This window comes from Myxococcus sp. AS-1-15 (assembly GCF_020037055.1).
GTDB lineage: Bacteria > Myxococcota > Myxococcia > Myxococcales > Myxococcaceae > Myxococcus > Myxococcus fulvus.
Genome location: NZ_JAIQDF010000001.1, coordinates 854253 through 911923, shown reverse-complemented (window position 1 = coordinate 911923; position 57671 = coordinate 854253). Strand labels below are relative to the sequence as shown.

Annotated in this window: 40 protein-coding genes (2 of these 40 cut by a window edge); 12 read left to right on the top strand and 28 right to left on the bottom strand. The window is 70.3% G+C overall.

Annotated elements, in window-relative coordinates:
• On the top strand, positions 1-1353 hold the 3' portion of the coding sequence (locus K8625_RS03785; RefSeq protein WP_223781848.1) for a chromosome segregation protein SMC. Its footprint begins 372 nt before the window's first position; only the last 1353 of its 1725 coding nucleotides appear in the window; the start codon falls outside the window, past its left edge; the stop codon is at positions 1351-1353.
• 76 nt (positions 1354-1429) lie between these two features.
• Here K8625_RS03785 and K8625_RS03780 read toward each other — a convergent pair whose 3' ends face one another.
• The 4 genes from K8625_RS03780 to K8625_RS03765 form a co-directional block, all read right to left on the bottom strand.
• The gene (locus K8625_RS03780) at positions 1430-2473 is read right to left on the bottom strand and encodes an SPFH domain-containing protein (protein ID WP_223781847.1); all 1044 of its coding nucleotides are present in this window, start codon (positions 2471-2473) and stop codon (positions 1430-1432) included.
• Between the two features lie 218 nt (positions 2474-2691).
• Positions 2692-3492: an ABC transporter permease subunit gene (locus K8625_RS03775; protein WP_046715484.1), complete on the bottom strand. Its 801-nt coding sequence runs from the start codon at positions 3490-3492 to the stop codon at positions 2692-2694.
• 2 nt (positions 3493-3494) lie between these two features.
• Positions 3495-4412 carry an ABC transporter ATP-binding protein gene (locus K8625_RS03770; RefSeq protein WP_223745202.1) on the bottom strand — a complete coding sequence of 306 codons (918 nt, stop codon included), beginning with the start codon at positions 4410-4412 and terminating at the stop codon, positions 3495-3497.
• Positions 4409-6718, bottom strand: a complete 2310-nt coding sequence (locus tag K8625_RS03765; RefSeq protein ID WP_223781846.1) for a glycosyltransferase family 39 protein — start codon at positions 6716-6718, stop codon at positions 4409-4411. The genes K8625_RS03770 and K8625_RS03765 overlap by 4 nt, the downstream gene beginning before the upstream one ends.
• A 433-nt stretch (positions 6719-7151) precedes the next feature.
• On the opposite strand from K8625_RS03765, the gene K8625_RS03760 reads away from it, so the two are divergent.
• From K8625_RS03760 to K8625_RS03750, 3 genes are all read left to right on the top strand, one after another.
• Complete coding sequence (locus K8625_RS03760; RefSeq protein WP_223781845.1) at positions 7152-8447, top strand: hypothetical protein; 1296 nt, start codon at positions 7152-7154, stop codon at positions 8445-8447.
• Between the two features lie 6 nt (positions 8448-8453).
• Positions 8454-9332 (top strand): hypothetical protein, encoded by an 879-nt coding sequence (locus K8625_RS03755; protein WP_223781844.1) that lies wholly within the window; start codon positions 8454-8456, stop codon positions 9330-9332.
• 96 nt (positions 9333-9428) lie between these two features.
• Positions 9429-10430 carry an RNA ligase family protein gene (locus K8625_RS03750; RefSeq protein WP_223781843.1) on the top strand — a complete coding sequence of 334 codons (1002 nt, stop codon included), beginning with the start codon at positions 9429-9431 and terminating at the stop codon, positions 10428-10430.
• Here the strand turns inward: K8625_RS03750 and K8625_RS03745 are convergent.
• On the bottom strand, positions 10414-12090 hold the full coding sequence (locus K8625_RS03745; RefSeq protein ID WP_223745197.1) for a rhomboid family intramembrane serine protease: 1677 nt from the start codon (positions 12088-12090) through the stop codon (positions 10414-10416). The two genes, K8625_RS03750 and K8625_RS03745, sit on opposite strands and share 17 nt — an antisense overlap.
• A gap of 66 nt (positions 12091-12156) precedes the next feature.
• On the opposite strand from K8625_RS03745, the gene K8625_RS03740 reads away from it, so the two are divergent.
• Positions 12157-13938, top strand: coding sequence for an FHA domain-containing protein (locus tag K8625_RS03740; RefSeq protein ID WP_223781842.1), 1782 nt, complete (start codon positions 12157-12159; stop codon positions 13936-13938).
• Between the two features lie 100 nt (positions 13939-14038).
• The gene (locus K8625_RS03735) at positions 14039-14632 is read left to right on the top strand and encodes a response regulator (RefSeq protein ID WP_046715490.1); all 594 of its coding nucleotides are present in this window, start codon (positions 14039-14041) and stop codon (positions 14630-14632) included.
• A 34-nt stretch (positions 14633-14666) separates the two neighbouring features.
• On the opposite strand, the gene K8625_RS03730 is transcribed toward K8625_RS03735, so the two are convergent.
• Entirely contained in the window at positions 14667-15443 is a 777-nt protein-coding gene (locus K8625_RS03730) for an enoyl-CoA hydratase/isomerase family protein (protein ID WP_223781841.1), read from the bottom strand.
• Positions 15444-15694: 251 nt separating this feature from the next.
• On the opposite strand from K8625_RS03730, the gene K8625_RS03725 reads away from it, so the two are divergent.
• Positions 15695-16042: a hypothetical protein gene (locus tag K8625_RS03725; RefSeq protein WP_046715492.1), complete on the top strand. Its 348-nt coding sequence runs from the start codon at positions 15695-15697 to the stop codon at positions 16040-16042.
• Between the two features lie 13 nt (positions 16043-16055).
• Here K8625_RS03725 and ftsZ read toward each other — a convergent pair whose 3' ends face one another.
• The 19 genes from ftsZ to mraZ all read right to left on the bottom strand — a co-directional run bounded on the left by ftsZ (position 16056) and on the right by mraZ (position 48837).
• Positions 16056-17279, bottom strand: coding sequence for a cell division protein FtsZ (gene ftsZ, locus K8625_RS03720; RefSeq protein WP_046715493.1), 1224 nt, complete (start codon positions 17277-17279; stop codon positions 16056-16058).
• A gap of 371 nt (positions 17280-17650) precedes the next feature.
• Positions 17651-25696 carry an Ig-like domain-containing protein gene (locus K8625_RS03715; protein WP_223781840.1) on the bottom strand — a complete coding sequence of 2682 codons (8046 nt, stop codon included), beginning with the start codon at positions 25694-25696 and terminating at the stop codon, positions 17651-17653.
• Positions 25697-26108: 412 nt separating this feature from the next.
• Positions 26109-27341, bottom strand: coding sequence for a cell division protein FtsA (gene ftsA, locus K8625_RS03710; RefSeq protein WP_046715495.1), 1233 nt, complete (start codon positions 27339-27341; stop codon positions 26109-26111).
• Between the two features lie 44 nt (positions 27342-27385).
• Positions 27386-28240, bottom strand: a complete 855-nt coding sequence (locus K8625_RS03705) for a cell division protein FtsQ/DivIB (RefSeq protein ID WP_141326182.1) — start codon at positions 28238-28240, stop codon at positions 27386-27388.
• Positions 28241-28617: 377 nt separating this feature from the next.
• Positions 28618-32466, bottom strand: coding sequence for an Ig-like domain-containing protein (locus K8625_RS03700; RefSeq protein ID WP_223781839.1), 3849 nt, complete (start codon positions 32464-32466; stop codon positions 28618-28620).
• 941 nt (positions 32467-33407) lie between these two features.
• Positions 33408-34364, bottom strand: coding sequence for a D-alanine--D-alanine ligase (locus tag K8625_RS03695; protein ID WP_141326183.1), 957 nt, complete (start codon positions 34362-34364; stop codon positions 33408-33410).
• Positions 34361-35296 carry a UDP-N-acetylmuramate dehydrogenase gene (gene murB, locus K8625_RS03690; protein WP_223781838.1) on the bottom strand — a complete coding sequence of 312 codons (936 nt, stop codon included), beginning with the start codon at positions 35294-35296 and terminating at the stop codon, positions 34361-34363. The genes K8625_RS03695 and murB overlap by 4 nt, the downstream gene beginning before the upstream one ends.
• 6 nt (positions 35297-35302) lie before the next feature.
• Entirely contained in the window at positions 35303-36721 is a 1419-nt protein-coding gene (gene murC, locus K8625_RS03685; RefSeq protein ID WP_223781837.1) for a UDP-N-acetylmuramate--L-alanine ligase, read from the bottom strand.
• The gene (murG, locus tag K8625_RS03680) at positions 36718-37863 is read right to left on the bottom strand and encodes an undecaprenyldiphospho-muramoylpentapeptide beta-N-acetylglucosaminyltransferase (RefSeq protein ID WP_223748280.1); all 1146 of its coding nucleotides are present in this window, start codon (positions 37861-37863) and stop codon (positions 36718-36720) included. The genes murC and murG overlap by 4 nt, the downstream gene beginning before the upstream one ends.
• Positions 37860-39023 (bottom strand): putative lipid II flippase FtsW, encoded by a 1164-nt coding sequence (ftsW, locus tag K8625_RS03675; RefSeq protein WP_223748279.1) that lies wholly within the window; start codon positions 39021-39023, stop codon positions 37860-37862. The genes murG and ftsW overlap by 4 nt, the downstream gene beginning before the upstream one ends.
• A gap of 4 nt (positions 39024-39027) precedes the next feature.
• Positions 39028-40395, bottom strand: a complete 1368-nt coding sequence (murD, locus tag K8625_RS03670) for a UDP-N-acetylmuramoyl-L-alanine--D-glutamate ligase (RefSeq protein WP_223781836.1) — start codon at positions 40393-40395, stop codon at positions 39028-39030.
• A gap of 24 nt (positions 40396-40419) precedes the next feature.
• Positions 40420-41598, bottom strand: a complete 1179-nt coding sequence (mraY, locus tag K8625_RS03665) for a phospho-N-acetylmuramoyl-pentapeptide-transferase (protein WP_046715503.1) — start codon at positions 41596-41598, stop codon at positions 40420-40422.
• Positions 41598-43001: a UDP-N-acetylmuramoyl-tripeptide--D-alanyl-D-alanine ligase gene (murF, locus tag K8625_RS03660; RefSeq protein ID WP_223781835.1), complete on the bottom strand. Its 1404-nt coding sequence runs from the start codon at positions 42999-43001 to the stop codon at positions 41598-41600. The genes mraY and murF overlap by 1 nt, the downstream gene beginning before the upstream one ends.
• A 32-nt stretch (positions 43002-43033) precedes the next feature.
• A complete protein-coding gene (locus K8625_RS03655) occupies positions 43034-44557 on the bottom strand; it encodes a UDP-N-acetylmuramoyl-L-alanyl-D-glutamate--2,6-diaminopimelate ligase (protein WP_141326189.1) in 1524 nt (507 codons plus the stop codon).
• Between the two features lie 54 nt (positions 44558-44611).
• Positions 44612-46633 (bottom strand): penicillin-binding transpeptidase domain-containing protein, encoded by a 2022-nt coding sequence (locus K8625_RS03650; RefSeq protein ID WP_223781834.1) that lies wholly within the window; start codon positions 46631-46633, stop codon positions 44612-44614.
• Positions 46630-47034 (bottom strand): cell division protein FtsL, encoded by a 405-nt coding sequence (gene ftsL / locus K8625_RS03645; protein ID WP_223748273.1) that lies wholly within the window; start codon positions 47032-47034, stop codon positions 46630-46632. The genes K8625_RS03650 and ftsL overlap by 4 nt, the downstream gene beginning before the upstream one ends.
• Complete coding sequence (gene rsmH / locus K8625_RS03640) at positions 47031-47945, bottom strand: 16S rRNA (cytosine(1402)-N(4))-methyltransferase RsmH (protein WP_223781833.1); 915 nt, start codon at positions 47943-47945, stop codon at positions 47031-47033. The genes ftsL and rsmH overlap by 4 nt, the downstream gene beginning before the upstream one ends.
• Positions 47946-47951: 6 nt before the next feature.
• Positions 47952-48338 carry an STAS domain-containing protein gene (locus K8625_RS03635; RefSeq protein WP_223748271.1) on the bottom strand — a complete coding sequence of 129 codons (387 nt, stop codon included), beginning with the start codon at positions 48336-48338 and terminating at the stop codon, positions 47952-47954.
• Positions 48339-48384: 46 nt separating this feature from the next.
• Entirely contained in the window at positions 48385-48837 is a 453-nt protein-coding gene (gene mraZ, locus K8625_RS03630; RefSeq protein ID WP_046715510.1) for a division/cell wall cluster transcriptional repressor MraZ, read from the bottom strand.
• A 264-nt stretch (positions 48838-49101) separates the two neighbouring features.
• Here mraZ and K8625_RS03625 point away from each other — a divergent pair, with 264 nt between their 5' ends.
• The gene (locus tag K8625_RS03625) at positions 49102-49809 is read left to right on the top strand and encodes a PilZ domain-containing protein (protein WP_141326194.1); all 708 of its coding nucleotides are present in this window, start codon (positions 49102-49104) and stop codon (positions 49807-49809) included.
• A gap of 13 nt (positions 49810-49822) precedes the next feature.
• Here the strand turns inward: K8625_RS03625 and K8625_RS03620 are convergent, their stop codons facing one another.
• A complete protein-coding gene (locus K8625_RS03620; RefSeq protein WP_223781832.1) occupies positions 49823-51625 on the bottom strand; it encodes an acyl-CoA dehydrogenase family protein in 1803 nt (600 codons plus the stop codon).
• A 319-nt stretch (positions 51626-51944) separates the two neighbouring features.
• Here K8625_RS03620 and K8625_RS03615 point away from each other — a divergent pair, with 319 nt between their 5' ends.
• Positions 51945-52571 carry a hypothetical protein gene (locus K8625_RS03615; RefSeq protein ID WP_223781831.1) on the top strand — a complete coding sequence of 209 codons (627 nt, stop codon included), beginning with the start codon at positions 51945-51947 and terminating at the stop codon, positions 52569-52571.
• A gap of 3 nt (positions 52572-52574) precedes the next feature.
• Here the strand turns inward: K8625_RS03615 and K8625_RS03610 are convergent, their stop codons facing one another.
• Entirely contained in the window at positions 52575-53354 is a 780-nt protein-coding gene (locus tag K8625_RS03610) for a hypothetical protein (RefSeq protein WP_223781830.1), read from the bottom strand.
• 217 nt (positions 53355-53571) lie between these two features.
• Complete coding sequence (locus K8625_RS03605; RefSeq protein WP_223781829.1) at positions 53572-54516, bottom strand: App1 family protein; 945 nt, start codon at positions 54514-54516, stop codon at positions 53572-53574.
• Between the two features lie 175 nt (positions 54517-54691).
• Here K8625_RS03605 and K8625_RS03600 point away from each other — a divergent pair, with 175 nt between their 5' ends.
• The 3 genes from K8625_RS03600 to K8625_RS03590 form a co-directional block, all read left to right on the top strand.
• Positions 54692-57019 (top strand): serine/threonine-protein kinase, encoded by a 2328-nt coding sequence (locus K8625_RS03600; protein WP_223781828.1) that lies wholly within the window; start codon positions 54692-54694, stop codon positions 57017-57019.
• Between the two features lie 87 nt (positions 57020-57106).
• Positions 57107-57319, top strand: a complete 213-nt coding sequence (locus K8625_RS03595) for a hypothetical protein (protein ID WP_046715516.1) — start codon at positions 57107-57109, stop codon at positions 57317-57319.
• Between the two features lie 73 nt (positions 57320-57392).
• Positions 57393-57671, top strand: partial view of a CarD family transcriptional regulator gene (locus tag K8625_RS03590; RefSeq protein ID WP_223781827.1) — the start only. The gene runs 690 nt beyond the window's last position; 279 of the gene's 969 nt are visible here — the first part of the coding sequence; it begins with the start codon at positions 57393-57395; the stop codon falls past the right edge of the window.

Below are 57671 nucleotides of genomic sequence, written 5' to 3'. Positions count from 1 at the left end.
AACGACGCGTCCGCCAACCTGGAGGCGTCGCTCACCTTCAACCTGGACGGCAAGGAGCTGCGCTACCGGGATTTGGAGCGGCTGCTCGCCAACGAGCGCAGCGGCAATCGGCGCAAGGCGCTCTACGCTGCGGCGACGCCCGCGCTGGAGCGGCTCAACCAGACCTTGCGGCGCAAGGAGGAGGAGGCCGAGAAGCGGGTGAAGGAGCTGGGCTTCCCCTCGTACGAGGCCTTCGGCAGCGAGCTAAGGCAGGCGGACCTGGGCAAGCTGAGCGTGCTGGCGGAGGAGATCCTGCAGGCCACGCAGGGGCCGTACCGCGTCGTCATGGAGCGGCTGGCGCAGCGCGAGCTGAACCTGGCCTTCAAGGACATCACCCGCGCGGACATCCCGCGGCTGTTCCGCTCGCGCGAGGTGGAGGACGCGTTCCCCAAGGGCGTGTCGCTGAAGAAGGCGCACGAGACGCTGGCGGGGATGAAGCTGGACCTGTCCACGCAGAAGAACGTGGAGATCGACGAGCGCGACTTGCCGAAGAAGAACTCGCGGCCCCTGGCGCTGGCGGTCCGCGTGCCGGAGGACGTGCGGGTGTCGTTCAAGCCCGGCTCGGGGGTGCTGCACCAGGCGAGGGTGCTGCACGAGTTCGGGCATGCGCTGCACGCGGCCTTCACGTCGGAGACGCGCTTCGAGCTGGCGCGGCTGGGCAACCCCACGGTGGGCGAGGCGTACTCGTCGCTCTTCGAGGACCTGTTGGAGGACCCGGTGTGGCTGGAGGAGCACGCGGGCCTGAGCGGCGAGGAGCGCGCGAAGTACCTGGCGACGTCGAGCGCGCACAAGCTGTACCTCATCCGTCACGCGGCGGGCCGGCTGCTGTACCAGTTGGAGCTGCACCGGCGCGCGGACGTGGACCCGAGGGAGCTCTACCGGGAGATCATGTCGCGCACGGACGACATCCCGATGACGGCCGAGGACACGGCGCGCTACCTGGTGGACCAGGAGGACTTCTTCCAGTCCGCGGACAGCTTCCGCGCGTGGTTCCTGGCGGGGCAGATTCAGGCCCAGCTCAAGGCGCGCTTCGGTCCGTCGTGGTGGCACTCGCCGGAGGCGGGTGAGTTCCTGAAGACGCTGTGGGCGAAGGGCAACGCGCTGTCCGCGCGCGAGGTGGCCCAGGCCATCGGCGAGCCGGGCATCGAGCCGGACGTGCTGCTGCTTCGCCTGGGCACCACGCTGCAGGTGCCCATCCGGTTGGACATGAAGTCGGAGGACACCGTCAGCGCGCCCGGGCCCGAGGGCACGCCTGCTCCCACGGCGCAGGATGCGACCACGGAGGCCCCGGCCGCCGCGGGCCCTGGCCAGTAGTCCCCCTCAACGACAAGGGCCCCCGCCCTCGAAGCAGAGGACGGAGGCCCGGGTGTCGCGTCAGCGACGCCGAGGACTACAGGAGCTTCATCAGCTCCGCGCGCTTGGCGTTGTACTCGTCATCCGAGAGCACGCCCGCGTCCTTCAGCTCCTTGATCTCCTTCAGGCGCTGCGCGGGGCTGCGCGTGTCGGCCGGGGCCGCCTGCTGCGCGGGCTCCGCAGGACGCTGCGGCTGTTGCTGCTGGTTGTTCATGAACTGCTGGGCCATGCCGAAGCCCATGCCCATGCCCATGCCGCCCAGCGCGTTGCCGCTGCTCTCGCCGCCCTTGGCCATGCCCTCGGCCGCGCCGAGCATCGCCTGACCCTGCGCGTACTGCTGGAAGCCGCCGGCGAGGCGCGAGTACGCCACGTCCTTGCCCAGCTTCTTCAGCGTCGCCTCGTCCTCCTCCTTGATGCTGACGTGGAAGTTGCCCATCCGCACCACGGTGAGCCCGTAGTCGTCCACGTGCGGCTTGAGGCCGGCGATGACCTCCGTCTCAATCTCCTCCGTGTACGCACCGCTCGTCACGTCGAGCAGCGGCCAGCGCTTCTTCACCAGCAGCTCGGCGATGCGGTCGCGCGTCACCTTGAGCACCTGGTTCTTGAACCAGCCCAGCAACGCCTCGTTGTTGGAGCGGCCCATGCCCACCAGGCCCACCACGAGCTTCTCCGGGTCCGTCACGCGGATGGAGAAGTCGCCGTACACCATGGTGCCGATGCCCAGGCCCGTCTCCGGGTCGCGCACGTCGCCGATGGGACCGCCGAACTTGATGCCCGGGAACTCACGGACGGAGACGAAGAAGACCTCCGCGACGAACAGGTTGCCGCCGGTGAACTTCTCCAGCAGGCGCGACAGGAAGGGGATGTTGTTCGAGTCGAGCTGGTGGCGGCCCGCCCCCAGCTTCCCCTCCACCTTGCCGTCCTTGACGAAGAGGGCGACCTCGTCGGCGTCCACGGTCAGCTGGGTCAGCATCCGGATGTTGTTCTCCGGATACTTGTAGATGATCTCCCCCTTCGCCGTGTCCGCGCGAGCGATGAAGTTGCGCTTCGCCTCACCCTTGATGGTGTCGAAGATACCCATTGCTAGTCAGCGCCTCCGTGGCCGCCGTGGCGGCCGGCAAATCCGCGCCACCACCCGACCCTCTCTAAGAACATGGCCCCCGCGACGAAAGCGCGCCCGCTTTCCGACCGGCTGCCCTGCCTGCAACATGCCAGTTTCACTGGCCATTGCCTAGCCGCTCGCCCACCGGGCGGCCCTGTGTCTGATGCCCGGTCAACGGCGGCGTTCCGGCCCTTATTTCAGCCCCAGCGGCTGACCAGGCGCTCCCGGTCCAGCAGGCGGATGCTCGCCCACAGCAACACCAGGTCGAGCACCAGCACCACCGCGCCCTGGAGCGCGTAGTACATGAAGCCCGCCTTCAGGACGCCGGCCACCTGCCCGCCCACCATGCCGACGAGCGGCAGGACCACGAGCGCGGAGATCTGCTGCGCCATGCGGGCTTCGCTCACCCGGGCGGAGATGAGCACCGCGACGCCGTTGCCGAAGAAGGCGAACAGGGGCGCAATCACCAGCACGCCGAAGGTCCACAGCGCGTTGGGCATCAGCGGCCCCTGCACGAGCGGCCACGCGACCAGGTCCACGCCCACGCAGAACAGGATGAAGGCCACCCACGTAATCACCACCGCGGGCACCAGCGACGCCAGGCTCTTGCCCGCCACCAGCTCCGCGGCCGTCACCGGCGAGGCGAGCAGCGGCTCCAGCGTCCTGCGCTCCTTCTCCCCCGCCACGCTCTGCGACGCGATGAGGATGGGCACGAAGATGGGCATCACCAGGAACAGGCCGAACCAGTCGGTGAGCGTCTTGTCGATGAGGAAGCGCGCGGCCGACGCGCCCAGGGGCAGCGAGGGGTCGTAGAACTGCGCCACGCTGCGCAGGTCCGCCTGGTTGGGCGTGTTGACGTACGTCCACACCACGATGATGGGCACCGCCACCATCACGGTGGGCAGCACCGCCATGGACACCAGCAGGCCCACGTTCTTGCGCAGGTCCAGGAAGTCCTTCCAGAACACGGCCAGGGCCCGGCGCGGACGGAATGCCACGGCTACACGCCCCCTTCGCGAAGCAGGTCCAGGTACACCTCTTCCAGGGGCCGCTGCGCCGGCACCGCGCTGTGCACCCGCGCGCCCGCGCCCACCAGGCACGCCAGCACGTCCGGCGCGTGCGAGTCATCCTCCAGCATGACGCGCAGCCGCATGCCCTCCGTCAGCACGTTGGGCGCGAACGGCAGCGACGCGAGCACGTTGCGGTAGCGCTCCGCCTCACCCTCCACGCGCACCTCCAGCGCCTGCCCCGCGCGCCGCAGCTCGCGCACCGGCCCCATCAGGAGCAGCCGCCGCTTCACCACCGCGACGCGCTCGCACAGCCGCTCCACCTCCGCCAGGTTGTGCGAGCACAGGACAATCGTGCGTCCCTCCGCCGCCAGCTCCGCCACCGCGTCGCGCACCGTGCGCGCGGACTCGGGGTCCAGGCCGCTGGTGGGTTCGTCAAGGAAGATGACCTTCGGGTCGTGCACCAGCGTGCGGACGATGGCCAGCTTCTGGCGCATGCCCTTGGAGAAGCCGCCCACCGGCTCCAGCTCGCGGTCGCCCAGCCCGAAGCGCGACAGATAGTGCCGCGTGCGAGGCCACGCCTTCGCCTCGTCCAGCTCGTGCAGCTTCATGAAGAAGCGCAGGTTCTCCCGCGCGGTGAGCCGGTCGTAGAGGCCGGGCTGCTCGGTGAGCAGTCCCACCACCTTTCGCAGCGCCTCGCCGTCCCGGTCCACCCGGTGGCCCCACACGGACACCTGCCCCTCGCTGGGAGTCAGAAGGCCCGTGAGCATGCGCACCGTCGTCGTCTTCCCGGCGCCGTTGGGGCCGAGCAGGCCGAACACCTCGCCCGGCCGCACGTGGAAGGTGAGCCCCTCCACGGCGACGCGTTCGCCGAAGCGCTTGCCCAACCCCTGGACGTCGATTCCGCTCAATCGATGGTCACCAGCACGAACTTGTTGTTGATGTCCCGGTCCACGGGCGTGACGACCTTGTCCGGGCCCACCGCGTTGCGCAGCGTGGCGAGCATCTTCTGCTCGGCGAGCACCCACTCGCGTCCGGGCCGGGCCACCAGCGAGCGCAGCTTCGCGTTGTAGTCCCCGCTGCGGTACTGCTCCACGGTGTTGCTGGAGTAGAGCGTCTCGCCGCGCCAGTTCATCAGGTACGCGACGATGGGCTCTCCTTCCTGCCGCTGCGCGTAGTAGCGCCAGAACAGGTCGCGCTGCGTCCAGTGGTGGGACAGGTCCACCCAGTGGTTCCAGTTGAACCAGAGCGCGAAGCCCGCGGCCAGCATCCAGAAGGTGCCGAACAGCATGGTGCGCGCGCGCATCAGCGTGGCCACCACCGCCATGGCGCCCGCCACCGCGAAGACGAAGCCCAGCGCGCCCTTGACGTTGACGGGCTCCGACAGCGAGCGCAGGAGCGAGTCCTCACCGGCCGGCGCCTTGAACCCGCGCACCGCCATCACCACGCCCACGACCGCCACCACGCCGGCCATCAACTGCAGCGACGAGCGGCCCTCCGGCTCCGACTTGAGCGACTGCCACCCGAGGAACGCGGCCGCCGCCGCCACCGCCACGCCGATGAGGCCCGTGGCGGACACCTTCGCGCCGGAGGCCACCGCGGTCAGCGTGGCCGCGCCCGCCAGGAGCAACAGCAGCGCGACGGCGCGCGAGCCCGGCGTCACCTTCTCCCGCGTCTTGGGCGAGAAGGCCTCGAAGGAGAGGTAGACGCCGAAGGCCAGCAGCACCAGGGTGACGAGGTCGCCGGTCCACAGCGCGCGAGAGAAGAAGGCGATGGGCCGGGTGACGAGGTCCTGGGGATAGGGGCGCTCGTAGTTGTAGACGAACAGGTCCGTGAAGTTCTTCGGGTTCTCCGCCAGGTCCTTGCCCACGAGCACGAAGAGGACCAGACCGAAGATGAGGCTCACCGCGTGCGTGGGGATGCCGTCCTCCCACAGCCGGTCGATGAACAGCGCGATGAGCACCGCGAGGCCCGGCAGCACGGGGAAGACGTAGTGGTGGAACTTGGTGGCGCTGGAGGCCAGGAGCCAGAAGGCGAAGGCCACCCAGATGACGGTGATGAGCGCCAGGTGGTCCGACTTCTTCTCCGAGCGCAGCTTCAGCTTCGCCACGACGGAGAACGCGCCGGGCAGGAGCGCCACCCAGGGGAAGATGCCGAAGCCGCCCTGCTCGATGAAGTAGATGAACGTGCCGCCCGGCGTGGTGGTGTGCACGCCCGCGGTGAGGCGGTTCAGGTGGTCGTGCACGAAGAAGCGGTACCAGAAGAGCTTGCCCTCGTCGTCCACGCTCTTGAAGAGCGACATCACCACGTACCAGGGCGCGGCCACCGCGAAGAACACCAGGATGCCCGTGCCCAGCTTCATCTTGAACATCTGGCCCCAGAGCACCGGCATCGGCTGGCGCCCCTCGCGCACGTCCTTGCGGAAGCCGCCGTCCGTCAGCCAGCGCAGGTGCGCGTCCAGGCTCGCCCCGTCCCACGGGATGACGGCCAGCGCCGCGTAGAGCACCAGGATGACGGCCGGCAGGCCCACGCCAAGCAGACCCTTGGCCAGGGTGGACAGGCCCGCGAAGAAGTAGAAGCCGTACCACCACGCGGCGCGGTGCTTCGTCGAGTCATCCAACTGACCGATGAGCGCGCACGCCATGGCGCAGACGAACGTGGTGACGAAGGGCGTGTCCGTCACCGTCTGGCGGGTGAGCAGGAAGTACAGCGGCATGGTGGCCAGCACGAAGCCGGTGGCTAGGCCCGCGCGGCGGCTCACCACTCGCGACACGGCGAGCGACAGCAGCGTCACCGCGGTGATGCTCAGGAGGACGAAGGGCATGCGCATGCCCCACTCGGTGTACAGGCCCAGCGCGCCGCCGGACTGCACGGTGCCCACCACCTGCATGCCCAACGCCTGCATCCACATGGTGAGCGGCGGCTTGGAGAAGAACCACGCGTTCTCCCAGAAGGGGAACACGTAGTCGCGCCGGACGATCATCATCCGCGCCACTTCGCCGTAGTGCGTCTCCCAGCAGTCCCACAGGCCCACCGCGCCCAGGTACGGAAGGAAGAGCAGGGCCGCGAAGAAGGCCGTGGACGTCACCACGCGCCAGGTGGTCGGCAGCGCCAGCCAACGCCGCATCCAGGGCGCCGAGAGAAGCTCCTTGCCGAGGATGGACTCGGCGAAGGTCTGCGCTTGCTGCTGTTCCTGCTGTTCGCCGTCGCTCGCCACGGGTGATGGGCTCCTTGAGTCGTTTCGGGCGGTTGCCTGCGCGTCACGGGCAGGACGCGGCCTTATAACCCCGCCACCCCCGCCGGTCGACCTCCGCCGGAGGCACACCGTGCGGGAGCTTGCGCGCCATTGTGCAGGAGCCTGCACGGAAGAGGGAGGCCCACATGCCGCGAGCCCGGGGAGCGGCCAGGGGCACGGGCCTTGAAACGGCCGCCTCCGTCCGGTTCGCGGAGGCTCCATGCTCGTGTCAGCGGTGACGTTGGGTTGTGCCTTGTTGCTCGCTCAGTGGGAGGGAGCGCCCCCCGCCGGGCTCCCGCCCCCCCAGGGCAGGGATGCCCCCGTGCGGCCCACGCCTCCCCTCCTCACGCCGCCCCCCTTCGAGCCTCAGCCCGCGGACGGGCAGCCGACCCACCGCGATGAAGGCGCCCCTCCGGTGACCCCGGTATCCAGGGGGACGCCTCCTCCCGACAGCGAGCCCGCCCCCACGCCTCCGCCCTCCGAGGGACAGGGCCGCGCGCCCGACGAAGCGACGGGGCCGCTGTTCGAACGCACCCCTGACGAAGGTGCGCCCCTCGTCGCGTCCGCCATCCAGCCTCCGGCCGACCCACTGCCCATGCAGGACCCGGAGCGACCCGTGGTGTGCCTCACGTTGCCACCCACACCCGCGGTTCCCTCGGGGTACTGGAGGGCCCAGTGCGATACCCGCGAGCGACGCTGCCTCATCGCCCCGCAGCACGAGCTGGACATGGACGGGCGGGAGACGGACCGGATGCTGGAGCGCGCTCGCGGCTGCATCCTCGAGCGTGACACGTCCATCCCCGCGCACGTGCTGCGCCAGTATCGGCTGGAGCCCTCCATCGCGGACGCGCCGCCCGGCTGGTATCGCGATGAGCGCGGCCGGGTGATGCAGTTCAACTTCGACCTGCACCGACGCATCTGGTTGGGCGGCGCGTGGAGCCCGCTGTGGCGGGAAGGCGTCCCGCGCGAGGACCGCGTGCGTCTGGACTTCGGCATCGCGTTGGAGCTCGCCGACGACCGGCATCTGCACCGGCTGCGCATGCTGGAGACGGAGGTGATGTTGGGGCAACGGACGCTCGACTCGACGCTCTTGCGCTACGACTTCAGCGTCGAGCGCGATGACCCGCTGTTCCGCATCACCACGTTCTTCGGCGAGCCGCGCCGGTATGACATCAGCCTCGACATGGGCCTGTGGCTGGAGGCGCTGCGCGTGGAGGAGGTGGAGCGCGGTGAGCTGCAGGGCGGCTTCCTCACCTGGGGCAGCGTGCATGCCACCCTGGACTTGTGGCACTCGCGCGACATGGTGTCGTACGTGCGCGTGCGCGCGGGCCCGTCCGCCGAGCGCGACTACGAGAACGACGTCAACTCGCTCGTCCCCGGCGCCGTGCTGGAGGCGGACCTCACGCTGGACCGGGATGGCTTCCATCACCTGCGCCTCGGCGTGGAAGCGGAGAAGGTGCTCCTGTCGCGCGCCATCCTCGGGCGCCCGTTGAGGCCGGAGCGACTCAAGGTCTCCGCCGGCTACGAGCTCATCCTCATCGCCATCAACGACCAGCCGCTGTCGCTGGTGGTGGATGCGCGCGGGATGTGGCGCAACGACATCCCCTACCTGCCGCAGCGCTGGGAGTGGTCCGCCTCCGCGGGGCTCCGCTTCTCACTCTGGGCTCCCGCGCGCCGCTCCGCGCCCAAGGCCCAGCAGGCGCGGGACTGAAAGCCCGTGCTCGCGCTCGGTCTCACCTTGCTGCTGACCATGGCCCCCACCCCAGGCATGGACACGCCCCACGTCGACCCGTGTGCTCCACACGACGCGCTCGGTGACCCGTTCCCCGTCTGCTTCGACCCAGGCGAAGGGCTGGTGGTGGGCTCGGGCGTCGTGATGAACGACGGCGTCCAGGCCCTGTCCCTGCGCGCGAGCGTGCGTCTGCGCAGCGGCCGCACCAGCCGGAGCAAGGGCACCCCGTGGTTCAACAACCATCGACTGGTCGACGTGGAGCTGTGGGACGGCGCGCGTCGGGGCCTGTCCTTCACCGCGTATGACGGGCTGCTGCGTCGCCACCTGGAGGAGGGCTTCATCCTGATTCCCACCGCGCGCCCGCTGCGCATCCCCTTCCCGTTCGACGTGACGGTGGCGCTGCGCGCGGCCCACCTGGAGCGCCGCGTCTGGGAGGGACCGGGGTGGACGTTGGAGACCGGACGCGTGGGGCTCCTGGTGGACCCGATTCGCTCGGAGACCGAGCGCGTCTGGTTCGGAGTGGGTCCCGTCGCGACCCACACGCTGCGCCATTCGCGGGACGGCACCTCGCAGGAGCTGTCCCCCTTCACCTCGTTGATGTTCGACGGAGGGCTGGAGAGCGAGGACGGGCTGTGGGCCTTGCGCGCCTCGGGGCTCGCGGGATGGACGCACGGCGTGGATGGAGGCACCTCCTTCCGCATGCGCGCGGACGCGTCACTGGAGCGGGTGTTCCTCGCCGTGGCGGACCAGCCCGTGGCGCTGCGCCTGTCCGGCGGCGCCGTCCAGGGCGATGCGGGCCTCTTCCGACGGGACACGTGGACGGTGGGCGCGAGCCTGGTGGTGCGGGCCTTCAGCGCGAGGTAACAAGGCCCACGGTGTGCCAGCGGGGCTGTCAGCCCGCGAGGCACGTGGCGTCACCAGGGAGCCCGCCCCTCGTGGCGGCGCGATGGGAGGTCCGTCATGGAGAGAAAGCTCGTCTCGATTCAGCGCATCGACCACCTGGAGGACATCCCCGGAGCCGACAACATCCTGAAGGCGCGGGTGATGGGCTGGGACGTGGTGGTGAGGAGGGGCGAGTTCGCCCCCGGGGATGCGTGCGTCTTCTTCGAAATCGACAGCCAGCTTCCGGAGGGCAAGGCCTGGGCGGAGTTCCTCCGGGCCCGGAGCTTCCGCGTGAAGACGGCGAGGCTCAGGGGCGTGTTGTCCCAGGGGCTCGCGCTGCCGACCTCCATCCTGGGTGGCGAGGTGCCGCCCATCGGCACGGACGTGAAGGATGCGCTGGGCGTCGTGAAGTTCGAGCCCACGCCCTCCGAGGGGAACGACGTGGCCGGTCCCTTCCCGGGCCAGGTGCCGAAGACGGACGAGATTCGACTGCAGTCGGCGCTGGGCGTGCTCGACGAGCTTCGGGGCCTCGACTTCTACGTGACGACGAAGCTGGACGGCACCTCGTCCACGTTCTTGCGGACGCTGGAGGGTGAGCTGGTGGCGTGCTCGCGCAACTGGGCGTTGAAGCCCGGCAAGCACCCGGCGTGGCGCGTGGCGGAGAAGTACGCGCTGGCCACCGTCCTGCCACCCGGCTTCGCCATCCAGGGAGAGCTGTGCGGACCGGGCATCCAGAAGAACCGCCTGGGGCTCGACGCGGTGGACCTGTTCGTCTTCAGCGTCCACGACACGCGCACGGGCCACTTCCTGGGCCACGCGGAGCACCTCGCGTTCTGCGAGCGGCACGGGCTGCGCTCGGTGCCGGTGGAGCACGTCATCACGGGCGATGAGGCGCGCGCGTTCGAGCACGGCCTGGAGCACTACCTGCGACTGGCCCAGGGCTCCTACCCCGGGACGAAGAACCGCAAGGAAGGCATCGTCGTCCGGCCGCTCGTCGAGCGGCAGTCGCCCACGCTGGGCGGCGGCAGGCTGTCGTTCAAGGTCATCAACAACGACTTCCTGCTCAAGGACGAGGAGTGAGCCGGCTCCCCCGTTCCAGGATGCCGCCCGGACGCGGCGACTCCTGGGAGGGATGGGGCGAGGAGGTCTCCAGCACCGCGCGCAACGCGGCCTCGGCGGCCCTCAGGCGCGCATCCTGCGGGTCCACGCGTCGCGCATGCTCCAGTCGCTCCAGCGCTCGGGGCAGCGCGCCTCGCGACAGCTCGCAGCGCACGCCCGCCTCGAGCGCGCCCGTGTCCGAAGGTCCGTAGACCTCCGCCTCCTCGGCCGCGTGACAGCCCTCGTCCACGCGCCCGGCATCGAGCAGCGCCCGCGCGAGCTCCACCCTCGCGCCCACGTGTGAGGGCGACAGGCGCACCGCCTCCGTGAGCGGGACGATGGCCTGCCTCGACGCGCCCAGCCGCCGCAGCACCGCGCCCAGCTCCCGCTGCGGTCCCGCGGCGCCTGGAGACAGGAGCGCCCGTCCCCGCGCCTCGCGCAGCACCGAGGGCTCATCGAAGCGCAGCTCCGCCACCATCCGGCTCACGATGTCCTGGTACGCGGGCCACTGCGCGGGCCAGATGAAGACCAGCCGGTAGACCCACTCGCCGCGCGGCACGAAGAAGGCGATGAGCCGCTTTCCTCCCGCCGGCCCGTCCAGCTCCGCGCGCAGCCTCAGCGCGAGCCTGCCGCCGATCTGCGTGCGCTGGGGGCCCTGGATAGAGAGCGTCCGTCCCTCGGGTCCGGGCACACCGAGCGGCAGCGTCTCCTCCTTGAAATGCCGCGCCTGCGCGAGTCCGTCGCCAGGCTCCCCCGCCTCGATGGCCTCCGCGGAGAACGTGGCGCGCCCCAGTCCCGGCAGCCCGTTGGAGAACGTGCGCCGCCCCTGCCCGTCCACCTCGCCACTCCATCCCTGGGGCATCATCACCGCGACGCCAAAGCCGTCATCCCGCTCCATCCGCCAGCCCGAGCGCTCCACCACCACCGCCGTCGACACCGCGAGGGCCGCCAGGACGCCGACCACCGGCCGCGCCACTCCCGGCCGCGTCATGCCCTCCAGCTCGCGCGGCTCCAGGAACGCTCCGGCGAGCAGCCCCGTCACCAGGCCGCCCAGGTGCCCGGCGTTGTCCACGCCCACGGATGTCCAGCCCATCCAGAGAAACACGAGCACCGTGGGAATCGCGCTCTCCCCGGAGAGCCAACGCACGCGGAAGGCGGCGTGTGATCGGTGACGGCGTCCGAGCACGAGCAGCGCGCCCATGCATCCATAGACGAGCCCCGACGCGCCCACGCTCACCGCGCCAGACCAGGCAAGCGAGCTCGCCATGGTGGTGAGCCCCGCGGCCACGAGCAGCGCGACATAGTCGCGACGTCGGCAGACCTTCTCCAGCGCCACGCCCGCGGCCACCAGCACGACGACGTTGAGGGCCAGGTGCAGCGCATCCCGGTGCAGCAGGTTGGCCGTCGCCAGGCGCCACACCTGCCCCGCCTCCAGGACGAGCGGCCCCGCCTTGGCGCCCCAGCGCACCAGCGCGTCCACGTCGACGGGGCCCCGCATCACCAGGGCGCCATGGACCCCCAGAAGGACCCCCACCAGGGTCAGCGTGACCCAGGGAAACGCCCGAGCGCCCCCCTGCCCGGCCGCTTGACCGATGGACAACAGGCCCGGCTGCCCCACCTGCTGGGGAGAAAGTCCTGTCATTTGAGGGGGATGCATGACTTGTGGTTTGAAAGGGCGTTCTGCTATGACTGTACGCGGATCGGACCCGTGCTGAAGCTCATCATCGAAGACGACGAGGGGCGCAAGACCGTTGTTCCCTTCGTGCGCGACGAGATCACCATCGGCCGTCAGGAGGGAAACACCATCCGCCTGACGGAACGTAACGTGTCTCGTCGTCACGCACGACTGGTGCGGTTGAACGGCCATGTCGTGGTGGAGGACCTGGGTAGCTATAACGGCACCCGGATCAACGGCGAGCGTATCGCGGGTCAGTCGCCCCTGAATGAGGGCGACCTGATCCAGATCGGCGACTACGACCTGGCACTCCAGGCCGAGGGCGCCGCGAACGCCGTAGGCCCCATCACGACCAAGGTGCCCGCGCGCCGGCAGGAATCAGAGCCCGACGAGCCCGAGGGCTCCGAGGACGAGTCGCCCGGCGACGGGGAGGAGAACGACCACACTCCTCCGTCCCTGGACGGCGCGGACAAGCGTCGAAACTCCACCTCCATCATCCGGTTGGATCATGTGGAGGCGGACCGCCCGCGAAAGCTGGAGGACATCGACACCAAGGACGCGCCGCGTCTGGTGGTGTTGACCCCGGACGAGCTGCGCGGTCAGGAGTTCGCGTGCATCCGGACGGAGCTGCGCATCGGCCGGACGGACGACAACGACATCACGCTGGATCATCGCTCGCTGTCGCGCACGCACGCCAAGCTGGTGCGCGAGAACACCGGCGAGTGGCGTGTCATCGACATGCAGTCCGCCAACGGGATGACGGTCAACGGCGAGAGCTACGCCCAGGCGACGCTGAACAGCGGCGACGTGGTGGAGCTGGGCCACGTGAAGCTGCGCTTCCTGGCCGCCGGTGATGCCGCGGACGAGGCCGAGGAGCAGGGCGCGAGCGAAGGCGGCATGTCGAAGCTGCCGCTGGTCGCCGGGCTCGTCGCGCTGCTGCTGGGTGGCGGCGTCATCTTCTGGATGTACAAGCAGGGTCAGCTTGGTGGGGGGACTCCCCAGCCTGTCGACCCCGTGGCCGTGGTGCCGAACACGAAGCCCGTGGATCCGCCCCCGGTGGTTCCGGTGAAGCAGCCGCCCGAGGACGTCCAGCCGCCGGAGACGGTGGCGCAGCCGGAGACGCCTGCCGCGCCGGCGAAGCCGACCTACAAGGAGCTGATGGACAAGGCCAGGGCCGCGTTCGACAGCAAGGACCTGGAGCTGGCCGAGAGCACCCTGGCGGAGCTTCCCGAGGGCGACAAGTCCCGGAAGGAGGCCAAGCAGCTGCAGGGCAAGGTCGACTCCGAGAAGAACGCGCAGGCTCAACTCGAGAACGCGCAGAACTCACTGGGCGCGGGCAAGCTCGAGGACGCCAAGAAGTCGCTGGATGCCGCCGCCAGCACCGAGTTCTTCAAGGACCGCTACGCGGAGCTGAGGAAGCAGGTCGGGGCGCTCGAGAAGAAGCAGCAGGATGAGGCCGCGGCGGCGCAGGCGGCGGCCCAGGCCCAGAAGCCCCCCGCGAACACCCCGCCCGCGAACGCCAAGGAGCCCGACAAGGCGAACGTCGAAGACCCCACCATCGAGTTGGTGAGCAAGACGCGCGAGCTCCTCAAGCAGCAGAACTACCGCGAGGCGCTCACCTTCGCGGAGAAGTGCGCGAGGGTGAACGACTCGAACGCCGACTGCCACCTCGTGCTGGGAATCACCCGCGCACGGCTCAACGAAATCGACGAGGGGGCCAAGCACTACCGAAAGTTCCTGGAGCTCGCCCCGGCGAATCACCCCTCTCGCAAGGGCGTTACGGATCTCCTGAAGGCGTACGACAGCAACCGATAGCAGAAGCTCAAGGGAGGCGGACCATCCCCCATTGGCTGCGCGTGCTCGCCCCCTCCCCGAGCCCCAGCTCGACGACGTTCACCTGCAGCGAGGAGACGCTGTGCAGATTCGCATCCTGGTGGTTGATGACGAGCAGGACAACTGCGACTACCTCAAGCTGGTGCTGACCCGCGAAGGCTACGAGGTCGTCACCACGACGGACCCCACGCAGACGGTGGAGATCCTCCGTGGCTCCGACTTCCACCTCGTCATCCTCGACATGATGATGCCGCAGATGTCGGGGACCGAGGTGCTGGAGCAGATCCGCAAGTACGACACCGACGTCGCCGTCATCGTCGCCACCGCGTACCCCACGGTGGACACGGCCGTCGCGTCGCTCAAGGCCCAGGCCTCTGACTACGTCAAGAAGCCCATGGAGCCCGAGCAGTTCATCTCCGCCGTCCGCAACGCCCTCCAGAAGAAGGGCCTGTCGCAGGACCCGGAGGCGGATCTCCACCGCGCCATCGGTCGCACCATCCGCGACGCCCGCAAGACGCAGGAGCTCACCCTCAAGCAGCTCGCGCGGCGCACGGGCCTGTCCGTGTCCCTGCTGTCGCAAATCGAGCGCGCCGAGTCCTCGGCGTCCATCTCGTCGCTCTACAAGATCGCCTCCGCGCTCCAGCTGCGCATGGGCGAGCTGTTCGGCGACACCTGAAGCACCCCCACCGCCTCGCCGGCCGCTCCAGTCTCTAGCGGCCGGTGAAGCGGGGCGGTCTCTTCTCCAGGAACGCCGCCCGCCCCTCCTTCGCGTCCTCGCTGGCGAACGCCCTCGCGCGCAGCTCCCGCAGCCGCGCCCGCTCCGAGTCCCCGAGCGGCGAGCGCCCCAAGAGCCCGAAGGACTCCTTCATCCCCGACACCGCCCCGGGCGCATGCCCCGCCAGCGTCGCGCACAGCGCGTCCGCACGCGCCTCCGCGTCCTCCTCGCACACGTCCAGCAGCCCCCAGTCCAGCGCCTCGCGCGCGTCCAGCTTCCTCGCGGTGAGGAACAGCTGCTTGGCCCGCGACAACCCCACCAGCCGCGTGGCCCGCGCCAGGCCCTCCGGCGAGTAGACGATTCCCAGCTTCGCCGGAGGCATGAGGAAGACCGTCTCCGGCGCGCCCACGCGGAAGTCACACGAGGCCGCCAGGTCGAACCCCGCCCCCACCGCCGCGCCGCGCACCAGCGCCACGCTGGGCGCCGGGTGCCGCTCCAGCTTGAGCAGGCAGTCCACCAGGATGTCGTCCGGGAGCCGCCCGTCCTCCCCGGGAGGCCCCAGGTGCGTCAGATCATAGCCCGCGCAGAACGTCCCGCCCGCCCCTCGCACCAGCAAGGCGCGCACGTGCGGCGCGGGCTCCAGCGCCGCGGCCAGCCGCGCCAGCATCGCGTCGTTGAGCGCATTGCGGCGGGCCAGGTTGGAGAGCGTCAGCACCCGCACGCCGTCCTCCCGGTCCTCCACCTCCACCCCGGGTGACTTCTCCATCGTCATGGGCTTCGACTCGCCTCCACACACGGATTTCGCGCGCGAACCTCCCACGCTTCCGCCCCGGGATGCCTCAGCAAATACGGCCGTCCGCGCGCATCCACACCTCGTCGCGCGGGCCCTGCTCCCCTGCCCGCCCGACGAGCGAGACACCGTGCAACAGGTCCCTACAATCCAGTAAATTTGCGGCTGTAGGAGGGCATGGCGTACCTTGTCACACCGTGAAGCCCTCCTCTTCCTCAGGCACTGGTGTTGGTGTGGTCGACCTCCATGGCGCGCGTCGCGCGCGGCGGATGGACCTCTACCGTGGCCGTCACGCGGACCGCGTCCGCGGAGTCCGAGGCACGCTCGAAGCACTCACCCAGAGCGGCACCCTCTTCACCCAGGACGGCACGCGCCGCGGCCTGTCGCTGCTCAAGGCCCTGCAGCTGTTGCAGCGGGCCGGCGCGCGACTGGAGGAGCTGTCGGGGAGCGGTGTGATTCCGGCGCCCCGCAAGCAGGAGCGCATCGACGCGCTGTACGAGGAGCTGGACACGCTCTTCGCTCGCGCGGACAAGCTGGCCGGGCGGGACGAGGCCAGCGTGGCCCAGCTCCCCGCCCGCTAGTCCTTCGCGGGGACTACGGCAGCTCCGTCTGACCCTGCCGGCGCAGGAACGTGGGGATGTCGAACTGGTCCTCGTCCAGAGGCAGCGCCGACTCCTTCACCACGGACGTGCGGTTGCTGATGCTCTTGCTGGACTCCACCGGAGCGAGCGGACGCGGCGCGCTGCCCTTCGCGGGGACCAGGCTGGCCACCTCCTCGCGCGCGCCAATCAGCACCGACTGCTGCGGCGAACGGGAGAGCGGGACCTGGACCACCGGCGCCACGTTGCGGACCTTGGGCGCATCGCGGTGCACGAAGCCCGTCGCGATGATGGTGATCTTCACCTCGTCCTGGATGTTCTCGTCGATGAGCGAGCCGAAGATGATCTCCGCCTCGCTGTCGGCCGCGTCGTGCACCAGGGTCAACGCCTCGTTGACCTCCTGGAGCGTCATGTCCCGGCCGCCCGTGATGTTGATGAGCAGGCCCGTGGCGCCGTCGATGGAGACGTCCTCGAGCAGCGGGCTGGAGATGGCCTGCTGCATGGCCGTCAGCGCGCGCTTGTCGCCCGACGAGTTGCCCGTGCCCATGAGCGCCAGACCCTTGTCGCTCATGATGGTCTTCACGTCGGCGAAGTCGACGTTGATGTAGCCGTGGTACTGGATGAGGTCGCTGATGCCCTGCACGGCGTTCAGCAGCACCTCGTCCGCGCGCTTGAAGGTCTCCAAAAGCGGCATCGGCTCGTTGGAGAGCGACAGCAGCCGCTGGTTCGGAATGGTGATGAGCGTGTCCACCGCGGCCTTGAGCTCCACGATGCCCTGCTCGGCCTGCTTGCGGCGCTTGTTGCCCTCGAAGAGGAAGGGCTTGGTGACGACGCCCACCGTGAGGCAACCCAGGCTCTTGGCGATGTCCGCGATGATGGGCGCCGCGCCCGTGCCGGTGCCGCCGCCCATGCCCGCCGTCACGAAGACCATGTCGGCGCCCTCGAGCACCGCGGCAATCTGGTCCCTCGACTCCAGCGCGGCCTCGCGGCCCATCTCCGGATTGGCGCCGGCGCCCAGACCCTTGGTCAGCGTCTGCCCCAGCTGCAGCCGCGTGGGCGCCTTGCTGGCGGCGAGCGCCTGGATATCGGTGTTGGCGGCGATGAAGTCCACGCGGTCCAGCTTGGACATGATCATCGTGTTGACCGCGTTGCAGCCTGCCCCACCTGCCCCGACGACCCGAATCTTGGCGGCCTGCTTGTTCTGATCGAACTGGTCCATACGCGGTCCTTTCGGCAGGCGTCGCGCGATGCAGCGCGCGGGCCTCCAACCTCCACAATCATCAGCAAGTCCCGATCTTTGGCAAGTATTCCGCTACGCACATGTAGCGGGATGAGGCGGCACCGAGTCCTGACGCGCACTTACGCAGCGGCGTCGGCAGCAAGCAGCGTGGCGTGGAGGGTCCACTTCGCCCCTTGACTCGCGAAAGGCGGCGCGCCCTGGCGGGTCCCCCACCCCGGCGTGACGGGTCTTCACGCACCGTCAGGCGCCCAGGACGCATGGTGGAGGACGCGTCTCGCGACAAAAACCGAGGGTGGCCCCGGACAGGATTCCGGGACCACCCTCGGGGTTCAGCTCCAGCTCAGGTCAGCTCAGGGGCTCTCGCGCTCCACCTCGACCTTGCCGACGCGCAGGATGGTGAACTCCACGCGGCGGTTGTTCTCGCGGCCCTTCGCCGTCTTGTTAGTGTCCACCGGCTTCGCCTCGCCGAAGCCCTGCGACTCCAGGCGGCCGGCGTCGATGCCCTCCTTCACCAGGAACGCGCGGACGTTGGCGGCGCGGCGGCGCGACAGGTCCAGGTTGGCCGCGTCGTTGCCCTGGTCATCCGTGTGGCCCTCCACCCGCAGCAGCTCCACCTGCGGATTGGCGCGAAGCACCGCGGCCACCTGCTTCAGCAGCGGGAAGCTGCGCGGCAGGATGATGTCCTTGCCCGTGGCGAAGTAGACCTTCTCCAGGATGAGGATGCGCTCGCCATCCACCTGGACCTTCACCTTGCCCTTGTCGGGGCAGCCGTCCTCGTCCTGGACGCCGTTGATGGTCTCCGGCTCCAGCGGGCACTTGTCCGCCACGTCCGGGATGCCGTCCCTGTCGTTGTCCGGGTCCGGGCAGCCGTCCTCGTCCTGGAAGCCGTCCTTGTCCTCGGGCTGGTTCGGGCAGCGGTCATCCGGGTCGAAGATGCCGTCGCCATCCGTGTCCACCGGCGGCGCCACGTCGGGGCAGCCGTCCTCGTCCTGGAAGCCGTTCTTCGTCTCCGGCTCGTTCATGCACTGGTCGTCGCCGTCGAGGATGCCGTCCTGGTCGTTGTCCGGGTCCGGGCAGCCGTCCGCGTCCTCGAAGCCGTCCTTGTCCTCGGGCTGCGTGGGGCAGCGGTCGTCCGGGTCGTAGAGGCCGTCGCCGTCCGTGTCCACCGGCGGAGGCGGCGCCGTCGGCTTGGGCGACGGCGGCGGGCTGAAGCTGAAGCCCGCCAGCAACCGGTAGCCGGGCGTGCCGTAGCCTCGGGTCAGGCCCGGGCCACCGCCGAGGTGCGCCGAGAAGCCCTTCGCCGAGCGGTACTTCAGCGCGGCGAGCAGCTCCAGCGGGCTCTCCTCCGTGTCCTGCTCGTCCAGACCGATGGCGCCAATCACCGTCGCCTCGGCGGCGAGCGGGACGCGGCCCAGCGAGAAGGGAATCTCCGTGCCCAGGCCGTAGGTGAAGGCGTTGCCCGCCGTCAGGTTGCGCAGCACCTGCTTCTCGCGCAGGTCCACGCCGACGTTGGCGGCGAAGCGGACCCGCTGCCCGTACTCGGCCACCAGCTTCGGCTGCACCGCCACCCCCGAGCCTCCGAGGAAGTCGTTGCCGCCCGCCGTGGGGAGCACCACCGGCACCGCCAGCGCGAGCCCGAAGTTCTCCCCGTCGATGATTCGCGCCTTCGGAACCAGCCGCAGGTCACCGATGCCGCCGGAGCTCACGCCATCCGCCAGCGAGGCATCCACCTGCGGCGCCGGGTCCGAGCCCTGGATGGTCACCGGCAGCACCACGCCGATTTCGAAGCGGTCGAACAGACCCACCGCGCCCATCAGGTCGATGCCCACCTGACGGCTCACCACCGCGGTGATGAAGCGGTCCGAGCGCGGGTCCAGGAAGTTGAGCGGCTTGCTGGCGTAGTTGAGCGACAGGCCCAGGTTGAGGCCCAGGTGGCGCTGCACGCGGGCGCTGTGCAGACCGAGGATGTCCTCGGCGCCCGGGCCCGGCTTGTAGCGCTGCACATCGATGGACTGCGACGCGCCCCGGGGCGGCGTCACCTGCGCGTGGGCAGGCTGGGCCACGAGCGTCCCCGCGAGGACCAGGCCTCCGGCGACACCCGCCGCCACCGCCCGCGACGAGCGGCGGAGGCGACCGAAGAGGGGCAGCGCGAGCAGCAGCAGCGCCAGCGGAGCGAAGGTGCCCGCGCCGCCCGTGCTGCAACCACGGCCCACCACGACGAAGTCGTCGTTGCCATCGAGCGGGTTGGAGCCGCCCTCGACCTCGTCACCGTCGCTCGCCCCACCGCGGTCGGTGTCGGCGTCGTTCGGGTTCGTCTCACCGTTGTCGAGGCCACCGTTGTGGTTGGCGTCCTCCTGGCCATCGCGCAGGCCGTCGCCGTCGGTGTCCGGGTTGAGCGGGTCGGTGGCGTTGGAGCCCTTGACCTCCACGCCGTCGCTCAGCTCGTCGTCATCCGAGTCGGCGTCGTTCGGGTCGGTCTCCGTGGCGTCACGGCGGCCGTCGTGGTTCTTGTCCTCCTCGCCATCGCGCAGGCCGTCACCATCCGTGTCCGGGTTCTTCGGGTCGGTGGTGGTGGTGGGGTCCGCGTCCGGCACGAAGTTCGGCGAGTCGAGGTTGGTGCCCGGGCCCGCCGTCTCGCGCGTGACGCCGCGCTCGGTGCCGTCGTTCAGCCCGTCGTTGTCGCTGTCCGGGTCGAGCGCGTCGATGACGCCGTCCCCATCCGTGTCGGTGAGGCCATCCTCGCCGTCGGGCACGCCGTCGTCGTCGGAGTCCGCGTCATGCGGATCCATGCCCAGCTCGATTTCGCGCGCGTCGGGGACGCCGTCCAAATCGGAGTCCAGGTCGTCCGCGGCCACGTTCGGGTCCGTCTCGCCCGGGTCGACACGGCCGTTGTGGTTGGTGTCCTCGTTGCCGTCGAACACGCTGCCGCCGTCGGTGTCCCGGTTGAGCGGGTCCGTCGTCGTCGTCGGGTCCGCGTCCGGGATGAACACGTCCAGGTCCGTGTCCGTGCCCTGCGGCTCGGTGATGCCCAGCTCCGTGCCGTCCTGCAGCCCGTCGCCGTCCGTGTCCGCCTTGTTCGGGTCGGTCTCGCCCGGGTCGACGATGCCGTCGTGGTTCTTGTCCTCGTTGCCGTCGAGCACGCCGTCGTCATCCGAGTCGTCGTCCAGCGGGTCCGTCCCGCCGACGTTGACCTCGATGCCGTCGGAGATGCCGTCGCCGTCCGTGTCCGCGTTGTTCGGGTCCGTGCCGCGAGCAATCTCGTCCGCGTCCGTCAGGCCGTCGCCATCCGAGTCCAGGCCGATGGTCCACGTGAAGCTCGCCGGCGTGGGGTCCACGTCGCCGTCCGCGTCCACCGCGCGCACCTGGAAGGTGTGCTCCCCGTCCGCCAGGTTCGTGTACTGGGTGGGGCTGGTGCAGGGGGTGAAGGCGCCGCCGTCGATGGAGCACTCGAACGTCGCGTTCGGGTCGGCCAACACGGTCTCGAAGCTGAAGTCCGCGGTGGCGCTGCCGGAGCTCGCGGGCGGGCTCGCGGTGATGCGCGTGTCAGGCACCGTGTCCACCGTGAAGCTGTGGGTGTCCGTGGCGGTGTTGCCGTTGGCGTCCTCCGCCGTGGCCGTCACCGAGTGGGGCCCGTCGGCCAGCGGCGTCGACACGGGCACCGACCAGGTGCCGTCCACACCGACCGTCACCGTGCCCACCGTGGTGCCGTCCACCACGACCGTCACCGTGGCGCCCGGCTCACCCGTGCCCGAGTAGGTCACCGTACCCGTGGTGAGCACCGCGCCCTCGGCGGGCGTGGTGATGGCCACCGACGTCTCCGCGTCCACCGTGAAGGTGTTGGTGTCCGTCGCGGTGTTGCCCTGCGCGTCCTCCGCCGTGGCCGTCACCGTGTGCGAGCCGTCCGCCAGCGGCGTGGCCACCGGCAGCGACCAGGTGCCGCCCGCGCCCACCGTCGCCGTGCCGACGACGGTGCCGTCGACCGTGACGGTCACCGTGGCGCCGACCTCGCCCGTACCGGAGTACGTGACGACGCCGTTGTCGAGCACCGCGCCCTCCGCGGGCGTGGTGATTTCGACCAGGGTGCTCGTGTCCACCGTGAAGGTGTGCGTGTCCGTGGCGGTGTTGCCGTCCTCGTCCTCGGCCGTGGCCGTCACCGTGTGCGAGCCATCCGCCAGCGTCGCGGCGACCGGCACCGACCAGGTGCCGCCCGCGCTCACCGTCACCGTGCCCACCGTATTGCCGTCCACCACCACCGTCACCGTGGCGCCCGGCTCGCCCGTACCGGAGTACGTGACGACGCCGTTGTCGAGCACCGCGCCCTCCGCGGGCGTGGTGATGGCCACCGTGGTGGCGGTGTTCACCGTGAAGGTGTGCGTGTCCGTCGCGGTGTGGCCGTGCTCATCCTCCGCGGTGACCGACACCGTGTGCGAACCATCCGCCAGCGACGAGTTGCCCGGGACGCTCCAGCTGCCGTCCGGCCCCGCCGTCACCGTGCCGACGACGGTGCCATCCACCGTCACCGTCACCTCGGCGCCCGGCTCGGCCGTGCCCGTGTACGTCACCTCGGCGGTGTTCACCACCGCGCCCTCGGCGGGCGTGGTGATGGCCACGCGGGTGCTCGTGTCCACCGTGAAGGTGTTCGAGTCCGTCGCGGTGTGGCCCTGCGCGTCCTCGGCCGTGGCCGTCACCGTGTGCGGGCCGTCGTTGAGCGAGGAGTTGCCCGGGATGCTCCAGCTGCCGTCCGGACCCGCCGTCACCGTGCCCACCGTGTTGCCGTCCACGCTCACCGTCACCGTGGCGCCCGGCTCGGCCGTGCCGGAGTACGTCACCGTGCCCGTGGTGAGCACCGCGCCCTCGGCGGGCGTCGTCACCGCCACGTTGGTACCCGTGTCCACCGTGAAGGTGTTCGAATCCGTCGCCGTGTTGCCGCTCGTGTCCGTCGCCGTGACGCTCACCGTGTGCGAGCCGTCATCCAGCGGCGTGGCCACGGGCAGCGACCAACTGCCGTCCGGACCCGCCGTCACCGTGTCGATGACAGTGCCGTCGACCGTGACGGTCACCGTGGCGCCCGGCTCGGCCGTACCCGAGTACGTCACCACGGGGTTGGTCAGCACCGCCCCCTCGGCCGGCGTCGTCACCGCCACCGACGTCGTCGCATCCACCGTGAAGGTGTTCGTGTCCGTCGCGGTGTTGCCGTTCGTGTCCTCGGCCGTGGCCGTCACGGAGTGAGCACCATCCGTCAGCGGCGTGGCCACCGGCACCGACCACGTGCCGCCCGCGCCCACCGTCACCGTGCCGACGACAGTGCCGTCGACCGTGACGGTCACCGTGGCGCCAGGCTCGCCCGTACCCGAGTACGTCACCACCGGGTTGGTCAGCACCGCGCCCTCGGCCGGCGTCGTCACCGCGACGGACGTGCCCGTGTCCACCGTGAAGGTGTTCGTATCCGTCGCCGTGTTGCCGCTCGTGTCCGTCGCCGTGGCCGTCACCGTGTGCGGCCCGTCATCCAGCGGCGTGGCCACCGGCACGGACCACGTGCCGCCCGCGCCCACCGTCACCGTGCCGACCGTCGTGCCGTCCACCACCACCGTCACCGTCGCGCCCGGCTCACCCGTACCCGAGTACGTCACCACGGGGTTGGTCAGCACCGCGCCCTCGGCCGGCGTCGTCACCGCCACCGACGTCGTCGCATCCACCGTGAAGGTGTTCGAGTCCGTCGCCGTGTTGCCGCTCGTGTCCGTCGCCGTGGCCGTCACCGTGTGCAGCCCGTCCGCCAGCGGCGTGGCCACCGGCACCGACCACGTGCCGCCCGCGCCCACCGTCACCGTGCCCACCGTCGTGCCATCCACCACCACCGTCACCGTCGCGCCCGGCTCACCCGTACCCGAGTACGTCACCGTCGCGTTCGTCAGCACCGCGCCCTCGGCGGGCGTGGTGACAGCGACCGACGTGCCGGAGTCCACCACGAACGCGTTCGTGTCCGTGGCCGTGTTGCCGCTGACGTCCTGCGCCGTGGCGGTCACCGTGTGCGGCCCGTCCGCCAGCGGCGTGGCCACCGGCACCGACCAGGTGCCGCCCGCGCCCACCGTCACCGTGCCCACCGTCGTGCCGTCCACCACCACCGTCACCGTGGCGCCCGGCTCACCCGTACCCGAGTACGTCACCACCGGGTTCGTCAGCACCGCGCCCTCGGCGGGCGTCGTCACAGCAACGGACGTGCCCGCGTCCACCGTGAAGGTGTTCGTGTCCGTGGCGGTGTGGCCCTGCGCGTCCTCGGCCGTGGCCGTCACCGTGTGCGGACCGTCGGCCAGCGGCGCCGCCACCGGCACCGACCACGTGCCACCGGCGCTCACCGTCACCGTGCCCACCGTGGTGCCGTCCACCACCACCGTCACGGTGGCGCCCGGCTCACCCGTGCCGGAGTAGGTCACCACCGGGTTCGTCAGCACCGCACCCTCGGCCGGCGTCGTGACGGCGACCACCGTCTGCGTGTCCACCGTGAAGCTCGAGGTCGTCGCCGTGCTGGTGCGCGTCGCGTCGCGAGCCACGGCCGACAGGTTGTAGAGACCGTCCGCCAGCGTACCCGGCACCGTGAAGGTCCAGTTGCCGCCGGAGACCGGGATGTTCGTGTACGTGGTGCCGTTGATGGTCAGGTCGACCAGCGTGGCGCCGCCGGACGCCGTGCCGGTGATCTGCGTCGGAGACGCGAGGAGCACCGCGCCGTTGGCCGGCGTGGAGATGACCGGGGGAGGCAGGGCGTTCTGCACGGTGAAGGTGTTCGTGTTGCTCACCGCGCTCGTCGCGCCGTTCAGCACGGACACCGCGTTCACCGTGTGGTTGCCCACCGCCAGGTCCACGGTCGGCGTGTACGTGAAGTTGCCCAAGGCATCCGCTGGGACGGTGGCCAGCACCACGCCGTCAACAGAGATGACGACCGACGAGTTGGGCGTCGCCGTGCCGGAGATGGGAGGACGCACGCCCGTGATGGAGCCGTTGGCCGGCGTCACCACCACCGGAGCCGCCGGCGTCACGAAAGCGCCAGGGAGCGTGGTGATGACACCCACGCCGCCCGCGATGGCGCCGTAGGTCAGCCCGTCCGGAGCGCCGGCCGTGGGCTGCGTCCCCGGAAGTCCACCCGTGACGGTCGCCGTACAAGCCACGTTGGCGCCCTGGAACAGGATGCGACCACCACCGCCACCACCACCCGTGCCGTGCTCGGCGAAGGTGGTGCTGCCGCCGTTGCCGCCGTTGGCCGTGACGAGGTTGTTGTTGCAGGTCAGGTTTCCGGTGGTGCGCACGGAGACCGTGCCGCCGGAGCCACCGCCACCCGCGGCGTCGTTGGCGTCGTCCCGGGCGTTCTCGCCCGCCACACCGTTGGCAGAGACACGGCCCGTGCCCGACAGCGAGGCCGCGCGGATGTACACGATGCCACCCGCCGCGCTGCCGCCACCACCGAAGTCGTCGTTGCTGTGACCCGCACCACCACCACCGCCGAAGAGCAGAGTGCTCACGGGCGAGTAGATCATCTGGGTACCGCCGCGACCACCGACGTCACGGGAGGGAGGCTCGTCACCGCTCCACGTCCGGCCGCCCTTGCCACCCGCGCCCGCGCTGCCACCACCACCGCCGCCCGAGTTGTGGCAGATGCCACCACCGGCACCGTTGGCGATGTTGCCGTAGCCCGAGGAGCCCGCGACGAACGGGTCGGTGTTGTCGTAGGCCGACAGCACCACGCCCTCACCCTTCTGCGCGCCACCCGGATACGCCTGGTTGATGCCAGTGCAGCCGTCACCCGAGCCGTTCCAGAAGATGCCGCCGCGGAAGCCTCGGCCATCCGCGTGGATGGCGCCGTTGTTCGTCACCGCGCCAGTGGCCAGGAAGATGAGCACGCCGCCCGTGGCGCCGTCCCAAGGCGCTGCGACGATCGAGCCTGCGGCATTCACCGTCACCGTGGTGTACTCGGGGACGCGGATGACCTGGATGGGAAGAGTGCTGCTGGACGCGAAGGACACCGTGAACCCAGTCGCGAAGGAGAGGCGCGTCGCGGTCAGCGCAGTGACACGCGCGAACTCCCAACGCCCAACCGGGGCGTTCGCCGCCGTGCTCATGTCGATGGGCGTCTGGTTGCCTGAAGCCGGCGCCGTGAGCCCGGCCGGCTGGTAGACCATCACCAGGTTGCCCACCGCGAACCCGGTGGTGGACGCGACGTTGACGAAGGTCTGTCCAACTTGGACCGTCCCCGACGACACCCGGGTATAGGTGTTGATGACGGTGTTGGGGACGTTGACCGTCAGCGCCGTCGTTCCGTTACCGAGGTGGAAGCGGTCGGGCTCCGCGTGAGCCGCGGGCGCCGCCAGCGCGGCACACAGGAGCGCCAGCAGACCGACGACGGGCAAGCCAGCGCGTCCACGACGTGCCGCGACCTGCGAAGTGGGAGTTTTGGATGTGGGAGTCATAGGACCGGGGCCGCGGGGTGTAGGGACTGGCCCGTGCGGCAGTGAACGCCCATAGCAATCCAGGAGCCACACTCCGTCCACTTCCGGTCCACGCCCTGTTTCAGGGGGGTTCACTCGGACGCCCCCCTCCCTCCAGGCCCGCGGATCCGAATCACGGATCCGGATTCTGGAAACCGGATGACCCACCCCTCACGTCTCCCTCGGGCTGACCTGTCAGGACCCTGCGGGGCAGCCGCCCTGACACGTCAACGAAGGGGGCACCGCTGACGCATGCCGCCAGAAAAGCGACGAGGGGCCCTCCTTCCGGAAGAGCCCCTCGCGTTACGACAGGACGCGCGCTGCGTCCCAGGCGCTAGAAGATTTCCTCGAGCCACTCGCGCATGCGGCCCTTCACCTTCTTGTACACGTTCTCCTCGCGGATGCGGAACATGCGCCGGTCCAGGTGCTTGGCACCGTAGACGACCAGGCCCACGCCCGTGGCGTACATGGGGCTCTTCACCACGTCCACCAACCCGCCGATGCCGCGCGGCATGCCGCGACGCACGGGCAGCCCAAGCACCTCCTCGGCCAGCTCCGGCATGCCCGCCAGCAGCGTGGAGCCACCCGTAATCACCACGCCCGAAGCGAGCAGGTCCTCGTAGCCGCACTTCTGGATCTCGCGGTGCACGAGCTGGAAGATCTCCTCCACGCGCGGCTCCAGAATCTCGCAGAGGATCTGGCGGCCGAGCACGCGCGGCTGACGGCCCCCGACGCTGGGGACCTCGATGGTGTCGTCCTTGTTGATGAGCGACGCCAGCGCGCAGCCGTACTTCTGCTTGATGCGCTCGGCCTCGTGCGCGGGCGTGCGCAGGCCGATGGCGATGTCGCTGGTGAGGTTGTTGCCGCCCAGCGCAATCACCGCCGTGTGGACGATGGAGCCGCCGGAGAAGATGGCGATGTCGGTGGTGCCGCCGCCGATGTCGACGAGGCACACGCCCAGCTCCTTCTCGTCCTCGCCCAGCACCGCCTCGGCGCTCGCCAGGGGCTGCAGGACGATGTCGGAGACATTCAGGCCCGTGCGGTTGGCGCACTTGACGATGTTCTGCGCGCTGGACACGGCGCCCGTGACGATGTGGACCTTGGCCTCCAGGCGCACGCCCGCCATGCCCAGGGGCTCCTTGATGCCGCCCTGGTCATCGATGATGAACTCCTGGGGCAGCACGTGGATGACTTCCCGGTCCAGGGGGATGGCCACCGCCTTCGCCGCGTCGATGACGCGCGCGATGTCCGCCTCGCGGACCTCCTTGTCCTTCACCGCCACGATGCCCTGGGAGTTGAACCCCTTGATGTGGCCACCGGCGATGCCCGTGTAGACGTGGGAAATCTCCGCGCCCGCCATCAGCTCCGCCTCTTCGATGGCGCGGCGGATGGAGGAGACGGTCGCCTCGATGTTGACCACCACGCCCTTGCGCAACCCCTTCGACGGATGCGTCCCGATACCGATGATGTCGATACCGCTGTCGGTCAGCTCACCGACGATGGCGCAAATCTTCGTCGTGCCGATGTCGAGGCCGACAATGATCTCCCCCGACTTCTGCTTCGCCATGACAACCCTCCCAGGCCCCCCACTCTCGTGAAAGGGGCGTCCTCTTACGGCTTCGGGCTCCCGCTCCTCTCGGACGCGGGGCTCGAAATCTTCACCGCCACCCAGCCGGGCCGGGCCCGGTTATCCAGGTGAATGATCTCCGCTGCAAGCCCCCTCGCGCTCAGTTCGCGACGAACACGGGCCAACCGCTGCAGCTTGACCTCGGAATCTCCTTCGCCTAGGCGCACTTCCTGGCCGGACGCGGCCACCAGTGTCACCTCCCGCCCCTCCATCCGCACCTCGGACAGCCGCTCGGGCTTGCCCGGGGACGCGCTCGTGTAGGCCCGCGCCACCTCCAGCGCCGCCTGGAACCGCTGGCGCGCCACCTGCGGGTCCGCCACGTACCCGTCCCTGTCCACCCCCGTCACCAGCGGCAGGTCCAGCCCGTCGCCGGGCGTCACCCGCTTGAAGGGCTCGCCCTCCTCGTCCAGCACGTACAGCTCGCCCAACACCGCCAGCGCCTCCGGGACATGCTCGGACACCTGCACCGAGACCCGGTTCGGGAAGCGCCGCGTCACCTCCACCTTCTTCACCCACGGGTGCTGGCGCATCGCGCGCTCCAGCGCCCCCGTGTCCAACGTCCAGAGGTTCTGACCCTTCGTCAGCGCCGCCAGCCGCAAGAGCTCCACGCGCGAGGCGCGCTCCAGGCCGGTGAAGGACACCGCCGCCAGCTCGAAGCGGGGCGACGACAACGCCCACTTGCGCGTCTCCACCCCGCCCCACACCAACAGGCCCGTCGTCAGCGTCAGGGCCAGTACCTTCACGACGCCCGGGCCCTTCGAACGCACCGCGCTCTTCACCGCCTCATTTCGCTGGGCGGAGTCTTGACGGCGGCGGTTTTTGCTTCGTCCGAAGGCCATGGTGAGGGAACGGTGTCACGCATGCTGCGCGCGGATGGATCTCCACGCCAGTTTTTGGCAACAGCCACGTTGCTGTAGCGCGTGAAACACCCCTGAGGAAACAAGGCTCCCGCCCCAAGCGGGCCCCTGGCGAAGGGCGGCGGACCTTGATCTTCAAGCGGCTGGATTTCAAGGGGACTTTTATCAAGCCCGCGCGCGGAAGCGTCAGCGGGTGAACTCACGGCGAGAACCGGAGCTTTCGTCCCCGCCTCGAAACGCCCGCCGCCCTCCCGCGGCCCGACCGGACGGGCTCATGCGGGAGGGCGCCCCGGCCTCCTGGACTTCGGGACGATGTCCCTGCACCGGGCGGGCGGGGGAGGCCCACCCGGTGGCGGACCTCACAGCCGGGTGCTGGCCTGGAGCACGGTGACGCGGTCCTCGACGAGCTGGTGCCATGTGAGGCGGTAGGTGCCCGCCTCGAAGTCCAGCGTCGCGCTGTCGTACTGAACGCCGGTGGAGGTCTCCCCCGGAGTGGCCCCCGCGTGGAGCGGGCCGGTGCCCACCGCGTAGGACAGGGCGAGCACGCCCGCGAAGTCCCGGGGCGACGCCGCCACCGCGCCACAGCCCTTGTCGTCACAGACCATGCGGCCCGCGTTGGCGTTGGCGGGGCGGCTGCTCGCCGCGACGTGCACCCAGTTCGCGCCATCCCAGCGGAACCACGCCTTGCCCGTGTGCAGGCGCAGGCCCTGGGGGGACGGGCCCACCAGCGCATAGCCCCCCTGCCCCGGGATGCGGGTGAAGGTGTGGTTCCAGGTCTCGCCGTTGAAGGCCCGCCAGCCAATCTCGTCGGAGAGTCCCTCCACCATCATCAGCGTGTTGCCGTGGACGACGTACTGCTCGTCATCGATGTGGGCCGAGCTCCCGTAGGTGTTCTGGAAGATGCCGCCCATGCTCACCCTCGCGAGGAAGTTGATGTACCGGCGCGCGGACACCACGAGCTGGCTGCCCACCGCGTCGACATCCAGCCGGTCGATCTGCCAGTTGTTGATGGTGTCCGCGGGAAGGGTGGTCGTCGCCGCCGACCACGACAGGCCATCCGCGCTGTAGGAAGTGCGCACGTTCGCGATGCCCCACGCGACGAGGAAGCCACCACCGCTCTGGTCCACGTCCAGGTGAAGCTGGGTGGCCGTCACGCTGTCGAGCAGGACGGCGGTGCCCAACTGGTCGTCCTCGTAGCTGACCACCCGCACGTCCAGCTTCCCGTCCGTCACCGGCTGCTGAAAGGCGACGACACTGCGGCCCTCGTGGCGCGCGACACGCGGCTTGCGCGCGGGACGGGCCACGTGCACGGGCTGCCCCCAGGACGTCCCGTCGTATTCGGCGAGGAAGACGCTCCACGCCCCGGCGTCGAACTGCTCCCAGGCCGCCACGCCCCGCCCGTCTGGCAGGAAGTCGATGGAGCTCACCCCCACCGTGCCCGTGGCGGCGGGCGCCGCGAGCGGCCGGGGCTCGGCCCACTCGCCCGCCCCTTGGTACGCGCGCACGGTGAGCTGTCCGGGCGCCGCGAAGACCACGCCCTGTCCTGAGTCGATGGGAATGAACGAGGCACGGCCCGCCGTGGAGTCGCGCAGCAGGACCGCGGGTCGCCAGCCCTGGAGCGTGAGCGCTGTGCCCCACACCTGATGGTTGGCGGTGGCGCTGCCCGTCTCGGTGAGGACGAGCAGGTCGTCGCCCTGCACACGCAGGTCGCGGACGCGGCTCATCCCCGTCACCACGGTGGCCGTCACCGGCGAGGACCAGGAGCCGCCCGTCTGGTACGTGGCGCGCAGCTGGCTCGTGCTGACGCTGGCGGTCCACAGCGCCACGAAGTTGCCGTGGCTCCGCGCGACGCCCCACAACGTGCTGACCGAGTTCTCCGCGAGCCGGACCTCCGGCTGCCACGTGCTCCCCACGCGGTCCGCCGCGTACGGGAAGCCGTTCGCGTGGACGTAGACGGCGGTGATGCCCTGTCCGTCCGTGGCGAGCTTCACCGCGTCCGAGTCCGAGGTGGAGATGAGCTCCGGGGCGCTCCACTGCCGCGTGGCCCGGTCGAAGCGCGAGAACTCCGTGCCCCGGTCGCTCACCCACGCGCGGACGAAGGTGTCTCCCACGCGGAGGTAGTCGGCGTCCGCGCGGGACGAGAGGGAGCTCTGCACCCACTGGACGCCGTCGTAGGTGACGGCGACGCGGGGGTTGGCGCCCGGCGTGGAGGCAATCAGCACGGCGCCGCCGTTGTGGAGGAACGTGGGGTTCGCCCCCAGCGTGCCGGTGGCGAAGACCTCCGCCCACTGGTTGCCGGAGAGGGCGCGGATGCGATTCGACTCGACCATGAACAGGCGCCCGGCCGCGCTGAACAGGCGCCCGGTGGTGTTGGGCCCGGCGGTCGTGAGCGTCGTCCCATCGAAGGCGACCACGCGCTGGTTGATGCCCGTCGCATCCGGCCAGGAGATGGCGAAGCGGTTGTCCCAGACGGCGACCTGAGGAACCACCGCCGCCGAGGTGCTCACTCCGAGCAGCCGTGATGCACCGTAGCCGCCGCCGGAGTCGAGCGCCGCGCGCACCTGGACGCCCTCGCCGGTGTCCTCGTTCCAGACGGCCAGCGTGCCCAGGGGGCCGGTGGCGAACACCAGGCCGCCGGGCTGCCCGTGCGTGGCGCCGCTGACCTGCGTGCGCGTGTCCACCGTTCGGAGGGTGTACGTGAAGGGCGCGGCGAGCGTCTGTCCCTGGGGCGTGCGGACGTCCTTCACCGTGGCCGTGTAGACGGTGGCCGGCGCGAACGGCGGCACCGGACGGAATACGGCGGTGCGGGTGGAGGCCTCGTAGTTCACCAGGCCCGAATGCCCCGCGACCGAGAAGGTCGTGGTGTTGACGGAGGCCGGGTCCAGCGGACGGTCGAAGCTCACGCGCAGCGCGCCGTCGCGCGAGACGAAGCGCGCGTCCCCGACGGGCAGCGCGCCCGTCACCTGGGGAGGTGCGGGCTGGAGCTCCGTGACGAACCAGAATGGGTTGGAACCCATCCACGGGTAGCCGTTACCCGCGAGGTCCTCCACGTCGTCGATGGTCACCCGGTAGCGCGTCTGGTACGCGAGGGGCGAGGTCGGCGTGAAGATGGCCGCCATCCGTCGGTCATCGTAGCGCACGGTGCCGGGCACCTTGCGGACGGGCTTCGCGCCAATCTCGTCCATCTCCTCCAGATAGAAGCGCTCCACGCTCACCGTGGTGGGGCGCAGGGGCTCCGCGAAGATGCCCTCGATGGCGGCGATGCGTACGGGGACACCCGTCGCCCCGTATGCGGGGAAGGTCGATGCGAGGCTCGGCGCTCCGTTGTCCGCGACGATGCTCAGGGTGAACGAATAGCTGAAGCTGCTCGTGAGCGCGTTGCCCGCCAGGTCCTTCGCCTGGGTGGAGAGCGTGCCGGTGACGACGGCGCCCGGCGCGGGCAGCGGGTTCAGCCGGAAGTAGGCCGTGCGGGAGCTGGGCTCGTACGAGATGGCCCCCGTGAGCGGCGCGGCTGGTGAGTCGTCCAGCTTCTGCTCGAAGCGGAGCGTCTCCGCGTTGAGGGTCCGCGGGTCCATCTGCTCCTCGAAGGTGAGCGAGTACACGGGGTAGCCCACCGCCACGTACCGCTGCTGATGCGTGGGTCGGGTGGAGGACACCGTCGGTGCCCTCGTGTCCGTCTCCGCGCCCACGCTGAAGCGGAAGACATAGGGCCCGGGCAAGCTGTTGCCTGTCGTGGTGCGCAGCGCGGTCGCGACCGTGACCGTCACCAGCGTGTCGGCCGCGAAGGTTCGCGCGGGGACGAAGGCCAGGGAGCGCGTGGCGGCGTCATGGGTGACGGCGCCCGCAACCGCCACACCGTTCTCCGTCACAGTAAGGCTCGCGGATCCCACGGTGGTGTCGTCGAGCGCATCGACGAAGGCCACATGGATGCGCGTGTTGCGAGGCACCTGCTCCGCGTCCTGCATGGGGAGTGTGTAGTCGATGAAGCCCACGCCATCCGACGTGGGCCCGCCTCCGTCTGTCGGCTCCCCTCCTCCGTCCGGGACATGGGCATCGGGTGAACCTCCGTCAGGACTCCCCGCATCCGAGCCCGAGTCGACGACGTCCACCGGAGGGTCGTCGGACTCGGAGTCCTTGCAGGCGGTGACTCCCAGCCAGAGGGCCAGGATGAGCAGGACACTGCGCTTCCACGGAGCGTTCGCGTTCATGAGAGGTGGGGGCGCGGTGAAGAACCGACGGGCCACTTTTGCGGACCCAATCCAGCCCCTGCTCAAGAACGGATGGCGCCGAAAAAGTCGCACATTCCGTTGCATCTGCCATCACGTCTCGCCTACGCGGAGACTGAGAGTCCTGGGAAAGAGGACGCGACGACGCCTCCACTCTCACCACGGCACACAGTGGCGGACGACAGGGGTGGTCGAGGTGGACAGGTCGCGCCGAAGCGAACGTGCCGGCCGAATCGTCCGAAGTCTTCACGCGCGCGGCATGAGGGCCACGCACAGGACAGCGCGTTCCACCAAGACGTCCGGCGTCGCCACGCACACGGAGGAATGCCCACGCGCAGGCCAACTGGCGGGACCACCTCGGCTCAGTGCCCCGCATCGGCGGCAGTGACACCACCTTGTCGCCGAGCGCTCAGTGGAGAGACCACGCGCAGCCCTGTTGAAGGGCGGCCATTTCACCTCAACTTCCCCCCGCAGCAGCGCCACCGTCATGCCAACTCACGCTCGTCAAAGGGGCCAGGCGCAGCCCAGTCGAAATGCGCCACCTCGCATCAAGGCCCCGCAGCAGTGAGAGCACGCAGCACCAACGTCATGCCGCTTCGCGCTCACCACAGAGGCCACGCACAGCCCAGCGGGAGCGCGGCCACCTTGCATCCCCCCTCAGCATCGAGTGCGCGCAGTTCCACCGTCATGCCAACTCACGCTCGTCACAGGGACCAGGCGCAACCCAGCTGAAGGGAGCCACCTTGCGTCAGCGCCCCGCATCAGCGGAATCAAGCAGCGCCGCCATCGCGTCGCCGCGTGCATGAAGGAGCGCCAACGCGCAGTGCAGCTGAAGGAGCCGCCTTGCGTCAGCGCCCCGCATCAGCGAGGCGCGAGCAGCGCCGGCATCCCGAGCTGCCCCCACACAGGGGCGAGCCTCCCGCTCAGGCCTTGAGGCATGCCCCCACGAGCAGCCGCTCGCACAGCGCCGGGAAGTCGATGCCACGTCCCGCGGCAATCTTGGGCAGCAGGCTCGTAGCCGTCATGCCCGGCAGCGTGTTCGTCTCCAGCAAGAACACATCGCCACCCTCGGTGACGATGACGTCCGAGCGCGAGCCACCCGCGCAGCCCAGCGCCCGGTGCGCGCCCAGGCACACCTCGTTCACCCGCGCGTACTGCGCCTCGGGGAGCGGCGCGGGGAAGAGGTACTGCGTGCCAGTCCCCGCCTTGTATTTCGCGTCGTAGTCGTAGAACTCGCGCGCGGCGCGGACCTCGATGACCCCCAGCGCCTCGTCGTCCAGCACGCCACCCTGCACCTCGCGGCCCTTCACGAACTGCTCGACCATGAGCGTGCCCGCGTACTTCGCGGCGTCCTTCACCGCGGCATCGTACGCATCCCGCGTCTTGCAGATGTGCACGCCCACGCTGCTGCCCTCGCGGCTGGGCTTCACCACCACCGGGAAGGGGAACGGCAGCGAGTCCCCCGCGGCCAATGCGGACGCCTCGTCCTGGAACGCGCGATACGCGGGCGTGGGAATGCCATGCGCCAGGAAGATCTGCTTCGCGTACACCTTGTCCATCGCCATCGCTGACGCGAGCACACCGCTGCCCGTGTACGGGATGAACATGGACTCGAGCAGCCCCTGGAGGCTGCCGTCCTCGCCGTAGCGGCCGTGCACCGCCAGCCACGCCACGTCCACCTTCTCGGCGACGAGCCGCGCGGGCAAGTCCTTGCCCACGTCGATGTCCACCACGTCGTAGCCCAGCGAGCGCAGCGCGCCCGACACGGCCGCGCCCGTGCGCAGGGACACCTCGCGCTCGGACGACAGGCCGCCGAACAACACGCCCACGCGCTTGTGCTTCAGCTCGTCCTTCGTGAAGGCGCCGCGATTGACTGTCATGGCAGGAAGACTCCCACGCGTTTGACTTCGGGTTTCATGTCGACGCCAGTGGCATCCTTCACGCGCGTCTGCATCAGCGTGATGAGCCCCAGCACGTCCCGAGCGGTCGCCCCGCCCAGGTTGACAATCCAGTTGGCGTGCAGCGTGGAGATCTGCGCCCGCCCGAGCGTGTGCCCCTTCAGGCCCACCAGCTCGATGAGCCGCCCGGCATGGTCACCCGGCGGATTGGTGAAGACGCTGCCGAAGTTCGGCTGGCTCAACGGCTGCGTGCGCTTGCGGTACCCCAGGTCCGCGTCCATCGCGACCTTGGACGCCGCCACGTCCCCGCGCGGCAACCGGAAGCGAACCCGCGTCACCACCCCTCCAGCAGGCAGCTCCGAGTGACGGTACGCATGCGGCACCTGCGCCTTCGTCAGCCACCCCACCCCGTCCGGCGTCGCGACCTCGACGGCCTCGATGACACGGAAGGCCTCGCCGTTCTTCGTGCCCGCGTTCATCGCCACCGCGCCGCCCAGCGTCCCGGGGATGCCCGCGAGGAACTCCGCGCCCACCAGCCCCTGCGAGCGCATCACGTTCACCAGCTTCACGATGGCCGCGCCCGCCCCCAACGTGATGAGCCCACCCTCCGGCCCCACGTCGATGAGTTCCGGGAACAAGTCCCCGGGCAGCTTCACCGTGACACCCGGCACGCCGCCATCCCCCACCAGCGTGTTCGCGCCACCACCGAGGATGCTCAAGGGCGCGCCCTCGTCGCGCGCCAGCTTCAACACCTCCACCAGCGCATCGCCAGAGCGCGGCCGCACCAGCACCTCCGCCGCGCCGCCCACCCGGACGCTGATGAGCGGAGCCAGGGGCTCGCCCGCCTTCAGCTCGCAGTCCGGCACCCGCTCCAACCGGAGGGCCAGCGCCGTCTTCACGCCTGCTTCCACCATGACGCGCTAGCCCTTCGTCGGAGCCGCATGGCCGAGCAGGCCGAGCAGGTCCGGACCCACGTGGGTGATGTCACCCGCGCCCAAGGTCAGCACCAGGTCCCCCTCACGCAGCCGGGGCAGCAGCGCCGCCGGCAGGTCCGTGCGCTTGGGGACGAACGTCACGTCGCGGTGGCCGTGCGCGCGAATCGCGTCCGCCAGCGCGTCACCGGTGGCGCCCGGAATCGGCTCCTCACCGGCGGCGTAGACGTTGGTCACGAAGAGCAGGTCCGCGTCGTTGAACGCGGTGGTGAAGTCCTTGAACAAATCGTGCGTGCGCGTGTAGCGGTGCGGCTGGAAGGCCACCACCAGCCGCCGACCGAAGGCGCGCCGGGCGCCCGCGAGCGTGGCCAGCACCTCCGTGGGGTGGTGCCCGTAGTCGTCCACCACGGTGATGCCATTCGCCTCGCCCTTCACCGTGAAGCGCCGCTGCACGCCGCCGAACTCGGCCAGCGCCGTGCGCACCGTCTCCAGCGGGATGTCCATCTCCTCCGCCACCGCGATGACCGCCAGCGCGTTGAAGGCGTTGTGCGCGCCCACCATGCGCACCCGGAACTCCCCCAGCGCCTCGTCCCGGCGGAACGCCTGGAACGTGGTGGTGAACCCATCCAGGGTGATGCTCTCCAGGCGGTAGTCCGCCATGTGCGAGCTGCCGTAGGTGACGAAGCGCTTCTCGATGCGCGGCAGGAGCGCCTGGACGTTGGGGTTGTCCAGGCACAGCACGTTGAGGCCGTAGAACGGCACCCGGTTGCAGAACTCCACGAAGGCCGACTGGAGCACCTCCAGCGAGCCGTAGTGGTCCATGTGCTCCGGGTCGATGTTGGTGACGATGGAGATGGACGGGTGCAGCTTGAGGAAGCTGCCGTCGGACTCGTCCGCCTCCACCACCATCAGCTCGCTCTTGCCCAGCTTGGCGTTGGAGTCGAGCACGTTCACCTTGCCGCCCACCACCGCCGTCGGGTCCAGGCCCGCGGCGCTCAGCACCGTGGCCACCATGGACGTCGTCGTCGTCTTGCCGTGGCTGCCGGCGACGGCCACCGCGTACTTCAGCCGCATCAACTCCGCGAGCATCTCCGCGCGGGGGATGACGGGAATCTTGCGCTGGCGCGCGGTGACGACCTCGGGGTTGTCCTTGCGCACCGCCGAGGAGATGACCACCACGTCCGCCTGGACCAGGTTCTCGGCCTTGTGGCCCTCGAAGATGGTGGCGCCCATGCGCGTCAGGCGCCGGGTGATGTCGCTCTCCTTCAAGTCGCTGCCGGACACCCGGTAGCCCAGGTTGAGCAGCACCTCGGCGATGCCGCTCATGCCGATGCCGCCGATGCCCACGAAGTGCACCTGCGCGGCGTGCCGCGTCTTGAAGAGACTGGGGGGCTTGTTCCTCGTCACGACTCGCTCCTGGGCGCCTTCTTCGCTTCGGGTGTGGCGCGCTCGCGGCCACTGGGGCCCCAGGTCTGCACCATCAAATCCACGCACACGTCGGCCAGCTCCTTCGCCGCCTCCGGACGGCCCAGCAGCGCCGCCTTCTTCTCCATCCCCTTGAGCCGCTCGGGGTGCTCCTTGAGCGTGCGCAGGGTCTCCGCCAGCTTCGCGCCCGTCAGCTCCGACTCCTGGAACATCAGCGCCGCACCCGCGTCCACCAATGCCCGCGCGTTCACCGTCTGGTGGTCATCCGTCGCATGCGGGAACGGCACCAGGATGCTGGCCTTCTTGCACACCGTCAGCTCCGCCAGCGTGGTGGCGCCCGCGCGACAGATGACCAGGTCCGCCTTCGCGTACGCGCTCGACATGTCGTCGATGAACTCCACCACCTCCGCGTCGAAGCCCTTGTCCTGGTAGCCCTTGCGCACCATCTCCAGGTCGTTCTTGCCCGTCTGGTGCACGAAGCGCAGCTCGCCCTTCAGGTCCCCCAGCGAGTCGAGCGCCTCCAGCATCCGCTGGTTCAAGCCCCGCGCGCCCAGGCTGCCGCCGAAGACGAGCACCGAGAAGTGCTCGTGCGCCACGTGGCTGCGCAGGTAGTTGTCCATCAGCTTGCGGCGGATGGGGTTGCCGATGAGCTGCACCTTCTTCTCGGGGAAGAACTGGCGCGCCTCCTCGAAGGCGATGAACACCACCCGCACCACCTTGCCCAGCACCTTGTTGGTGAGGCCCGGCAGCGCGTTCTGCTCCTGGATGGCGGTGGGGATGCCCATCAGCCACGCGGCCAGCACCACCGGCCCGCTCGCGTAGCCACCCACGCCCACCACCACGTCCGGCTTCTGCCGGGCGAGGATGCGGAAGGACTCGATGAACGCCAGGGGCAGCGCGATGAGCGCCTTGAGCAGGGAGAAGAAGCCCTTGCCCTTGAGGCCCTGCACCTTCACCAGCTCCAGCGGATAGCCCTCGCGCGGCACCACCCGCGCCTCCAGGCCCCGCTCGGTGCCCACGAAGACGACCTCGTTGGCGTGGTGACGCGTCACCACCTCCTCCGCCAGGGCGATGCCCGGGAACAGATGCCCTCCCGTGCCGCCTCCCGCGATGAGCACCTTCACGCCGCCACCTCCCTCAGCTCCGAACCCGACCGGGCGCCCCTCGGCGCCCCCTGCGCGCTGGCGCTCAGCGACAACAACACGCCCGCCGCGCCCATCAGCACCACCAGCGACGAGCCGCCGTACGAGACGAACGGCAGCGTCAGCCCCTTCGTGGGCAGCAGCCCCATGGCCACGCACATGTTCACCGTGGCCTGGAAGGCGATGATGGAGGAGATGCCCAGCCCCAGGTACGTGCCGAACGACTCGCCCGCCGCCAGGCTCGCGCGCACGCCGCGCCACAGGACGATGGCGTAGAGCACCACCAGCACACCCACGCCGATGAGGCCCGTCTCCTCGCCGAGGATGGCGAAGATGAAGTCGGTGTGCGCCTCCGGCAGGAAGAAGAGCTTCTGCCGACCGTCGCCCAGGCCCAGGCCGGACACGCCGCCGGAGCCGATGGACATCAGCGACTCGGCCACCTGGTAGCCCACGTCATGCCGGTGGGCCCACGGGTCCAGGAAGGCCAGGATGCGCTTCATGCGGTACGGGCTGGACGCAATCGCCACGTAGGCCAGGGGCAGCGCGAGCAGGATGGAGCCGACCAGGTAGCTCAGCTTCGCGCCGGCGGCGAACAGCAGCACGAACAGCATGAAGACCAGCAGCACGCTGCTGCCGAAGTCGGGCTGCAGCATGCAAAGCATCACCAGGATGCCGCACAGCGCCAGGTGCGGGAGGAAGCCCACGGAGAACGTCGCCACCTTCTCGCGCTTCTTCGCCAGCGAGTACGACAGGTAGACGACCCACGCGAACTTGGCGACCTCCGCCGGCTGCAGGCTGAAGCCCGGCAGGCGAATCCAGCGGCGCGCGCCACCCGCCGTCGAGCCGATGCCGGGGATGGCCACCAGCACCAGCAGGACGATGGCCGCGAGCAGCAGCGGATACGCCCAGCGCGCCAGCTTGCGCCACCCCACCTTCATCGCCACGGCCATGGCGACCAGGCCCATGCCCGCCGCCGTCACCTGCCGCTTGAAGAAGTAGAGGCTGTCGCCGAGCTTGTCCTGCGCCAGCACCGCGCTCGCCGAGTACACCATCACCAGCCCCATCGTCACCAGGGCCAGCACCGCGCACAGGAGGATGGGGTCGAACCGCACGGGAGCGTTCGACGGAGGAGAGGTCTTCATGCCGTCACAGCGCTCCGACCAGGCGCTTGAAGCTGTCGCCCCGGTCCTCGAAGTTCTTGAACTGATCGTACGACGCACACGCGGGCGACAGCAGCACCGTGTCCCCCGCCTTCGCCAGCTCGCGCGCCTTCGCCACCGCCGCCGACAGCGTGCCGCACGCATGCACCGCCGCCTGCCCCTCGTAGGCCCGGGCGAGCAGTTCCGAATCCGCGCCGATGGTCAGCACGCCCTTCACCCTGCCCCGCCCCGCCTCCACCATGGGCGCGTACGGCGCGCCCTTGCCCTTGCCACCAGCAATCAGCCACACCCCGTCCCGGAACGCGCGCAGCGCCACCAGCACCGAGTCCACGTTGGTGGCCTTCGAGTCGTTCACCCACTCCACCCCGTCCAGCACCCGCACGCTCTCCAACCGGTGGGGCAGGCCCGGGTAGCTGTCCAGCCCCGCCTGCACCGCGTCCGCCGGCACACCGCCCAGCCGCGCCAGGAGCGCCGCCGCCATCGCGTTCTGCGCGTTGTGCGCGCCGCGCAGCGCGCGGTTGTCCAGCCGGTACGACTCGCCCAGGAACTCCAGCCGGAAGCCGCCGTCCTTCGCCACCGCGAGCCCCGCGAGCCTCGGCGCGTCCACCACCGGCCGGCCCGTGACGCTGAAGCCATACACCGGCGCGCGGGCCTGGGCCGCCAGGCCCATGACGGCCGCGTCGTCGGCGTTCACCACCGCGAAGTCGCCGTCGCGCTGGTGCTGGAAGATGCGCGCCTTGGCCTCGCCGTATTCCTGGTGGCTCGCGTACCGGTCGATGTGGTCCGGCGTGAGGTTGAGGATGGCGGCGCCGCGCGGGCGCAGGGACTGGATGCCCTCGAGCTGGAAGCTGGACAGCTCCACCACCAGCGCGTCCCAGTCCGAGGGCGTGAGCGCCGCCTCGCTGAAGGGCCGCCCCAGGTTGCCGCCCACGAAGGTGCGCCGGCCGCCCTTGGCGAACAGCTCCCCGGTGAGCGCCGTGGTGGTGCTCTTGCCGTTGGTGCCGGTGATGCCGAACAGCGGCACGGCGGTGAGCGCGCGCCACGCCAGCTCCACCTCGCCCCAGATGGGCACCCGGGCCGCGGCGGCCGCGCGCAGCTCCGGCAGCGCCAGCGGCACGCCCGGGCTCACCACCACCAGCGCCTGCGACTCCAACAGGCCCGGCGGCGCGGGCACGGTGACGAGCGCTGCCCCCAGCGCCTTCACCTCACGGGCCACGTCGCCCAGGGCTTCCTCGCTGCGAGCGTCGAGCGCCGTCACGCTCGCGCCCTGCCGACACAACAGGCGGAGCGCCGCGACGCCGCTCTTCGCCAGCCCGTACACCAACACCTTCTGCCCGGACAGCGAGAGCGACATGGGAGGCACCACCCCTTGGGGGAATCAGCGCAGCTTCAGCGACAGGAGCGCCACGCCACCACAGAGGATGGAGACGATCCAGAAACGGACGATGATCTTCGGCTCGGCCAGGCCCTTGAGCTCGAAGTGGTGGTGCACCGGCGCCATCTTGAACACACGCTTGCCGGTCATCTTGAACGAGGCCACCTGAATCATCACGCTCAGCGCCTCCGCGAAGAAGATGCCGTGGATGATGGCGGAGACCACCTCGTTCTTGGACAGCACGGCGAGTCCGCCCAGGGCCCCACCCAGCGCCAGCGAGCCGATGTCGCCCATGAACACGGAGGCCGGGTAGGTGTTGAACCACAGGAAGGAGATGCCCGCGCCGACGATGGCCGCGCAGAACACCGCCAGCTCCGCGCCGCCCTTCACCTGGAGGATGCCCAGGTACTGGTACAGCGGCGTGGCCACCAGCTTCGTGGTGCCCCCCACCGTCACCGAGTCCGCGATGCTCAGCGTGGTGCCCGCCACGTAGCAGAGCACCGCGAACGTAATCGCGGAGACGATGGTCGGCACGATGGCCAGGCCATCCAGGCCGTCGGTGAGGTTCACCGCGTTGGACGTGCCCACCACCACCACCCACGCGAACACGACGTAGAACCAGCCCAGGTCCAGGTTGAACCAGTGCGAGGGGATGAAGGGCAGGGTCAGCCGCGTGTTGATGAGCAGCGTGGGGCCGAACGAGCCGTCTGCTTGCGTCCACGTGGTGAGCAGGCCGAACACCGCCACCAGGTAGAAGAAGGTCTGCAGCACCATCTTCTTGCGGCCCGCCAGGCCCTTGGAGTTGCGCTTGGACAGCTTGAGCCAGTCGTCCAGGAAGCCGATGAAGCCGTAGCCGAAGGTGAGCAGCAGCACCACCCAGACGACGCGGCTCTTCAGGTCCGCGAACAACAGCGTGCCCGCCGCGATGCAGATGAGGATGAGCGCGCCACCCATGGTGGGCGTGCCCTTCTTCTTCTGATGCGAGTCCGGCGTGTCCTCACGCACGTTGCTCTGGCCGTGCTGCTTGAGCCTGAGCCTCGCGATGAGGCGCGGACCGATGAGCATGCCCAGGACGAGCGCGAAGACCCCGGCGGCGATGATGCGGAAGGTGGGGTAGCGCAAGAAGTTGAGGATGCGCCCCGCCTCCGTGTTCTGGATGAGCTCGTAGAGCAGGTACAGCACTAGTGGTTTCCTCCGGAGGACGTCGGGGTGCCCGTCAGCGAGGCCACCACCCGCTCCAGCCGCATGCCGCGGCTCGCCTTCACCAGCACCACGTCCTGGGGGCGCAGCCGCGGCGTCAACCACGCCACCAGCGGCTCCACCTCCGTGAAATGCGCCGCGGCCTCTGCCAGCCCCGCGCGCTTGAAGCCTTCCGCCGAGCGCGGGCCGAAGAACGCCACCAGCGCCGCCTTGCCCGACACCTGCTCGCCCAGGCGCGCGTGCTCCTCGAGCTCGCCCGGACCCAATTCCAACATGTCGCCCAGCACCGCCACCGCCCGGCCGCCCGAGGGCACCAGCGTGCCGAGCGTCTCCAGCGCCGCGTCCATGGACGCGGGGTTGGCGTTGTAGCAATCGTCGATGACCGTCACGCCGCCCTGCCCGTCCAGCACGTTGAGCCGCCGCGAGTACGGCCGCGCCGTCTCCAGCCCCCGCACGCACTCTTCCGGCGTGTAGCCCAGGGCCAGCGCCACCGCGAAGGCCGCCGTGGCGTTCTGCGCGTTGTGCGGGCCGATGAACGCCAGGCGCACCGGCCACTCGCGGCCCAGGTGACGCACCGTGGCCACCATGCCGTCGCGGCCCTTCGTCTCCACCGACACCAGCCGCACGTCCGCGCCGTCCGTCCGGCCGAACGTCAGCCGGTTCGCCGTGCTGCGCTCGGCCTGCGCGGGGATGAGCGCGTCGTCCGCGTTGACGACGATGGTGGTGCCCGGCCCCATCTCCTGGAACATCTCCCCTTCCGCGTCCGCCACGCCCTGCAGGCTGCCCAGCCCCTCCAGGTGTTCGGGCTGGACGACGGTGATGACGCCCGCGTCGGGGCGCACCACGCGGGTGAGCCGCTCGATTTCACCCGGGCGGTTCATCCCCACCTCGATGACGGCCGCCACGTGCTGGGGCTCCAGCCGGAACAGCGTCAGGGGGACACCAATCTCGTTGTTGAAGTTGCCCTCCGTCTTCAGGGCCGGCCCGCGCGTGGCCAGGATGGCGCCCACCATCTCCTTGGTGGTCGTCTTCCCGTTGGAGCCGCCCACCGCGCAGATGGGGATGCGGAAGCGCTGACGGTGGTGGCGGCCCAGGGCCCCCAACGCCATCAGCGTGTCCTCCACCTCGTACAGCACGAAGCCCTCGGGCAGCGCCGGCAGCGCGCGGCCCCTTCCCACCACCGCGCCCGCCGCGCCACCCCTGGCCGCGGCGTCCACGAAGGCGTGCGCGTCGAAGCGCTCACCCACGAGCGCCACGAACAGGCAGCCCGGGGTGAGTGCCCGCGTGTCCGTGCAGACCGCTTCGAAGGCGGTCGGTCCGGGCCCCAGGCGCCGGGTCGCCCCGGTCGCCTGCACCACCTCTTCGTCGCTGAATCGAGCTGCCATGGGGTGTGAGGGCCCGCCTCGCGCGCCTTGTCTCAGCTGGGTTTGCGGGCGGCCAGCACCGTGGCGGCCACCTGCCGGTCGTCGAACTTGTGCTTCTCCTGGCCCACCTGCTGGTAGGTCTCATGGCCCTTGCCGGCGATGAGCACCACGTCCTCCCCGGTCGCCAGGCTGATGGCCTGCTCGATGGCGGCGCGGCGGTCCGCTTCCACCAGGTAGCCCTTCTCACCGGACTTCACCTTGGCGGCGGAGATGCGGCGCAGCCCCGCCTTCTCCAGGCCCGGCGTCACCTGGGCGATGATGTCGTCCGGGTCCTCCGTGCGCGGGTTGTCGCTGGTGATGACGGCGACGTCGGCGGCCTCCGCGGCCACCTGCCCCATCAGCGGGCGCTTGCCCTTGTCCCGGTCCCCACCGCAGCCGAAGACCACGATGACGCGGCCCTTGGCCAAGGAGCGCGCCGCCTCGAGCGCGCGCTTGAGCGCGTCGTCCGTGTGCGCGTAGTCCACCAGCACCGCGGGCGCTCCGCCCGGGCCGTAGTTCTCCACGCGCTCCATGCGGCCTTCCACCGGCGTCATCCGCTCGATGCCGACCTTCACGTCGCTGCGCGAGAAGCCCGCGCCGATGCCGATGCCCACCGCCAGGAGGATGTTCTCCAGGTTGTGGGGGCCCAACAGCTTGCTCTTGAGCGCGATGTCACCCGAGGGCGTCTTCAGCGTGCCCTTGATGCCATCCAGCGAGAACGTGACGTCCGAGGCCGAGATTTCACCGCTGCCCTGACGGCTGAACTTCCACGCCATCTTCTTCTGGCCGCGCTGCTCGTTGTAGATGCGGCTGGCGTAGGTGTCGTCGCCGTTCACCACCGCGACGCCCGAGGCGGACAGGTTCTCCGCGAAGAGCTTCCGCTTGGACTGGAAGTAGTCCTCCATGTCCTTGTGGTAGTCGAGGTGGTCGCGGCTCAGGTTGCTGAAGCCCGCGGCCTTGAAGGTCAGCCCGTGCACGCGCTCCTGCGCGAGCGCGTGGCTGGAGACCTCCATCACCACCGTCTCCACGCCCGCGTCCACCATCTCCTTGAAGATGCGGTGCAGCTCCAGCGGGTCCGGCGTCGTGTTCGCCGTCGGCACCGTCTTGCCGCCGAACTTGTAGCCCAGCGTGCCGATGACACCCGTGGACACGTAGGCCGCCGCGCTCATCGCCTCCAGCAGGAAGGACGTCGTCGTCTTCCCGTTGGTGCCGGTGACGGCGAGCAACGTCAGCTTGTCGGCCGGACGGCCATGGAAGTTCGCCGCGATGAGGGCCAGCGCCTTGCGCGCGCTGCCCACCTTGAAGAAGGGCACCTGCGAGGAGGGCACCGGCTTCTCGGAGACCACCGCCACGGCTCCGCGTGACACGGCCTCCCCGATGAACTGGGCACCATCCTCCTTGGTGCCGGGAATGGCGACGAACAAGTCGCCGGGCTTCACATGCCGCGAGTCCTGGGTCACACCGGTGACGTCGACCGCGGAACGACCACCCGAGGTCTGCTCGGCACCACACCCTGCGAGGACATCCGTCAGCTTCATCTCTTCCCCTTCTTCACACGCATTGCAAGCGCGGGGCCTGGAGCAAGCGCGGCCTCATTGCCGCGTCGCCATCTCCAGCGTCACCCGGGCCCCCTTCTCCACCAGCGAGCCGGCGGCGGGGGTTTGAGACACCACACGACCACTTCCCAGTACCTGTGGCTCCAACGCCGCGGCGAGCAGCTTCACCACGGCCTCACGCCCCCCGGCCCCCTGGACGTCCGGCACACGCACCGTGCCGGGCTCAGGGCTCTCCGAGACCGCTTCCTCCAACGCCGGGCGGGCGGGCTCGACGGCCGCTCGGGCCACCGGCTTCGCCGCGACAGGCGCGGGGGACGCGGCGGCCACGGCCGTCCCGGGTGCCACCGTCCGAGACGGAGGCACGGCCAGGTGGGCCATGGCGGCGGTCGCAATTTCCTTGAAAGCAGGGGCAGCCACGAGCCCCCCGTACACGTCTGTCTTGGGTTCGTCCACCACCACGAGGATGACGATGCGAGGATCCTCGGCCGGCACCATGCCGACGAAGGAGGCGATACGCTTGTCCGAGTAGCCCCGGGCCACGGGGTCCGCCTTCTGGGCGGTGCCCGTCTTGCCCGCCACCCGGTATTCATCCATGGCCGCCCGGGGCGCGGTGCCTCCCTTGACGACCACGCTTTCGAGCATGCCCACCACCTGCCGGGCGACCTTGCTGGACACGACCCGGCGGACCTCCGTGGGACGGTTCTCCAGCAGAACCACCCCGTCCGGGTCCACCACCTTCGACACCAGGTAGGGGCGCATCATCACGCCATCGTTGGCCAGCGCACCATAGCCGGCGGCGATCTGCACCGCGGTGGCCGTCATGCCCTGACCGAAGGACTGGGTGGCCAGGGACACTTCGGCCTTCGGGAAGGGGATGACGCCCCGGCCCTCGCCGGGCAGCGACAGCCCCGTGCGCTCGGCGAAGCCGAAGGCGTGGTAGCCGGCGACCATCTTCTCGCGGCCCAGCACCTGGGCGATCTTGGCCATGCAGATGTTGGAGGACACCTGGAGGATGCCCTGCGGCGCCAGCCACCCGTAGGAGTGGGTGTCGTTGATGGTGTGGCGCCCCACACGCCAGGCGCCGTTCTCGCAGAAGAAGACGCTGTCGGGCGTAATCGCCTTCTCCTCCAGCGCGGTGGCCACCACGAAGGGCTTGGTGGTGGAGCCGGGCTCGAAGGTATCCAGCGCGGCGCGGTTGCGCATGCCGCCGCGGGAGCTGGACTCGGGCGTGTTGGGGTTGAAGCGCGGGTGGTTGGCCACCGCGAGCAATTCCCCCGTCTTGGGGTCCAGCGCCACCACCATGCCGGCGACGGCCTTGGCCTCCTCCACCGCCTTGGCCAGGGCCTTCTCGGCCACGTACTGGAGGTGGCGGTCCAAGGTCAGGGTGACGGCGGCGCCCTGGCGCTCCAGGGGGTCGGTGGCGCCCTGCACCAGCAGCTTGCGGCCCTTGGCGTCGCGGAAGCCGGACATGCGCGAGTTCTGCCCGGACAGCTCGTCCTCGAAGGCCTTCTCCAGGCCCTCCAGGCCCTTGCCGTCCATGCCGACCAGGCCCATCACGTGCGCGCCCAGTTCGCGCTGGGGATAGAAGCGCTTGGGCTCCTTGGTGAAGCCCAGGCCGGGCAGGCCCAGCGCCTTCACCGCGGCGACCTCCTGGGGCTTGGCCTGGCGCTTGACCCAGGCGAAGCGCTTGGAGCGGGCCAGGCGCGCGGCCAGCTCGTCCGCGTCCACCTTCAGGGCCTTGGCCAGCTGCTTCGAGGCCTGGCGCACGTCGGGCAGCATCGACGGGTCCACCCAGACGGAGTCCACCTCCACGCTCTGGGCGAGCGGCGTGCCGCGCCGGTCGAAGATGTCGCCGCGCCGGGCGGGAATCTCAATCTGGCGGACGTACTGGTCCTGCGCCATCCCCCGCAGCTTCTCCTGCTCGAAGACCTGCAGCTGCACGGCGCGACCGAAGGCGACTCCCAAGAGGAGCAGGAAGAGGCCGAACAAGAGCTGCACCCGCAGCTTCAGCCCCTTCGCGTTGGGCTCCGGAGCCCGGGTCGCCTTGAAGTCCCTCACCGGCCCGCGCCTCCACGGCCAGCCACGCGCACGGCGGGCTTGGGGTCCTGGGGCGCCTGGGCGGAGGCGCTGGCGCGAGAGGGCTTCTCCGCGGACAGCGACACCACCGCGCTGCCGGCGGGCATGCTCATGCCCAGCTGCTCACGCGCGACGCGCTCCAGCCGGCCGGGGGCCTTGAGCGTGGCCAGCTCCAGCTTGAGCCGGTCGTTCTCCCGCGTCAGCGAGCGGCTCTCGGCCTCCTCGCGCGACAGCCGGTAGCCCATGTCCACCACCATCACCCGGCTGGTGACGTGGAGGATGCCCACCGCCGCGAACAGGGTGAACAGCAGGACCGCGGGCAGCAGGTGCAGCAGCACGCCCGTCACCGAGACGGAGCCACGCTGGGACGACGCCTTGCTCATCGCACTTTCTCCACCACGCGCAGGTGCGCGCTCCGAGAGCGGGGGTTGACCTCCACCTCTTCCTCCGAGGCGGACACGGCCTTCTTCGTCACCACGCTGAAGTTGCCCACGCTCTGACAGACGCAGACGGGCAGGCCCGGAGGGCAGGTGCAGCGGCCCTCCAGCGCACGGAAGGCTTCCTTCACCTTCCGGTCCTCCAGCGAGTGGAAGGAGATGACGGCGGCGCGCCCGCCCACCTTGAGCAGGCCCGGCAACGCGGAGAGCAGCGCGTCCAGCGCCTCCAGCTCCTGGTTGACGGCCATGCGCAGCGCCTGGAACGTCCGGGTGGCCACGTGGATGCGGTTGGGCCACGCCTTGCGCGGCACCGCGCGCTTGACGACCTCGGCGGCCTCCAGCGTGCGCGTGGGCAGTGCGCGCTTGAGCTCGCGGGCGATGGGCCGGGCGAAGGGCTCCTCGCCGTACTCCTCGAGGATGTGCTTGAGCTCGCGCTCGTCCAGCGTGGCGATGAGCTCCGCGGCGGTGGGGCCGTCCGGGCCCATGCGCATGTCCAGCGGGCCGTCCTTGTTGAAGGAGAAGCCGCGCTCGGCCACGTCCAGCTGGGGCGAGGACACGCCCAGGTCCACGAGCACGCCGTCCACCGGCAGCAGGTCCTGGGTGACGCGGGGCAGGTCGGCGAAGTTGCCGGCGCGGCCCTGGAAGCGGGGGTTGGGGCCCAGCCGGGAGGTGGCCGCCGCCAGCGCCACCGGGTCGCGGTCCACGCCGACGACGGACGCGCCCTGGGCCAGGAGCGCCTCCGTGTGGCCACCACCCCCGAGTGTGCCGTCGATGATCACCTTGCCCGCTCCCGGTCGCAGCAGCTCCACCGCTTCACGCAGCAGGACGGTGTGGTGCTGGAATTCCAAGGCCCCCACGAGCACTCAGACGAAGGGAGCCCGCGCGAGGCCGAAGGCGGCGCGAGCGTCGTTCATGTGCGGGTAGATTTCGAAGGCGTCGTGCGCGCCGGCGGCCCGGAAGATGGCCGCCAGGTACGGCGACAGGCCCGACAGCTTCAAATCTCCACCGGTGCGGCGGAAGGCCTCGGCGCGGGCCATCAGCGGCTTGACGCCCTTGTAGTTGAGGTGGCCGACGTCGGACAGGTCCAGCACCACCTGACGCAGGCCTCGGTGCATGCGCTGGGTGAGCTCGTCGCACAGGGTCAGCAGGTCCTGCTCGCTCAGCTCGCCCTCCAGCATGAGCGTCTCCACGCGCCCGGCACCCGCCAGCGCGCTCGCCGCTCCTCGCCGCACCTCCAGAACCTGATTCATACGGTGTCACCCTCTGGGGACTTCAGCCCTCTGTCGACTTTCCGGACTACGGCTGCCGCAGCTCGGAGAGCACCTTCATCACGTCCGCGGAGGCCGCCTCCTGGCGGGCCTCTTCCTGGGCCTTCGCCCAGCCCTCGCGGCTCCAAAGCTCAATGACCTTCACCATCCCCGCCCACACCACGTCCTTCTCCAGCCCCGCGTACGTCCGGAGCGACGGCGGGATGAGCAGCCGTCCCAGCCGGTCCAGCGGGCACTCCTGGGCGCTGGCCACGTACAGGCGCATCAGCGTCTTCACCCCGGGCTCCATGGGATTTCGCCGCGCGAGGGAGGTCTCCAGCGCCTCCCACTCCCGCACCGGGTAGGCGTGCAGGCACCGGTCCAGCGCGGTCGTGACGATGAGCCGCTCGTCGTAGGCCCCCACCAGCGTCTCCCGGAGCTTCGCCGGGAGGCTGGTCCGCCCCTTCGCGTCGATCTGGTGCTCATAGACGCCTCGGAACACGGGGGGCGATCCACCTTTTCAGCCCATCAAGGGATGAAGCTCCACTCCTTCCCACTTCTTGCCACTACCGGGCGGCATTCATACGCGCCCACATGGGGGGGGTCAAGAAAGCGCAACAGGTTGGAACACGCCGCCAGTGCAACGCCGACATCCGGACAACCCGTCACACCTGGAAGGTCAGGTGTTTGGCGCGGCGCGGCGCCCTACCCGTGGCGCTGGGGTAAACTTGAGCTCCCCCCGAGAAGGGCGCAGAGTGACGGGTGCGTGAACACGAACGTGCGACTGAAGGTGGCCTACAAGAGCCCGCAGTCCCTGGTGGGGGAGTACACGCGCAGCGTGGGTCAAGGCGGCGCCACCCTCCACACGCGGCGCAGCCTGCCGCTGGGCACCCGTTTCACCTTCGAGCTGCACGCCGGAGGCGCGCTGCGGCCCGTGGAGGTGCTGGGCGAGGTGGTGCAGGTGGAGCCGCGCCCGGAGCGCGACTACCTGCTCACCGTGCGCTACGGCGCCACCGAGGACCGCTCCGCGCTGGACGCGGTGCTCCAGCGCATCTTCTCCGTGCAGGAGAAGGAGGGGCTGCGCCGCTTCCCCCGGCTGCCCTTGCACCTGCGCGCGGTGGAGGCGACGCCCCTGTCGCCGGCCTTCCTGGTGCGCGACATCTCGCGCGGCGGCGTGGGGCTGGACGTGATGGCGCCCGCCCTGCCCCGCCACGTGCGCGTGGGCACGCCGTTCCTGTTGGAGATGGACCTGACGGGCGGCGCGCTGCTGTTGCACGGCGAGGTGGTGTGGACCGCGTCCACGCCGCGCAAGAACGCCACCGAGGCGACGCCGGGCTTCGGCGCCACGTTCGGCCGGCTGCGCGCGCCCATGCAGGAGCGGCTGGACGCGCTCCTGGCCTTGAGCTCGTTGCCCCCCGCGCCGTGGAAGGCGCGGGTGAGCTTCGGCATGGACGCGGTGACGCGGATGCCGTGAGGCCCAGGGGAGGCTACTCCGCGAAGGGGTAGCCGCCGGCGGCCTCGACGGCGGTCACCACCGTCTCACGCAGGTGGGCCGGGTTGTACGGCGTGAAGACGTCCAGCGTGCGCAGGCGCGTCAGCTCCTTGTCCAGCGCGTCGCCCTCCAGCGTGGCGCACAGGGCGCGGCGGGTGCGCTCGTACACGCGCGGGGCGCTGTCGAACGCGAACAGGCGCACCAGCGCCAGCCGCACCGGGTCCACCTGCCCTCCCGCGGCCACCTGCCGGGTGCGCGTGACGAGCGAGTCCAGCGCGAACGCGTCCATCATCACGTCGGAGAGCGCGGCGAGCACCTCCTGGTGCTTCTCCAGCTCCGGGCCGAACTTCTCCGCGGCGATGCGCAGGGCGTGCAGCGCCAGGCGCTTGGTGCTCTCCGCGGCGACCTCCTCCTCCGCCAGCGCGTCCTCCGTGCGGGCGCGGGGGCGCTCCCCGCGCGACAGCTCGTCCGCGATGTTCTTCGCCACGGAGAACAGCGGCAAATCACCCTTCACCGCGCGCTTGAGGATCATGCCCGTGATGAGCATGCGGTTGATCTCGTTGGTGCCCTCGAAGATGCGGTTGACGCGCGCGTCGCGGTAGGCGCGCTCGATGGGGTACTCCTCGATGAAGCCCGCGCCACCGTGCAGTTGCACGGCGTCATCCAGCAGGTGGCCCAGGGCCTCCGAGCCGTAGACCTTCATGATGGAGGACTCGATGGCGTACTCCTCCACCGCGGCCAGCAGGTGCGCCTCGAAGTCCGGGGCACTCTTGTCCCGCGAGGCCAGGCGCGCGTCGACCAGGCCCGCGGTGCGGTAGGTCATGCTCTCCACCGCGTGGACGAGCATCGCCATGCGCGCCAGCTTCTCGCGCGACAGCGGGAAGTCGGCGATGGCCGTGCCGAACTGCTTGCGCTCCTGGGTGAAGCGCAGGGCGTTGGCCAGGTTGAGCTTCATGCTGCCGAGCACGCCCGCGCCCAGCTTCAGCCGGCCGTAGTTGAGGATGTTGAAGGCAATCTTGTGGCCTCGGCCCACCTCGCCCAGCAGGTTCTCCGCGGGCACCTTCGCGTCCTCGAAGTAGAGCGGGCACGTGGACGAGCCACGGATGCCCATCTTGTGCTCCTCGGGGCCCACGCTGAAGCCCGGGGTGTCCTTCTCCACGATGAAGCCGGTGAACTTGTCACCGTCCACCTTGGCGAAGACGACGAACACGTCCGCGAAGGCCGCGTTGGTGATGTAGAGCTTGGAGCCGTTGAGGACCCAGTGCTTGCCGTCCGGCGAGCGCACCGCCTTCGTCTTCGCGCCCAGCGCGTCGCTGCCGCTGCCCTGCTCGGTGAGCGCGTACGCCGCCACCCACTCGCCCGTGGCGAGCTTCGGCAGGTACTTCGCCTTCTGGGCCGCGTTGCCGAACCAGACGATGGGCAGCGTGCCGATGCCCACGTGCGCGCCGAACGTCACGGACCAGGAGCCGTTGAGGCCCATCGCCTCCGCGAGCAGCAGCGAGGTCGTCTTGTCCAGGCCCGTGCCGCCGTAGGCCTCGGGGATGTCCGTGCTCAGCAGGCCCAGCTCGCCCGCCTGTCGCAAGAGCTCGCGCAGCAGCGCGTTGTCCTTGTGCTCGATGCGCTCGGACTGCGGCACCACCTGCTCGCGGCTGAACTGGAGCGCGGTGCGGAAGAAGAGCCGTTGCTCCTCCGTGAAGGTCTCCGGCGTGAGGACGCGGGCAGCGCCGACCTCCTGGAACAGGAAGGCACCTCCGGTGGGGTTTTCCTTCGACGCGGCGGGCTCATTCACTGCGGCCATCCAAGACCTCCCAAGGTGAACGGAAGGAACACCCCTTCCGCCGGCGGGCACACGGCCCACCGTGCAAGCTATGAAGCGCGCCATCTTAGGGGGAGAAGCAGGCGGGCCAGCCCTTTTCTCGCTGCGGGCCTGTCCGTTCCCCGCGGCTTTCCGCACTTCGCGTCCGGTATTTCCGCGCAGCGGAACGTGCGGGGCCCCGTGCCTGTGGCGTGAGCGACAGTCACAGGGGTCCCGCAGACGTCGACACCGCTCACGATGACCACCCATGGCCCCTCACTCCAGGCCGGAGGCGCTCCGCCTCCAGGGAAGGGTGGCTGTCATGAGAACGAGCGCGAGCGTGCTGGTGGCGTTGTTCGTCGCGGGTGTCGTCACCGGGCAGCCCCAGTGGCGCCGCCGGCTGGACGGCGCGGTCGGCTTCGCGCTCGGCGTGGCCACGCACGGCAACCGCGTGGTGGCGGTCGGCACGTTCGCCAACACCTTCACCTTCGCGGCACGGGAGCACTCGTCCACCGCCAACCTCGGCATCGACCAGGACGCCTTCGTCGCCGCCTGGACACGCGACGGCGAGGAGCGCTGGGCGTGGAACTTCGCCTTCGACATCGACGCCATCGCCATGGACCTGAACGACGGCGTCACCCTCATCGGTGGCTACCAGGGCCTCAGCCCGGATACGGCGGCCCTGGGAGTTCCTGATGGCGATGCGGCGAGCGCCGCCAACGTCTACGTCGCGAAGCTCGACCGCATCCACGGCTCGTGGCGCTGGGTGCGGACCTTCCCCGGCGGACAGGACCGCGGCAGCCCCGGCTTGGATGAGGGCACCGTCGCCGTCACCCCGGATGGCAGGCCCGCGGTCATGGGACGCTTCCACGACACGCTGCGGGTCGGCTCGCGGGCGTGGACCGCGAACGGCCTGTCGGACCTGTTCCAGTTCGGCTTCGAGCCCTGAGGCTCAGCCCGCGTCCCCGGCGCGCCGAGGCGTCGGGTAGACGAGGCACAGCGTCTCGAACAGGGGCTCGCCCGGGGACGTGTACACGGCTCCGAGCGCCCTGGCCGCCTGCGCCACCTCGGTGCCGAACGAGGGCACCAGGCAGATGTCCTCGGACTGCTTGAAGCGCCCCTTCAACAGCCCCAGGCCCCGGCGCAGCATCGCGAGGTCCTGACGCCCCTCGCGCACCGGCACCGACGGGCCGTTCGCGTCCGGGCCGGGCAGCTTGCCCACGCTCGTGCTCAATTCGAACCCATCCGCGCGCTGGATGATGCGCAGCTTTCCCGGGGCCACCTCCGCCAGCCACTCGCGGAAGCCCTCCTCGTCGCGGAGGACCAACCGATAGGCGACGGGCGCGTCCGGATGCGCGAGCCACACCGAGCCCGCCGAGTCCCGCAGCACCGCGAACAGCTCCGACACCTGCGCCAGGAACGTGTCCGCGTCCGGCACGAGCAACACATCCCGGCCCTTCACCCGCGAGGCCAGGCGCGCGAGGGAGTCCAGGTTCATCGGCTCGAACGTCTCCGCGTCCACGCGCACCTGCTCACCCGCGAGCGCCATCCGCAGCGCTCCGGCGGGGAGCTTCTCGCCGTAGACCGGAGCATCGACCCGGGGCCGCGCGCCCCCGTCGTCGGCGGCGGTGGCCTGAGTCCCCGGGGTCAGCGACGGGAGCGGCTCGGGCTTCAGCGACTGCAGGGGCTGCGCGGGCTTCTCCTCACGACAGCCCGTGAGCGCGAGCCCCATGCACAAAAGGCCCCCGAGCCATCGTCGCCCCGAGACTCGCGCCGCTCGATGAATGCATCCGCGCGCCATCACCGCCCCGAACCTCACGACGTCACCCCCGCCCGCGTCCCCGAGGACACCTCCGACGACCGGCCCACCTCCCCGCCTTGAAACACTCGCATGCGACATCCCGGTGCGTCATGAATCCAGCCGCGCGTCATGACCTCAACGCAAGACGTCACGGGGGTGACGGGCTGGCCGTCGCGGGCGGCGCCTGCGCGGGCTTCGGCAGCGTGCTCGCGACACAGGCCGCGTCGGCGAGCCCCAAGCCCACGGCGTGCTCCGCCGCCTGGCGCGCGTCCTGGAAGAGCACCATGTCCGTGAAGCGCTGGGGGTCCTTCGTGCGCCCCGCGTCACGGATGTAGATGGCCTTCACGCGTCCGGGGAACTCCTCGCGAATCTGCGCGTAGACCTCCGGGTCCTTCTCACCCGAGTCCCCCACCAGCACCACCGGCTGCGGGAACTGCGTGAGCAACCGTCGGATGATGGGCTGCTTGTAGTCGGACAGCGAGCCGGGCCCCAGGTCCCGCAGGTACACGCCGAACCCCGCCGGGAAGCCGTGCCGCGTCAGGAACGACTTCACGCGCGGCAGGTACTGGACGGGCGAGCCGCTCACCAGCGCGAACGCCGAGGGCACGCCGCCCCGCAGGCACCCGTAGAGCGCCGACATGCCCGGCACCACCTCCAGCTCGTCCGCGTCCTTGAGCAGCGCCGTCTGCACCAGCTTCGTCGGCTTCGTCACCTGCGTCACCACCACCGTGTCGTCGAAGTCGGAGACGACGAGCAGCGGCGTCGCCGCCGGCACCACCTCCACCCGCGCCGACGTGGTGGCGCCCTCCACCCACGCCTCCGCCTCGAACGCCCCCACCTCGAAGGCCTTGCCCTCGGGCGGCAGGAGGTTCACCTCGAACCCACCGTCATGCCCGCTGGTGAGGGTCGCCGTCACCCCCTGGAAGCGCACCGACACCTTCGCGCCCTCCCAGTTGCGAGCCGCCAGGCGACGCACGTTGCGCGTCAACGCCGAGCTGCCGTCACCGGGCGCTTCCTTCAGCACCCGCCCCTGCAACATCACCCGCTCCGGCTGCCCCAACACCGGCGTCAGCAACACCGCGGGCGCCGCCATGACGCGGGGCGCGCAGAGAAATCCAAGCAGGACAAACCATCGAGCAAGCGTGTTCAACGGAATTTTCCCGTGTTAATGTTTACGGAGACCTTGATGATAGCTTCACGCGGTCATCGAAGGGCGTCGTGGTGGGGTAGCACATCGGCCCGGTGCGCCCAGAGGAGCCGGAAGACACGTGGAGCACCCGTCCGAAGGGCGCGATTTCGGCAAGTACACGTTGCTCGAGCGCATCGCGACGGGCGGCATGGCGGAGATCTACCGCGCCCGGATGACGGCGGTGGCGGGTGTCACCAAGCCGGTGGTCATCAAGAAGATCCTCCCCGGCTACGCGGACCAGAGCGCCTTCGTCTCCATGTTCGTCAACGAGGCGCGCATCGCGGCGGGGCTGAGCCACGGCAACATCGCGCAGGTCTTCGACTTCGGCGAGGTCGACGGCCAGTACTTCATCGCCATGGAGTGGGTGGACGGGCATCCGCTGTCGCGCGTGCTGCGCCGGGCGCGTGAGAAGGGACTGTACACGCTCCCGCAGCCGCTCGCCCTGCTGGTGACGGTGGAGGTGCTCAAGGGGCTGGCATACGCGCACACGCGCCTGGATGACCGGGGCCGGCCGCTGCACATCATCCACCGCGACGTCAGCCCGCAGAACGTGCTGCTCAGCTTCGAGGGCCAGGTGAAGCTGGTGGACTTCGGCATCGCCCGCGCGCGGATGGCGGGCGGCTACGAGTCCGACGCGGGCGACGCCAAGGGCAAGTACGCCTACTTCGCGCCGGAGCAGGCCCGGGGCCGGGAGCTGGACGCGCGCGCGGACATCTTCGCCGCGGGCACCCTGCTGTACGAGACGCTGTGCGGGCGACTGCCCTTCGAGGGCTCGGTCACCGACGTGATGCGAAAAATCGCGGTGGGCGACTTCCCCCGGCCGCGCGAGCTGGAGCCGGACATCCCGCCGGCCCTGGAGCGCATCCTCCTCACCGCGCTCGCGGTGGAGCGCGAGCAGCGCTACCCCACCGCCGAGGCCTTCGCGGAGGTCCTCACCCGCTACCTGCACACCGCCACGCCCGACGTCTCCACCAGCGCGCTGGCCCACTTCATGGGCTACCTGTTCGAGACCGAGCTGGTCGCGGACGGCCGCCCGGTGCTGCTGCCGCGCGAGTTCCTGGGGCAGATGGCCCGCTGGACGCGCCCGCTCGCCGAGCGCCGCACCCTCCGGGAGCTGCCGTCCGCGCCCCTCGAAACGCCGCTGGAGACGCCCGCCGCGCCCCGCCCGCCCGAGGGCCGCCGCGAGCGCACCACCCAGCCCATCCCCGCCGTCCCCGGCCCGTCCTCCGACGCGCCCACCGCGGAGGCCCCTCCTCCCGAGCCCGCGCCGACCACCGACGCGCCAGTGCCGCTCCGCCCTCGCGTGCCGAACGCCATGGCGCTGGGGACGCCGGTGCTCGCGGCCATGGGCGTGGCGCTGGTGGTGATGATGCTGGGGCGCAACGGCACCTTCTCCGTGGAGCTCAGCTCGTCGCCGCCGGGCGCCAACATCCGCGTGGATGGCCGCCCGCTGGACACGCTCACGCCCGCGCTCCTCACCCACCTGCCCGCGGACGCCGAGCACCTGCTGGAGGTCCACATCCCCGGCATGGTGCCCTGGAGCCAGGTGGTCCGCGCCGAGCGGGGCACCACCCTGGCCGTGCACGCGCGGCTTCGTCCTCGGATGAACACTCCGGCCGCGTCCGCCATGTCGGCCCGCGCGCACCACGCGCCCCCCGTACCGGAGATGGACTGGGCCCCGGGCGGCATCCGCCTGTCCGCGGTGAGCCACGCCTTCCGCGTCCCCGTCACCAACGCCGCCCGCGTGCAACTGGACCCGGCCCGCACGTACCTGGTGCACACCGAGGGGCGCATGTCGCTGGGCGGCCCCATGTCCGTGGAGCACGCCGGCTACTTCCTGGAGGGCGACGCGAACCTGCCCGCGCACGACTCCTTCGGCGTGCTCGGCCCCGACGAGCAGCTGGTGCGCCACGCGTCCGTGCTCCACGTCTTCGCGCTGGATGCCCGCCGGGACGACAACCGGGGCGGGCTCCAGGTGCGCATCCGCGAGCTGGGGGGAGCGAGCCTCGCGCCCTTCCGCCTGGACTCGCGCCAGCACGCGGTGAAGCTGTCACGCGCGGACCGCTTCGTGCTCCGCGCGCTGGACCCGGGCACCACGTACGACGTGGTGCTGCGCTACACCGCCGAGCCCGCCCGGACCCGCGGCCTGGGCGGAGGCCCGGTGGGCCGGGTGCTCGGCCTGGTGGGCACCGGCCCCGGTCCCGAGGGCTCACCCAGCGGCCTGGCGCTCCTGGAGGTGGGGCAGCCCACCCGACTCAGGGGGGCGTCGTGGCTCCAGCTCGCCTTCCCGGACGACAACCTGGCCGACAACACCGGCACCCTCCTCTTGGAGGTCATCCCCGTGGTCCACCCCACCGGCGGCCAGACGGCCCCCGCCGAGCACCGCCACGGCCGCACGGCGCAGTGAGCCCTGCTACAGCCGTGCAGCGGCCTGTCGCCGAAAAGTTGATCCTCCAGTCGCTCCCCCTACCCTGAGCGACAAGGAGGGCTCAACATGTTGAAGCTGGTGGCAGTGGCCGTGGTGGGAGCGGTGGTGCTCGGGACGGTGGGGCTGTCGGGCCGCGTGGACGCGCGTCCCGGGAGCAGCGAGGCGGAGCCGACGCAGGCGCAGGTGGAGGCGGCGCTGGACGCGCGGCAGAAGGAGCTGCTGGGCATCCTTTTGGAGGCTCAGCGGACGGGCGAACGCACGGCGTCGGTTCACCGGTAATCTCGTGGCGTCGAGCGCGACTCGGTGCTAAGCCCGGGCCTCCGTTTGACGTCTACCTGCCCGTGAGGGGGACATGCCTGAAGGGTCCGCGTCACTCAACCAGCTCGCGGTCGGCGACCGGGTCGTCTACCCGAATCAGGGTGTCTGCCGCGTCACCGCCATCGACACCAAGGAAGTGGCGGGACAGAAGCTCATCTTCGTCACGATGCGCCGCGAGGAGGACAACGCCCTCCTGATGGTGCCCCAGCAAAAGGTCGTGGCCATCGGTGTGCGCCGGGTCGCCAGCCCCGACGACGTGAAGAACCTCTTCGCGTTCCTGCGCTCCGACGGCGACAAGGCCGACCTGGACTGG

Excerpts from the sequence above, each read along its gene's own strand:
- K8625_RS03780 (WP_223781847.1), bottom strand. The coding sequence starts at position 2,473 with ATGGGTATCTTCGACACCATCAAGGGTGAGGCGAAGCGCAACTTCATC.
- K8625_RS03750 (WP_223781843.1), top strand. The coding sequence starts at position 9,429 with ATGGAGAGAAAGCTCGTCTCGATTCAGCGCATCGACCACCTGGAGGAC.
- K8625_RS03745 (WP_223745197.1), bottom strand. The coding sequence starts at position 12,090 with ATGACAGGACTTTCTCCCCAGCAGGTGGGGCAGCCGGGCCTGTTGTCC.
- K8625_RS03730 (WP_223781841.1), bottom strand. The coding sequence starts at position 15,443 with ATGACGATGGAGAAGTCACCCGGGGTGGAGGTGGAGGACCGGGAGGAC.
- ftsZ (WP_046715493.1), bottom strand. The coding sequence starts at position 17,279 with ATGGACCAGTTCGATCAGAACAAGCAGGCCGCCAAGATTCGGGTCGTC.
- ftsA (WP_046715495.1), bottom strand. The coding sequence starts at position 27,341 with ATGGCGAAGCAGAAGTCGGGGGAGATCATTGTCGGCCTCGACATCGGC.
- K8625_RS03705 (WP_141326182.1), bottom strand. The coding sequence starts at position 28,240 with ATGGCCTTCGGACGAAGCAAAAACCGCCGCCGTCAAGACTCCGCCCAG.
- K8625_RS03700 (WP_223781839.1), bottom strand. The coding sequence starts at position 32,466 with ATGAACGCGAACGCTCCGTGGAAGCGCAGTGTCCTGCTCATCCTGGCC.
- K8625_RS03695 (WP_141326183.1), bottom strand. The coding sequence starts at position 34,364 with ATGACAGTCAATCGCGGCGCCTTCACGAAGGACGAGCTGAAGCACAAG.
- murB (WP_223781838.1), bottom strand. The coding sequence starts at position 35,296 with ATGGTGGAAGCAGGCGTGAAGACGGCGCTGGCCCTCCGGTTGGAGCGG.
- ftsW (WP_223748279.1), bottom strand. The coding sequence starts at position 39,023 with ATGAAGACCTCTCCTCCGTCGAACGCTCCCGTGCGGTTCGACCCCATC.
- murD (WP_223781836.1), bottom strand. The coding sequence starts at position 40,395 with ATGTCGCTCTCGCTGTCCGGGCAGAAGGTGTTGGTGTACGGGCTGGCG.
- murF (WP_223781835.1), bottom strand. The coding sequence starts at position 43,001 with ATGGCAGCTCGATTCAGCGACGAAGAGGTGGTGCAGGCGACCGGGGCG.
- K8625_RS03655 (WP_141326189.1), bottom strand. The coding sequence starts at position 44,557 with ATGAAGCTGACGGATGTCCTCGCAGGGTGTGGTGCCGAGCAGACCTCG.
- ftsL (WP_223748273.1), bottom strand. The coding sequence starts at position 47,034 with ATGAGCAAGGCGTCGTCCCAGCGTGGCTCCGTCTCGGTGACGGGCGTG.
- K8625_RS03635 (WP_223748271.1), bottom strand. The coding sequence starts at position 48,338 with ATGAATCAGGTTCTGGAGGTGCGGCGAGGAGCGGCGAGCGCGCTGGCG.
- K8625_RS03620 (WP_223781832.1), bottom strand. The coding sequence starts at position 51,625 with ATGGCCGCAGTGAATGAGCCCGCCGCGTCGAAGGAAAACCCCACCGGA.
- K8625_RS03615 (WP_223781831.1), top strand. The coding sequence starts at position 51,945 with ATGAGAACGAGCGCGAGCGTGCTGGTGGCGTTGTTCGTCGCGGGTGTC.
- K8625_RS03610 (WP_223781830.1), bottom strand. The coding sequence starts at position 53,354 with ATGGGGCTCGCGCTCACGGGCTGTCGTGAGGAGAAGCCCGCGCAGCCC.
- K8625_RS03605 (WP_223781829.1), bottom strand. The coding sequence starts at position 54,516 with ATGGCGGCGCCCGCGGTGTTGCTGACGCCGGTGTTGGGGCAGCCGGAG.
- K8625_RS03595 (WP_046715516.1), top strand. The coding sequence starts at position 57,107 with ATGTTGAAGCTGGTGGCAGTGGCCGTGGTGGGAGCGGTGGTGCTCGGG.